Source organism: Candidatus Ryanbacteria bacterium CG10_big_fil_rev_8_21_14_0_10_43_42, from assembly GCA_002793915.1.
Taxonomy (GTDB): domain Bacteria; phylum Patescibacteriota; class Minisyncoccia; order Ryanbacterales; family 2-02-FULL-48-12; genus 1-14-0-10-43-42.
Window position 1 is genome coordinate 1 of sequence record PFEF01000003.1, and the last position, 57671, is coordinate 57671.

Genomic DNA, 57671 nt, shown 5'->3' on the forward strand with positions numbered 1-57671 from the left:
TTGAGATTCGGTTCCGGCGGGTCCGGCTCCTTGATTCTTTACCGTACTTGTGAATGTAAGAGGTGTTCCTACAGTACGAGAACCGTTGATAGTAATGGCTTGATGATTGGTGACAAGATCAGGTTCAAGTGGCGTAAGATCACCACAGCGGTATTGAACAGCACTGCCACTTCTCCTAAATTCCCAGTCGTTTCCATATGCATCAGTGGTTTCTGTTGGTGTACCAAATACCCACGAACTATTATCGGTAAACCAACCCTGCCAACCGGAACCCCAGTTAATATTATGCTTATCTTGGTTGCCCGTAGACTTAACCACAATATCCCAAGCTGATCCCACATAGGTAAAGGGCGCACTTAAGACGGTAGCGCCGCTTAACTGCGTCCAATTAGATGCCCATGTACATGGAGCACTTCCTGAAAATGAACAATTTTGATAATACAAATAATTATCGGTCCCTCGCACAGCCATTCCAATACTGTCAGGGAATTCTGTATTTTTTCCTGCCGCAATATATACGCCAACCGGCGTTGCATTAGTGGCTCCTCCCGGCGGCACTTCATGCCATCCTGCATCACAAACAGCAGGAACAGGATTACCTGCCGGATCAATCCATTTTGCTATAAAGTTACTACTTCCATCGCCATTTACCGGTCCCGGCACGGCTTGCGTACTATTACTGCCAGTAAATAGAAGAATAAGCAATAAGAGCAAAAAACCTGTTGTAAGGAAAATGTGTCCCGCCCGAAACGGTTGTTTTTTTATGGATTGCATATTATTCGGAAGAGTAAATTATTATTTCTTGTGCAGTAAGGTTTTCAAAAGGAGCAGATTCTAATGGCGACACCGTTGCAATATCAACACTATCACCAACGGCAATATCTTGGAGAGATGCTTCTACGCGCTTAGGCACAGGTAAACCTCCAAAAAACGGCACCTGTTGCTCTGAATTCTCCTTCGGATCAAGCTGATAAGATACCACGCGTGTTTTTCCATCTACTTGAATAATAATTTCTTGAAGTTGTGTTTCTGTAAGCCCCTCTCCTGCTATTGTTCGAAGCTCTGCATTAAGAGTAAGCGCTCCCACATTATTCTCGTCGAACTGAACTGATATTACATTACCGGTAAAAGAACTCTGTTGATTTTCAGGAACCGGAAAACTACTAAACGGATTTGTATTCTCCCATTCATCTGATGGTGGGTACAATATAGTATTACGCGCATATGGTACAACAAAAACCAACAAAACGAGTACCAAGACCCCACTACCAAATATAATTAGGTTTGTTTTTATACTTGTATCCTTCATGTAGTTTGATATCTATCAATAAACCAAGCTTATTTTTGCGCCCCGATAGAGTAGAGTAACGTACCACTTGCCAATTTTAACCTAAACCCCACCTTACAGAAAGCTAGAAAATATACATTATTAGCATTGAGGTCCCGTGCCGCAAGCGCCACCCCCTCGAGGGCATGTTTGTTGAGTATAGTAAGAACTGGTATTATATGTACCGTTATCATTCAGACCCACATAAATAAATACCATTTTAGAATTATAATATTGCGCCGCACTTTCAGTTTTCTGGCGACAATATGCCACTCCATTTACATCCCCTACCGATACGGGTACAAGAAAGGTGTTTTCATAATTTCCATTAACAAAGCACGCGCCGGAAGCGGCAACGGCACTCATTGAACACTCTCGAAAATTACTAAGGCTCAACGTTGGTATGGGTGGTACAGATGGCCATGACGTGCGACAATCGTTACCAATACAAAGTCCCGATTGGCCTTTTACAAAACCGGCAGCGTCAAGCTTTTGAGTAGGGTTCGTTGTCCCTATACCTACATTAATGCCATTATCATATATTATGGAATTGCCGATAGTATTTGATGAGGCACCAAACGCCGCCACCTGATTTACATTTCCCTCTCCAGTAATATTTCCAACAGCGGCAAATACATTTTGTACAAATAATGGCGCGCCTGAAACATCAAGCGTGCGTTGCATAAGTACCACCAAAAAAAACGCAAACAACAATGCGTTTATGAGCACTAAAGGATTTCGTAATATTCTCGTCATGCTTTAAAAAATTAATTTATTAAGAATACTAAATAGAAAATTAAGACCTATACAACATACCTCTTTTTATATTACAGTGTATTTTTTAAAAAAAGTATCATGTTATCCACAGCTACCGATGAATATATTATCGCATCATCGATTCAAGATAAGAAATACAATATAATATATTCCCCGCCGAACCAACTTATTAATGTTCCCGCTATAAGAAACGGTGCGAATGGAATTTCCGCTTTCATACCAAATCGTTTTGAAAAAAGAAGAGGAACCATAACAAGTGTCCCCGTCCAAAATGCAAGCAGTATTGCAAGTGTTGTCATGGTTGGCCCTAAAAGAAATCCCATACCCAATGCCAATTTTGCATCTCCAAAACCCATCCACCGCCCGCCGGAAAAAAACCACAAAGAACCAAAGAAAAGAAACCCACCGAGACCCGATAAAAAATGTGGCAGTACACTTGAAAGTGTAAGTCCAAGAGTATTAATTATGGGTGCAAAAAAAGAAATAACAATAAATGGATAAACAAATTCATTGGGAATAATTTTATGTCGAAAATCGTACAGAGAAATAGCAATAAGCAAGCTGAAAATCAGTGCATAATAAATAATGGATGATGTGTAATGCGCCGTTGCGGATATATATTCTCCTCCAAATTTTACCGCAATCAGAAGAAAAACAAGACCCGTTAAAAATTCTCCCACAGGGTATTGCCATGAAAACACACTCTTACAATATCGGCATCGCCCTCGCTGAAGAAAAAAACTCACAAGAGGAATTAAATCGCCCGCGTAAAGTGCATGTCCGCATGAGAAACAACGCGAACGTGATGCGACAACGCTTTCTCCCGTATTTAATCGAAGAACTAATACATTAAGAAAACTTCCTATGATGGTTCCTAATACAAAGAAAAAGATAATAAATATGATATCCATGATACAGAGCAATAATACCAATTCTTTCATATTCGGAAGTCCGACTTCCGAATATATCAGTTATTTTATATACTAAACCCATATGAAAAGACCTGTTCCGGAAAATGGTGAGATATACCATATTTATAATAGAGGTGTGGAAAAAAGAGTTACTTTCTCCAAAGATCCTGACTATGTTCGTTTTATTCATGATCTTTTTGAATTTAATGATTCTAATCCTGCCGGCAAATATTCGGAAGTCGGACTTCCGAATATGAAGCAAAGAAATTTACTTGTAGAAATTATGGCTTTTTGTCTTATGCCAAATCATTACCATCTTATGGTTCGACAAAAAGAAGACTTTGGCATAACAGAGTTTATGCGTAAACTTGGCACCGGATATACAAATTATTTTAACCAAAAATATGAGCGCGTGGGACCGCTCTTCCAGGGAAAATATAAGATCTTACATGTTACAGAAGAACGCCATTTTCTCCATCTACCCTATTACATACACATGAACCCTCTTGATGAAGATTTCCCTGAATGGCGAGATGGCAACATAAAAAATCCAAAAGAAGCTTCACTGTTCTTGGAAACATATCGTTGGTCAAGCTATCTTGATTATATTGGCAAAAAAAACTTCCCTTCCGTTACCCAAAGAGAGTTTCTCACTGCATTTTTTGATGGGGAAAAACAATACAAACAAGATATGTTTCGCTGGATTTCAGAAAATGGTATCGAAAACATAGAACATATATCGTTAGAAGAATAGTCGGAAATAGTCGGAAGTCCGACTTCCGATTATTGGGAAACAGAAGAAAAAGAAAAAAACTCCCTACACAGTAGGGAGTTTTTTTGAACGCAAGACCATTTTACGGAGTTACGTCGTAACACTGCTCTGCTGGTGGAGTTCCTGGAGCTATTGTGCCACCACAATCAACGCTTTGCCCATGAAAATCACTCGCTATCCCGAATAAATCTCGGTCACTGCCAAGGGCGTTGTTTGCTGTTTCCTCAAGAGCTGCTCCGAGATGGTAGAACAAACAGTTCGACGAACAGTCTACCGGTGTCTGGCCATCATCAAGGGCATTGTATACATATGCTCCTCCTGTTGGATCAGTTGGGGTTGACGCAATGTAGGTAGGGTCCAACACGCCGGAAAGCGTCGAATTAGGAGGATATTCACCATTTGCATCAAAGTAAAGTTCAAGAGCAAGCTGTAATTGCTGAATATCAGCAAGACGACGCGCATCACGCGACTTACGACGTGCCGTATTCAAACTTGCAAGAACAACGGATGCCAGAATCCCGATGATAGCAATAACAACGAGAAGTTCAATAAGAGTGAATCCTTTTTTCCCGTTATGCTTTCTGAAAATATGTGTCATGTAATCGTTTTTAAATTAGTGAAGTAAATGTTGTGCACAACATTCGTTTATGTGCCGACCTTTTATGTAAGATGTGCATTTGTATATATTCATAATAAACTGTTTTATATCTTTGTATATACTCGCTCTGTGGATAACATTATTAAAAAGAAGCACTAATATTATAGAGCGGCACAAGGACTGACGCCACTAAAATACCAACTCCTCCTCCTAAGAGAAGTATCATAATAGGCTCAATAAGATTTACCAAATTGTCAACTAAGCTATTTACTTCTTTCCGATAAAATGAAGCGAGGTTTTCCAAAATACTGTCAAGACGTCCCGTTTCTTCCCCAATACGAATCATTTGCGACATAAGAGACGGAATATCCGGGTGACGCGCAAGAGCGGCACTGATAGAGCTTCCTCCTTTTACAGATTCGATGGCTTCCAAAATAATCTTACGAAATACTTCACTTCCCACAACATCTGCCGTAATTTCAAGCGCACGCACCACCGGAATACCTCCCGATATAAGGGTTTGCAAATTATCCGCAATACGGGACATATATAATTTACGATACAATGTCCCGAAAAGAGGTAGTGATATTTGAAAACGATGCACCGATAAACGCCCCTGATCCGTCTGATAAAATCGCCACCCGAATACTCCCAAAATACCAATACCAACGGCCACTAAAATACCAAATGTCTGAAAAAAATCACTGGCTCCGATAACAATACGGGTATATATCGGTAGCTCTTGTCCCGTTTCCTGCAAAATTTCCGCTAAATTAGGGATGATGACAGTAAGCATCAGGGTCATAACACCGAGAAAAGACACCAAAACAAAAGCCGGGTAAATAAGAGCATTTCGCGCTTTTGACGTAAGTTCATAGTTACGTTCCATATAGTCGGCAAGGAATGTAAATACTTCCTCTAATTTTCCCGACTCTTCCCCCGAACGTACCATATTTATATAGAAAGGACTGAAAACTTTGGGGTGCCGCGCCATCGACTGCGACATGGACGCTCCTCCTTGAATATCTTCTAAAAGACCATAGAGTTCGCGTTTAAGAAGCGGACTATCCACTTCGGAAAAAATAATCTTTAAAGATTCAACAACCGGAACTTTTGCCTGAAATAATGTTGCGAGCTGGCGCGAAATAATAACAATTTCACGCTGTTTTACCCGCTCGAGAAATGTAATGGAACGCGCATAAAAGGGCACGGAATCATCTTCGGGTATAATAGAAACAATAAAAAGTCCGCGCCGCTGAAGAGCAGATACAGCAACGTCAACGCTTGCGGCCTCGATAGTGCCGCTACGTAATTCTCCCTCTCCCGTTTTTGCCTGGTATTTAAATCGCATAATAGCAGGTAAGTAAACAGCACATACATCTACTGCTCATCACTACCATCTTTACATTATACTATTACAATCTTCGTGAAATTGAAGAGAGTTCTTCCGGATTTAGTGAGTGATTAAGTGCCGATTCAAGAGTAATTTCTCCCGCACGCAATAAATCCATGAGAGAACGATTAAGGCTAATCATACCGTCCTGGGAACTGGTATCAATCACCAAATCTATTTCATGCACTTTATTTTCACGAATTAAGTTTCGGACAGCCGAATTTCCTATCATAAACTCGTAGGCGGGAATCAGACCTCCGGAAACGCGTGGAATAAGGCGCTGTGAAAATACACCCAAAAGCGTAGATGCCAACTGTGAACGTGTCTGCGGCTGTTGCGCCGCCGGAAAACTATCAATAATACGATCAATCGTCTGTGACGCACTATTGGTATGCAGAGAAGAAAAAATAAGATGTCCCGTTTCAGCAGCTGTAACAGCCGCTGAAATGGTTTCCGCATCTCTCATTTCACCAATCATGGCAACGTTGATATCTTCACGAAACATGGATCGGAGCGCTTTCCCGAAACTTTCAGTATCCGTTTTTACCTCCCGTTGATCAACAATGGACCGATCAGGTACAAACAAATACTCGATAGGATCTTCAATAGTAACAATATGTTCGGCGCGCTCATGGTTTATCATATCAACAAGCGTGGCGAGTGTTGTAGACTTACCATGTCCTGTCGGTCCCACTACCAAAAAAAATCCCTGCTCGCGGCGCGTAAAATCAACCAAAAGCGCCGGAAGATTCAAATCCTCAAGTTTACGAATTTGATAACTTATTAAACGAAGAGCAATACCGATATGCCCGCGTTGAAAAAATGCATTGCCTCGAAATCGAAGTTTATCCTTATAAGAAAAAGAAAAATCCATTTCCCGAAGCACCATAAATTCCTTCTTTTGTTCCGCTGTAAGCATAGCGGAAACAAGGCCTTCCGCTATTTCGGGGGTAATAACTTCCTTTTCCGTAAGTGGAATCAGCTGTCCGGCGATACGAAGGGTCGGATGCCTTCCTACAGTAATGTGAAGGTCCGAAGCATCCTCCCGCGCCACGTTCAAAACAAGATCTTCAAGTTCATGTTGATAATCCATTGATTTCATAAGGAATCTATTTCTTAAGAATGGCTTCTACTTTTTCTACCACTTCTGATGGCGTAAAGTGTGCTTTTACAATATATCCGTCAGCACCAAGTGCTTTTCCTTTTTCTGTATCATTCTTCTGTCCCAAATTGGTAAGCATGATAATGCGGGCATGAGGAACAAGTTTCTCGGTACGAATATTGCGCAATATTTCAAATCCATCCATAGCAGGCAGTACTACATCCAACAAAATGACTGCGGGCTGTTTTTCTCTTGCAACCTCTATAGCGCTCTTTCCATCTTGAGCCGTCTCCACAACAAACCCAGCTTCCTTAAACTTAAGAACATACATTTCGAGTAAATACTCATCATCGTCCACAATAAGTATTGTTTTTTTCTGCTCGTCGCTCATGTTTTTATTTTACCCCACTCTGTATAGAATTACTACCAATAATACCATAAAGTCTTTCTATATATGTGTATAGACATTCTTCCACCATCATAATACCACCCCCTGTAATTCTTCCATGCCAACTTTCCCTTCTAAAACCTTTAATACACCGTCTTGGGCCATGGTAGTCATTCCCTGCTTGAATGCCTCTTCATTAATACGGGCTTCCGATGGCTGGTCTTCTAAAATAAGTTGCTCAAGATCCGGCGTCATGGAAAGCACCTCAAATGCACCAATACGCCCGCGAGTGCCCTTTGGACACGTACCGGAAGGAACTCCTTGATAAATATGTTCAGGCATCGTGATTCCTTTACGAACACTTGGGGGCATTTTTGCAATATTGTTATCTAAAAACTCTTTTACACGCCCTTCCACTAACACTTCTTTACGGGAATCCGCACAAAGCGTGCGCACAAGCCGCTGACCCACGGCAAGAATAAGCGTTGCCGGAATAAGAAACGGATCAACTCCCATATCTATGAGCCGGGGAATAACACCGGTAGCCGAGTTTGTATGTAATGTAGACAATACAAGGTGTCCGGTAAGAGCGGCATGAATGGCAAGCTGTGCCGTTTCCTTATCACGGATTTCTCCCACCATAATAATGTCCGGATCCTGTCGAAGAACTGACCGAAGGCCGTTTGCAAAAGTAAATCCAATATCGGGACGAACTTGAGACTGATTAATTCCTTCAATGCTATATTCTATCGGATCCTCCAAGCTAATAATATTTGATTTTTCCTGGTTAAGGATTTGCATAATAGCATAAAGCGTTGTTGATTTTCCCGATCCGGTAGGGCCCGTTACTAAAATCATTCCATACGGACGCTTAATACCTTCCTGAATTAATGTAAGGTTGCGTCCTGCAAGACCGAGATCGGGCAACTCTTTTACTCCCGTGGAATTATCCAAAATACGAATAACAACCTTCTCACCGAAATATGCCGGCAACGTGGAAACACGAAAATCGATATCCTTCCCTTCTACATGAGCACTAAATCTACCGTCCTGCGGTTTTCGCTTTTCATCAAGCTGTAAATTTGTAAGAATTTTAATACGGGCAACAACCGCATCATGCACCGCTATAGGCAACATTAAGCTTGTGTACAAAACGCCATCCTGTCGGAACCGCACCCGCAATTGCTCCCGCTCCGGTTCTATATGGATATCCGAAGCACGTCCCTCCGTGGCATGTTTTAAAATAACGGCAACAATCTTTGTAACAGGCGCATCTTCCACAAGCACCCGCTGTCCTTCCTGTTCCTCTTTCGGAATAGCGCCGCCACCCTGATCCTTTAAAAATTGGCTTTCAAGCTCATCAATAGCCTGTCCAACCTCACCTCCAATTCCTTTGTACTGCTGAAGAATAAGCGCAAAATCAGATCGTGTAATAACAACTATTTTAAACGGCATATTCATGTTTGCCGATATAAACTTGAGCGCCTCCCGGGCTTCGATGTCTTCAGGACGTACCATACCGACCACAAGCACATTATCTTCCACAGTAAGAGGAACAAACTGATAATGTACGGCCGACTCTTGCGGAATATATTTTAAAACATCCAACGTCACTTTTTGCCCATCAAGAGCATAGGATGGCACACCCAAAAAAGAACTCTTTGCTTCGAGAAGTTCTTTCTCCGATACATGAGCTTCCTGCAAGAGATCCTCCATAATCTGATCGTCCCCTGCCGCTTTCTCCGTGATAGTATGTGCTTTTTCACTCGTAAGCGCGCCCTTAGAAACGAGTAAATCAAGCATTGTTCGTTTTGCCATGAGTTTAAATTACGTTCGATACATCTTTACTGTCCAATGGGCAAAAACGGATTACGTCTTTTGATCTGTAACGACCGAGGAGGCGGCTCAGGCGCATCTTCCAAACTCAAAAACGCCGGATCATCGAGAATCGTCGTGTCTAAACGAACACGCTGAAGAAGCGCTATATTTTGAAGAATTTTATTTCGTACCTCCGCAAATTGACTGTTTGCACTCGGTGTGCCCGGTAAAATACCTACCGGTACTACTCCGCCAAAATCCTCCGGACTAGGTCGTGACACATACCAAGCAATCCCTCCTCCGATGAGGGCTAATACGATAATAATAAAGACGAGATTCTTTTTAATCATACGTTATAAAATCGTGTCTGTTTGATAATAAGTATTCATCGATATGGTCACCGTAAATATGCCGTCATCGCCCGGCTTACCGAAGGACACATCCGTAACATCAATGAGACGCACATTCCGTTCCAAAATATCAAACAACGTCTTAATTTCATCATAGGTACCTGAAACAGTAACGCCAATTACAAGAGCATCGGGAGGCGCTGATGCCGCCGGAATAGCCGGTACGCCACCCGTAATTGTATCGTTTCCGATGGTTGATACCTGATTTCGGGCGGTATTCTGCACCGCACTACTTGCATCAACGGAAACATTCTCCCAAATAACACCCGACTGTTCGATAAGAATTTCCAGATCAATGAGAAATTCCGTAATATTGGCACCAGCCGGAAGAAAATTACGAATGCGTTCAATGTCTGCCGATGAAACACTGTTATAGCGATTTAATAATTCATCTCGCAAACGAATCACCTCACGCGATTTCTCAATAGCCTCCTCAACGATAACGGTTTCACTACGAATAGCGCTTACCCGATCAAGCTCCGGACGCAAAAACGCCTGCAGAACACCAATGCCGCCTGCAATAAATACTACGATAAATGCGATGCGAAAAATCATAAAGAATCGTTAAAACGGAATATATTATCATTAAACGTAAGATTGAGAGAAAATCCCACCGTATCATCTTCAAGCATACTAATGCCGCTGAAATCCACCGAACGTATAAGTGGAAGATTCTGGAAAATATGTATCTGTTCGTTAAGACTCACATAACTGTCAGCCACCGCGGCAAGAATAACGGAGCGTGAACCGAATGAGTATGTGAAGTCATTATACTGAACTGTTTCGAGTGTATTATTCTCTAAAAATTCAAAAAGACGCGAAGAATATACATGCTGAGCAAGAAGATCCTGCGCAACGGCAAGACCCTTATCTACCCGTACAATCTCCTGGATAATATCGGAATCAAGTTCTTCTTCTATATTTGAAAGCTGACGCGTAAGACCATCTAAATTTGATTCGATACTGCGTTTGTATAAAAATACGCCTCCATATGCCAAACCCATTAATATGAAAAACACCAGCGAAAGCATCGTAAAGACACCCATACCGCCCGATACCGAACGTTGCTTTCGTGGGGATGCTTCTCCCACCGACGGCATTTTTGAAATAAGTGTCGGATCCGCCATAAAATATATTATCTTTTATCGTTATTGCAACCCGCGCAACGCGAGTCCTACCGCATTACTGAACGATGGCCCTATTTCTTTCAGCACCGGCTGAAAAAATGCGGGATATTCAACTTTACCAAAGGGATTGCCTAAAATAACCTCCACACCAAATTTCTTTACGATATGATCAACCAATCCCGGCATGGAAGCTCCTCCTCCCGTTATATATATCTTTGAAATAGTCCCGCCATATTTGCGCGTATATCCCGTGGCAAACCGCTCCAATTCAATAAGCATATAGTCAAGCAGTGGAGCAATAACCTTACGTGTACCCTGATGCTCCAAACGAGAAGAAAGTCCGACTTCCCGTTTCATAAGCTCTGCCCGTTCGAAATTAACTCCCATAGATTCCGCAAGTCCGATTGTAATTGTCTGAAACCCCCTGTCAAAACTATGACTCGACCGCACAATCCCTTTTTCCAAGATAGTCATATTCGTTGTTACAGCACCAAAATCGACAAGGAGCGCCCCACCCTGCTCACGCCGCACCGCTGATCGGATCGAACTGAACACTTCTATTTCGAAGGCAATAGGATCAAGTCCCGCCTGCGCCACAATACGGCGATATTTCTCGATAACATCCTTAGGCACGGCAACTAAAAGCACGTCAATCGCCTGATTTGCCGCCGTAGAAACATTACCTCCACTGTCATGCATAACGTCATCAGGTATGCGCCACCAATCAATCACAACCTCGGAAACTGGTATGGGGATGTACCGACGCGCCTCATACTGCATTGCCATCTTTAAATCCTTTGCCGAAAGAGGCGGGATACTTACCGATGTAACAAAGCTGTTTCTAAGCGGCACTCCCACCACCACTGAGCGTGTTGTTGCGCCCGTTTCTCGCACCAAATCAGCAATTACCTCACTTACCTTCGTATCCGGAAGATGTACTCCTTGCCCGACGCTCTTTTTATTATATGGACCGGCGGCAAGCTCTCCATACGTTTCCAGAATAGCACGCTCGCGCTCGAGACGAAGTTGTATGAGCTTAATGGAAGCTGATCCGATATCAATACCAAGAACACTCGTTTTTTTATCGAACAGTGAAAGTCCTTTTTTTTTGCCACTTTGAAAGAATGGGATATCCATGTTATTGTATCACTGCTTTTTTATGTATTCCATGAACTTATCCACATTATCATGCATAATCCTATCAAAAACATACTATTGGAATTTCTTTTTCCGCAAGAGTGTATCGGATGCAAAAAACCGGAAATATCACTTTGTGAAAGTTGTATTATGCATGTTATGAAAAGCGAGCTCTCCTGCTTTGCATGCGGTGCACGCAACCAAAGCGCAACATTTTGTATATCATGTAAAAATAAATTTCCTTTCCTGACTCGTATTGTTGCGGGAAGTTTTTATCACGACCCGATTATAAAAGAAAGCATCGCCCGTTTTAAATACGCAAGTGAACACGCACTGAAAAGTCCGCTTAGTACGGTAATGGTACCACCTTTTAAAAAAGTACTGCAAGGAATTAATCGGGAAGAACGCGCACGTATATATATTACTCCTATTCCTCTTTTCAAAAAACGTATGCGTATGCGCGGATACAATCAAGCGGAACTTCTTGCCAAGGAAATTGCGAGCGTAACCCATATTCCCCTTCTCCCGCACGCAACATTGCAACGCATTCACAATACGAAACCGCAGGCGTCTCTTTCGAAAGACGATCGAAAGGAAAACGTAAAAGATGCTTTTACCGTCTCATACTCCCCCTCTATAACAAAATCTACCATTGTACTGGTAGATGATGTTGCAACCACAGGAAACACACTTATAGAAGCGGCTCGCATTCTTAAACAAAACGGCGCAAAAGAAGTGTGGGGACTTGTTGTGGCAAAGGGGTAAAACCTTACTGCTCTTCAAATCCCGAATTACTCGCCCGCAAAACAAACGGAATATTAACTGAAATTTTACAAAAGAAAAAACATAAAAAGAACCTATGTCAAAACAGACCTTATTACATGCACAAACTTCTCCCGCGCACGAGTATCCTCATACATTCGTTTTCGAAGGGCGCGTGAAATTTCAATTTGTACACCACGCCCCGTACGACCCCGATTACATATATTCTCCTGTTCCTTACCGGCAAGTTCTTCCCGCGGATCCAAAACCCGATAACCGTTTCGTGTTAGATAATGTTTTGCATTATGTTTCATTTCTTCATCCAACCCGCCTAGCATAATATATTCCGTTTCCCTATTCCGTTCGCCATGCAAGGAAATAACCGTATCCACTTCTGATGCAAGCTTAAGCGCATCCGGCTCGTCGAATTTTGTACTCGGCACCCGAAGGGCGGACGCCGCGGCATTAAATATATAAAGAGAATGTTCATTACCGGCAATTTCACGGGCAAGCGTGTCGGTACCAAGGTCAATTACGCCGCCATGAACGGCAAATATACCGAAACAAAAAGAGGCGCGCTTTACCGTTATAACGTAATCACTTCCATGCGCTTTGATAACATCACTAACATAAGAAGACACAGGATTATTCCTGCGCGTTTTCATCGGGCTGATGAATGCCGAAAGTATTTCCTTCCGTATCGAGAAAATATCCCTGCCACGCCATATGCGGTATGGCAAACTTAGGCATAGCGACTCTCCCGCCAGCGGCTTCAATTCTCGCGGCAACCGTATCAAAATCATCCACATCAACCGTACAGACAAATGCGTTTGCGCCCTGCATGGCATCCGGCGCGCTTGTCGGACGTTTTAATAAACCTCCGTTAATTCCCAATTCTTTACTGTCTTTTTCCGCCGTCATTACCATCCAATATTCCATAGATCCTCCTTCCCATTTTTCTATCTTCCATGCAAAAACATCCCGATAAAACGTCGCCGCCCGCTCAAGATTATCTGCTTGTATTTCGAAATGCACAACTCTATTCATATATTTTATTATTATCTTATTATATTTTCCGTGCCGGCATCCTTATTGTCACCTTTATTATTCATATGATCATGCTAGCACTTTTTATTAAAAATGAATACTAACAATAGAATATTAACCTTTGACAGGTACGCCAGAATTCAGACAAACTTTGGAAGAAGGCGCTTTTTTCATGAACGCGCACAAGAACACACGGTAATGGGGACTGGCCCATTATCTTTTTACTTTCGTGTTTATTCATAAAGATAAAATTTAGCTTTTTGATATTTCAGGATCTCTATAAGAGTAAGATAACCTATTGTATTCATCCGTGGGATAAGAACAAATACCTTTGTCTTGCCAAAGTAGGAATTCAGAAATGCCAGCATCAAGTGCAAACCTGCTACATACCGTGCAATATGGCTCTTCTGATTTTTTTATATTTCCATCCTTATCAACTCGAGTGAAATACAGTTGAGAACCTTTTGGTTTATCAGAATTTTGTTTTATGGCATCAAGAATAGCCCTCCATTCCGCGTGCATGCAACATGTGTGATCATACTTGGGTTTTCCTGAAAAATCGTATTCGTCCAAGCAAGTACGATTCTTCTCATCATCAAGCGGAGGAGCGTTATATCCGCGGCCGATTATCTCTCCATCCTTCACGATAACCGTCCCACACTTTGCTTTGAGACAAAGAGCCTTCTCAGCGATTTTAGCCGCCTCATTCATCCATTCGATTGCTTGTTGTTCCTCTGTGTTTTGTAAATATTTCATCGGTTCGAATCCTTCTAGGGTTCACCCATTTTATCACTTTTAAGTTTTGAAATATACCGCAAAATAAGGGAATTTTGACTACTGTTTTCAAAACTACTGGCAGAGAGAGCTGGACGACGTTCGTACCTAAAACATCAAGACTATTGAAAAGCTCGTCGTACGCTTCATTTGCGAAGAAATTTCCCTGGGAATGTGCGACGGCCACTACTTTTCTCCCTCTGAGAAGAAGCTCTGTATTGTATAATGAATATGTTCGCCCAAATCAACAGAGGTAATATATGAGTCAAGGATAATTTGAGCAAAAGTGTCGATAACGATTTGTGTGAATGTGTCTAAGGCAGAAGTACCTCTCAACAGGATCCAAAAAATTGATGGATCTATTCCTAGCTTCTGAAGGGTAGACTCAAATAGATCTAGAAAAAGATTTTGATTCGTGTTGTAGACTACCTTGAACTCTATGCATCCTAATGGAACAGGGTTTCCTGGCAATTTTTCAAATTCTTCTTCCAACCTCATTCGTGAAAATTCTGCCTTTCCGTCATCACTAAGTATACCATTAATATAAAATACCGTGATTTCAGGTGTACCGATGGGACAGTCTGCGGCTAAAACTGTATCGGACATCAATACTGACAATATAATAACCAGTGCGGTAGCGTACTTAGTTGGCTTCAAGATCAATTCTCCAGAGCGTCTGGATCAAAGTTGCAGGCAAACTTTCGCTCATCTTTCGGCACGCCAGAAAAACCCTGCCCGCTAATTTGTCCTAGGTAGGCAATATATGCTCTGCCCCTTTTCTCAGTATTCATCGCGGGACTTAGCAACTCATCATAAATATTTTCTGCATCATCGATACCATTGGTATACACCAAACATGCGATGGCCTTGTTCTTTTCTATCGCATGGGTGATCGACATTTCCTCACTATCAGCATCAAGCAGCGCATCCTGAATCGATAAGGCGAGCTGTGTAAGGGCTGCCCGTGTCTTCTCTGAATCCAGATAGGTTAAAGCAATATACCGCTGAATATCATCCCGCACCCCATCTCCATCAGAATCGATACCTTCCAAGGTCACCTTCCCTGCTTCCCCCGGATCGGGTGGGAGAAGTCCTAAGTCAGATTCACACCCATCCACCCTCTCCCCATTCACACAGGTATCCGTACCATCCTGGGCTTTGATGAAATCCGTATCTTCTCCGCCGTCTATTATGTTATCTCCCTCTTCTCCGTCTATGGTGTCATTGCCAGGGCCACCTTCGATAGTGTCATTTCCCATTCCCCCACAGATCGTGTCATTCCCGCCATGACCTTTAATAAGGTCATCTCCTCCCAAGCCCACGATCACGTCATCTTCGGATGTTCCTTCAAGGACATCTCTGTTTTCTGTTCCTACGATTGTGGCGGGAAGTCCGAGGCAGGTGTGTTGTTCTGAAAAGGAGGTGGCGACGTAGAGGAATGTTCCGATCAGGAAGATCCCCACGGTTGTTAACATGGAAACGGTAAGCTTCTTGCTTTGGGACATAGGCCATTCTTTTTGTCTGAACAACAGCTTGGCTGTGAAGAGCAAGATGACAATGCTCAAAGTCCCGAGGAAAAGTAAAGAGAGGGGTTCTTGGAGGAGGTCTTTCATACCACGTTATCGTACCATGGGATGAATATTTCGGTAAGGAGTTGATTTATCTAGATAATTTACAATATCCTATTTGACAGTTTATCCGACCAGTTCGTACGCTGAAGACATTGTCCGCTAACACATATCATCTATGGAAAACGCGTCCGCGAAAAACCCACCAACGCATGAGGTCTATCACGTCAGGGATATCCAGGAACAAGAAGGTTCCCAAAAAAGCGGCTTTGAGTTATAATTTGCTGCCCAAAAAGGAAATCTTAATAAAATCAATTGGTTAGCAAGAAATTGGTAAAACTCGAACTTTGAATAAGGGGGTAGAGGAACCCTAACAACAAACCAAAGAGAGATGAACTATATAAGCTGATAAAAGAACTGTAAACCAAACAGCAATACGTATATAAATATTAATTTTATCATCGCTCAACCAAAGCAAACGTCTTTCTGGAAAAAACTTACGGAACAAACCAAATGAAATGAATGAAATACTAATTGCTAATAAAATCAGTTTTCCCTCTTCAGACGATTGTCTTAATAATGATAAAAGGAATCCTCCCAAAAGGAGAAGTACAATCCAATCTACATTCGACGTTAGAATACTATACATAGAATAACTGTATCATGAAGATAATATACTAGAAAACATCAATAATTTATTTACGATGTTTTATGGCGCTGTCTGGATAATGTAATCCAACATTTGCTGCCAAACGCGCGAGTCATTATCGATATTTGTGTGTGGGTTGCAAGCGGGGTCATCTGCTTCATCTGGCCCTTGGGGATCCGGGATTGGTTCGTTTGTTACCTCAGTAACATTAGGATTCTTTGCTTTGATCTCCGACTTACCAGTAAGAGAAATAAGGGGGTTTGGATTGTGCTTTTGTAAGCTTTTATCCACCTGCCTTTGCTTTTTCTTCTGTTGACAGAGAGATAGATTCGGGGTATGGCCCATGGTGGTAGCGGCGAGCGGTGTAGGTGAGTTTTACAAGCTCTTTGTTCGGGGGTACCGATGCAGGTCATCTTCGGGTACAAGTCTGGTGCTTTTCAGGCAAATTTAAGCTTTTCATTCTGTAAGTATGTTAATATTGAGAAAGCCTTTAGTTATTGTTTTCAAAGCACTTTCCCTTATAATAGACATACGCTGGTGCAAAGGTTGTTTTATAGGCTTAATTAATGATTAGTATGTAATGAAAAAATTTCTTAAGCCCACATGGATTATATTTGTTATCCTGTTTATTCTAAATATCCCACTTTATTTTTTGGCTGCGATACAAGATTGGTTGTCCTTATGGTATGCCAATATTCTCCAATGGTTATGGTTGTACGCCCTATTTGGTGAAATCGGTTTTGATGTAACTAGTAGCTATATATGGCCAAATTTTCTTGGATGGACGTTAATCATTTTAGGCAGTTTAATTACATTAATAATCTATTATGTTATTGCGTCAGTTATTTCAAAATACTATAACCGACAAGAAAATTCGGGCTCCTGACTTGAGTTCGAAGCTAACCAGACTCTCAAGGGAGATGAGGAGGTAAATGAAGTGTTTAAGGATAATGGGGACTGACCCCATTATCCAAATTTCACCTCGCCGGGGCTTTCCTACGGTAAAAAGCTCACTAATAGCCAAGCGAGTGAAGCTATTATCAGCAAACAATCGCAATTCGTAGGTGCCAGGAGCAAGATCGTGAGGAATCTCAATAGACTCACTGCCGCTAGCTTTGCCTTTCGTGTAAAGTCCTGCTCTGCAGGGACCATCGGCAGCAGTTTTCTCATATAACCCTAGCCAATTCTTGGGAGTGGGGTTGATAATCCCCTCCCAGCTGACGGTAAAAATTCCACCGACAGGCAAACTCGTTTGATTCACAATCAGACTCGCTTTGGGTTGGGCTTTCTCCATCCCATCATCCCTTTCCAGATAAAAACAGCCGATAATTGTACGATGATCGGCGGGTATCTACACCTCCAGCGTAATCCTGCTCGCGCAGCTGCTACTCCCTCCCATGGGCTGCTTTAGCCTCTCGTTTTCAGCCTCCGTTTCCGCTTCCTGGGTACGGCACGACTAATGGGCTCCCTATCACAGAGGGTGGAAGTGAGCCCCGAGCTCGTTACAGATCTCATTCCGCAGTTCCCTTCCTAACCAAAAAAGATGCCGACAGAGAGAGTTCTGTCGGCAAAAGTCTCTTTGAACTACCCCTTTAAGGGACGATCTTTATCCTGGCTTCCTGCGGGATTTCCATGGACGTTTCCCAAGTGCACCAGGATTCGTAGGCCTCTTGTTGGGCAGGCCGGAAAGCAAGTCTGAGACGGTTACGGAGCTTATTGTACCTCCGGATCAAGTCAGGCTGCTCCTTAACGAGCTCTTCCCAAGTGGGTTTTCTTTGTGGCTGCGGGTTCTCCTGCTGCTTCTGCATATTGCTTTCCTTTCCGGAAAGTAAGCCTTCACCCGCGACCCCTTTCGAAGGACAACGGGCAAAAGCTCGCTGTCCTCGTAGAGGAATGTTTTCTGGTATTATACTCATTCTGTCCATTCGCGTCAAATTTCTTTAGCAAAATCAGAGACTTAACTATTCTTTAGGAATAGCATTGCGAAGCTACGACCCAGAGGAGGAGCAAATTTGCCACAGCAGGAAGTTTCCTCTTAACAGTCTTTTTTGGTGTTGCTGAAAGAGCCTATGGCTGCTATTAAACTTTTTACTATGTAACTTTCTCGCTACCAATCTTTGTAGCCTCCATTCTCTCTATTTTATTTAAGGGTGGTTGCTTCCTCGATGCTTCAAGCGCGCAGTGCGATGAGCACACGCTTGTGATGGGCACAGAAGCGACCAGAGGGAGAATGGAAGTGAACGATAACAGCTGCCCCTGCGGCAATCCCCTTCCCCTCCGGCACCGGAGGTATTGTGAACGGTGCTCATCTAAAGCGAGCCTCCTCTGGAAGCGATGGCAAGACCCCGATTTTTCACACACAGTCAGCTCGAAGATTTCAAGCAATATGTGTCCCTGTTTCTTTGAGAAAAAAGGAGTGAGGAGGCATTTTCAGGGAGGAGTGAATTCTTCTGGTATTGTAGTAGTGGATGTATCGACCAATGGCTTCAATCAGAAGTTCGATGGTGGGGTGACGAGAAGGTTTCCCAAACTCCAATTTGAATTTATCATAGAATGACTCCTGATGGCCGTTTTTCCATGGTTTGGCCTTGGGAGAGTGGGAAGGGAGAATCTTGTGATCGATGATCCATTGAATACAGGTATGGGAAGTGTATTCACTGCCTTGGTCGGAGTGAAAGAGGTAGGGAGTGCCTCGTTTGCGCACCGCTTCTTCTAACACATCAAGCACCAATCGGGTGGTATGATGGAGACCAATCTGCCAGGCAATCACTTCTCGAGTAAATCGATCAATGATGGTAGCCAGATAGATTTTTGATCCATGAAAATGAAGCTCAGTAAAATCACCAACCCAGATGACATTCGGGGCAATGGGTGAAATGCCCTGAGTTCGATTGGGTATGCCACTCATTGACTTGGTACGGCCATACCGAGCCTTTTTATGACGAATACGGGGTTGAATGCCAAACTTTTTCATCACGCGGTGAGCCCGATTTTTCCCAATATGTAAGGCAATGGCGATACGGCGATAGCCATATGCTAGATGCTCGATCAATGTTTCCAAAATACGATCCCGCAGAGTACGGTCTTTAATCTCTTGTTTTGGTTTGTAGTAGAGACTGGAACGGGAAACGCCGAGAGAGCGAGCGAGAGCCGCTTTGGAGATTTCTTTTTCCCGCAAAATATCACGCGCTAAGAAAGGAGCTTTTCTTTTTCATCTTCTGGTGCAGAATCATTTCGCCAATGATAGCTTTCAATTCCTGATTCTCCTGTTTCAACCTTTGTACTTCTGTACTGGAGGTATGGCTATTTCTGGTTTGTTTCCGTAGCCACTTCTTAATCGTATCTTCTGTTATTACAAATGTCTTCGCGGCATCAGGGATGGACATACCTTCATCCTTGATGGCGGAAATAATCTTAGCCCGTTGTTCCGGGCTGACGCGTGTTGCCATATATGTATATATTACGTCCGTCTAAAGGTGCGGACACATGTACAGTATATCAGGGCCATGCCAACAAGAGCCTGCGCGCGGTCTTCGTCCTACACTGCGGAGAGGGAGGGATTCGAACCCTCGAAGCCTTTCGACTTGCCGGTTTTCAAGACCGGTGCATTCAACCGCTCTGCCACCTCTCCCGATTTTTATCTTCACTTGCTGTCCGCATTAAAAATTATTTGGAATATACCACACCTATAAACTAACTCCTGCACCCGAAAGTTTTGCCGCCAAACCACAGATTTGGGCAAAATTCGGGCGGAGAGGGAGGGATTCGAACCCTCGAACCGGTTTTACCCAGTTAACTCCTTAGCAGGGAGCCCCTTTCAACCACTCAGGCACCTCTCCAATATATTTAATTATTTGTACAAACCTCCGGTTTTACCCAGGCGCAAAGTAATGCCTATTACTTTGCGCTCCCGCGCAGGGAGCCCCTTTCAACCACTCAGGCACCTCTCCAATATATTTAATTATTTGTACAAACCTCCGGTTTTACCCAGGCGCAATTGAGGGTTGCCGGGTAGCGCTCAATCCCCTTTCTTTAGGAATATAATCCTCGGCAAAGCCTCGAGCAAAAAACTGTTTATTCCTAAAGCCGGGGAAACGTTTGTTTCCCGTTGGAAGCTCACTTACTCGCTTCCAACCCACTTAGGCACCTCTCCAGATATTATATTATCGGCAAAGCCTTAAACAAAAACGTTACCCTTAAAGAATATCATTCCCCATTATGGCTTCAACCGTAGCATAATCTTATTGGATTTTAAACACTTGCCTTGCTACAATACTACTGCTACTATGACATCCGTAATAAACTTAAAAAAACATGACCGTCCGCTTTCTTCCGAAAAAGCGACTCCCCCTCTAGCGCCGGATCAGAAAAAATCGGAACGGGAAAATTTTTACCGCCCTATTTTATGGGAAGCGGAGGAATATCCCTATTACCGAAAATCATCCGATTGGTACTGGGCTGTTGGTATTATTACCGCAGGATTTTTTGCTGTAGCTATTATTGTGGGAAACTTGCTGTTCGGCGCATTTATCCTTCTTGGAGGATTTACCCTTGCTCTCTATGGCGCACGCCGCCCCCAAACCGTATCTTTTTCCATCTCACCGAAAGGTGTTCATGTGGGCGACACGATATATCCTTATGAATCCATAAAGTCATTTTGGATATTCTACGACCCGCCCCATGTAAAGGAATTAAGCATTGAATCGCATAAATTTATAATGCCTCATATTAGAATTCCTTTGGGAAACGTAAATCCCGCGAATATGCGTTCGTACCTTCAGCAATTTCTCCCCGAGGAACAGCAGGAAGAAGCCCTTACCGATTCTCTGGCGCGTTATTTTCGGTTTTAAAACACACACATATACCAAGTGATTCGTGTTTTATAAAATCATAACAGCACTACACATTCCTGTTCCCGTCGTTCAATGGATAGGACGCCAGCTTGCGGAGTTGGTAATAGAGGTTCGAATCCTCTCGGGAACACAATAACATTTCCCTTGCTCAGTATTCTTCGTATACTACATATATGGATATTAACAATAATTCCGGCATACGGTTTGATGAAGGAACCTTCTCTCCTGATCCATTCTCCCGGCCGTCCGGTCTTGCCGGGTGGATTATTAACCACTCCAACGGACGAATAACAACAGAAGCTGAAGCGAATAATATATTAATCGGTCTTTTTGTCATTATTATTATAGTCATTATTACCATATTTTTTATATTGAACCGTTCCCCCTCTGTAGAACTTCCTCTCGGTACAGAAATAATATATCCTCCCAAAGAACCGCCACGATTAAATATTCCTTTATTGTAAGTATGGTAAAATTATGAAAAAAGGATTTACTCTTATAGAACTTCTCGTTGTCATCTCTATTATTGGGCTTTTGGCGAGTGTTGTGTTGGCAAGCTTAAACACAGCACGTTCCCGTGCGCGAGACGCACGGCGCATGACGGACATGCGCCAAATACAAACCGCCCTCGAACTGTATTTTAATGATAATGGCGTGTACCCCAGTACCAGCAACGTATGGTTCGGTGTTTCAGTTAATGGAGGAAGCCGCGGCGTTACCGGTGCCGGCGGCTATATACCCAACCTTGCCCCTACGTACATACCAACCTTACCCGTAGACCCTCTTGATAATAGAAGTGGTTGGTCCGGGTATCTATATCTATCAATTAATGGATCACAATACGCCCTCCTCTCTACCGTGATTGGCCCCGAAAGTTTCCCGTCTGCCGGAGAACCATTTTATGACCCCAATCGCCCCACATGGGCATGGAAAGTCTGTAGCGGTCCGCCGGAATGTAATCGCTAAATACAATCCTTGCAAATCCTTCACAAAGAAGACATCCTTGGGATATATGAATTCGTACGATGCCCCACTTGATGCCGTTCTTCATGTGTCCTCTGCGCATAAAACGGCCTTTAAAAAAGCGGGTATTGAAACCGTGCGCGATTTGTTGTTTTTCTTCCCCGCACGATATGAGGATTTTTCGGTACGTACATCCATTAAAAATCTTTCTGCCGGAGTACATACCAGTATTGAAGGAATAATTGCCTCTATAACGTCAAAGAAAGCATATCCGCGGCGTATTCCGTTAGTGGAAATTGTCGTGGAAGACAGCTCCGGTAAAACACGGGCGCTTTGGATGAACCAACCCTACATTGCAAAAGCACTTGTGAAAGGATCGATCATTCATCTTTCGGGAACAGTAAAGCAAAATAAAAAAGGTGAGCTATATATGGTAAATCCGGTACGCAACACATCACGCGCACATACCGACGAACATACCGAGCGCATTATATCGTACGACGACGATACCGCTGAACCTCTTATTCCTGTTTACCCCCCAGTGCGTGGCGTACCGGCACGCATACTTCCCTCTTATATACAGGATATTCTTCATCTTGCCTCCGAACTGCCGGACAGCATTCCCGCTTCCGTCCGAAAAACCTATAATCTGCCGGAAATTAAAAATGCCCTTTTTCATATTCATAAACCGAGCACAATGGCGTGGGCGGATGCCGCGCGAAAACGATTTGCGTTTGACGAAATGTTTGCCATACAACTGCATCGCGTACGCATGCGCACTAATCTCTCAACACAAAAGTCATTTACGATTCCCTTTTCTGAAACTCCCATAACAGATATAGAAACCCGTATCGCATTTCCCCTCACTGGTGCGCAAAAACGAGCCGGTAAGCATATTTTAAAGGACTTTTCATTATCACACCCCATGGCGCGTTTGTTGGAAGGCGATGTCGGCTCCGGAAAAACTCTGGTGGCCATTATTGCCGCCCGCGCTGTTACCGCCGCAGGCGGACAAACAGCCTATCTGGCACCCACAGAAATTTTAGCGCGCCAACATCTTCGGGAATTTTGCAAACATCCCTTTTCCGGACGTATCGGGCTTATTACATCGAGTGAATGTCGGGTATTTCCTTCCAAAGCGCGTCCAACAGAATCCGTACGCATATCACGCGCACAACTGCTTGTATGGGTTGCCGATGGTACGGTGTCTGTTCTCATCGGAACACATGCCCTTATACAAAAAGATGTTCTATTTAAATGCCTTGCTCTCCTTATCGTGGATGAACAACATAGATTCGGCATAGAACAAAGAAACCGTCTCGTACGCATGCAGGAAAAACAACCACACCTGCTTTCCATGACCGCAACACCCATACCCCGCACACTGGCACTCACGCTTTATGGCGATCTTGATATTTCTCTTTTGGACGAAATGCCTCCGGGACGGAAGCCGCCAGAAACACATATCATACCTCCCGAAAAACGCGAAAGCGCCTATGAGTTTATACGGAACACCATTAAAGACGGCGGACAGGCATTTGTTATATATCCTAAAATAGGATTACAAAGCGAGGAACACACAAAACCGGATAAGCCAATTTCCGAAATATCCGCATCCATGAAAGCGGTTGTAGAAGAACATAAGCGTCTTAAGGAAGATATTTTTCCTGAATTTACCGTCGGCATGCTTCATGGAAAATTAAAGCCACGGGAAAAAGAAGATGTTATTGCGCAATTTCGTGCCGGAGACATTCATATTCTCGTATCCACGTCTGTTATCGAAGTGGGTATCGATATTCCTAATGCGTCTATTATGATGATTGAAGGCGCCGAACGATTCGGCCTTGCCACACTGCATCAATTCCGCGGACGCGTGGGGAGAGGCGGGCAAAAATCATATTGTTTTATTTTTACCGATTCCAAAACACCAAAAACGCTTGAACGCCTACAAGCCCTTACAAAAGCAAAAAATGGCTTTGAGCTTGCCGAGTATGATCTTTCCTTTCGTGGTCCGGGAGAACTTTCCGGGTCTTCGCAATGGGGCATTAGCGATATTGGCATGGAAGCGCTTCGCAATATAAAAATGGTGGAGGCGGCACGAACAGAGGCTGAAAAACTTCTTTTGTCTGATCCAAAGCTTGCCGCGCACCCCATCCTAAAAGAGCGCGTAGAAAAACTTGAAAAACAATCTCTGCATTTCGAATAAAATTGTTCTGTATTAAAAAATGAAACTCTATGTCATTTAGCGGCGATGCTTAGGCGTAACCCAAAAACCAAGCCGCCATCGTCCCCCCAGCATGAGGCGCGTTTGGGCCTCGAGCCCCGGAATGGCGCCAAAAACAATGATGGTAAACGGCATAAGCACCCATTGAAAAACCATACTAAAACTCCTCCACTTGCCATAGTGTTTCGGACGCGGCGGCAGAAGAGATGTTGAAATAACGGCAGATGTGATAAGCCCCACCATAGCAAATCGCATAAGCGTCTGTGTAATAACCGGCAAATTATAAGAAAGAAGCGTTGTATTAAACTCTTTCCCTCCCAGATAAATGGGAAGCCATCCCAAGGCAAAAATAATAAGTGCATTGGTCGCCCATGACCAAAACCCCTCCAGCAAGACACCGGTAAAATATATTTTTTGTCTAATGGGAATATTTTTGTTCCGTACAAAATTAAAAAATACATATGGCATATTTTCGACTCCCCATCCCCACCTGCGTTGTTGCTTGTATACATTTTTTACCGTTTCCCAAAATGTAGGGGCAACATTTGCATCCAATGATATTGGATATGAAAGCGGTATTGTACGGTAGTCTCCGTTATACGGAAAAAAATGATTCCAAAAAATACGCGAATCTTCCGATACAATGTTTTTCTGCCAATAGCCGACATCCACAAGTCCGCTTAAACTCATAGAATGAGAAGAAAATGTTGTAAGCCGTTCCGGACGCTCCTGTTGCATCATTTGCCAAAACGTACCCGATGACGCAACCACGCGGGAAAGCATGGGGGCATCCCATATATTATTGTTATATACCGGCACCGGCTGAAATGATGAGCGATACGGTTTTTCTACTGTAAGAAAGTGATATGCTACACAAGAAAAATAATGCGGATACACGCGGGAATCGATATCAAATGCAGAAACAATTACATTTTTATGCGGAATATTTTTCGGATCAATATAGTTCTCTACAATTTCTTTGGCGGCATATGTTCCGTTTGATCCCTTTCCCGCAAGCTCACCCTCTGTGTCCATAGGATGCAATGTTGTAAAAAACATACCGAACTTATCACCATACTCTTCGACAATAACACGCTCTGTTTCAGCGGCCTCCTCTCCGGCGCGCTCCTCCCGAGCGAGAACAATAATCATACGATCTTTCGGCCAGGGCGTTGCTAAAATGGCATCTAAAGATCCTCGCACAACGGAAGCATCTTCTTTATAAAACGGCAGTATAACCAGTTGTTGTAAATGCTCCCACCGCATATTAGCAAGTTTTGAATGCCAATCGATTTCCATATGTTTTTTAAGACGCTTGGCGCTAATACGCATATGCACCGATAAAAATACGGTCTTTATAAGCCAGTACAAATCGAATGTAATGATAAACACAGCCGCCCACACGGGCGCCCGCCACGAAAGAAGGAAAAGTCCTATAAGCGTAGTCCACGCAAGCGCTCCCGGAACAATCTCAAAAAAACGATAAAGACGACGATCGCTTCCCGTTAAGTCATTTGCTTTTGAAATATTGTAATATGTATTCACGCAGGAATTGTACATAAGATAAAGAGAAATGCAAATAAAAACCGGCTTATCTTTTGGATAAGCCGGGATACCTTAATCTTTCCATAAATTATTTGCCGCATACTTCAGCACCACATCCACGCAATACTCACAGTAACCACCGTCAAGCATGCTACGCACCATGGTCCCGTACTTATCTGTTTGCTCTTCATCCCGGGTGCGAGCTTTGGTGATGATGCGGCTAATGTCCCGCACCGAAGCCATGAGCTTTTTTTCTATGGCTTCTTTGAGGGGCTCATAACTCTGGTATGAGATACTCTCACCCCGCCTGCCACACGCCCACAAATAGGCAATCACTTCTTGGCGGAAGCCGTCGGCGGCGGATCCGATAATCGCAATCTGTTCTTCCACCGATTTAAGAAATGCCTCATCCGGCTGAAGCTCTTCACGAGTGTTGGCATCTCTGACTTTAGTTTTATTCACATGCGCCTCGGCGTGGTCCAGATAATTCTGAAACAACGTCTCTGCCTGTTCTTGATATGAATAAACAAACGCTTTGGTAATCTCTTTCTCCACGAGCTCCAGATACTCCTTATGCAAGGTATCCTGGAGAAACTCGAGATACATCTTACGTATGTCGTCAGCCATGTCTTGATCCTTGACCATACTAATCATGGCTTCCCGCACGTTAATCGGGTTAATGCATTTACCGGATTCGGCAAGCGCATTATCAAGCGCTTTCATGATAAAGCGGGTTGAGATACCGAAAAGACCCTCGCGTTTGGCCTCATCGTGCAACTCTTGGATATTGATCTTCTTTGTCCGTCCTTTCTCGACCACTTCTTCGCCGTTATACAGCGCCAGTTTTGTCATTAGATCACACTTTGGAGTCGGTTCGAGTCGGGATAAGACGGCAAACATCGACGCCATCTCTAGTGTGTGAGGCGCTACGTGAGCATCAAAAGACGATTTCTGCAAGATCTTCTGATAAATCTTGACCTCTTCAGACATCCGCAGATTATACGGAACTTTGACGACCACAATACGGTCAAGAATCGCTTCGTTGGTGTGATCGGCTTTGAACTTTTGCCACTCGGCCTCGTTTGAGTGGGCAACAATAACCGAGTCTATATACACCGTGCCGTGCCGTCCGGGCGCAGGGACGAACTTCTCTTGAGTTGCCGTAATCATGGCATGCAGGTATTCTGTTTCATTCTTAAATACCTCAATAAATTCAACCATGCCACGGTTGCCCACATTAAACGCCCCGTTCAGTTCTAGCACGCGAGGATCACCTTCGGAGTACATATCGAGCTTAGAGATATCCTCTGATCCGATCAATACGGACGTATCTTGGTTGTTCGGATCAACCGGCGGAACAACACCAATGCCACGCCGGTTACGTTTAGAAAATTCCACCTGGACGATGGGAAACTCTTCATAGCGTGCGCCAAATTCGTCCTTAAGCCGATGCCGGCAAATGGGACACAAATCTCCTTCGATATGGACATCAAGCATCTTCTCGAATTCCTTGCGCAGATGACGCGGAACAAGATGCAATGGCTCTTCGAACATTGGACAGCCTTCAATGGCATAGACCGACTCGGCTTCTTCCAGACCCCTCTGCAATTTTTCAACCAGCGAGCTTTTGCCCGATCCAACCGGTCCCATCAGGTACAACACCTGGCGACTTTCCTCTCCCTTTAATGAAGCTGAATGAAAATAACGAACAATCCGTGCCGCCGTTCGTTCAATACCAAAAAATTCATCTTTGAAAAAGTTGTAAACCTTGAGGGGTTCATCTTTGTACAAGCGCCCCACTCGTGGATCATCGGATTCGGTGATCTCCGACATACCCTGGGCAATCATCATATTGTACAGACGACTGTGCGCAAGTCGGGTTATGCCCGGATTCTTTCGGACTTCTTCAAGGTAATCGATCAACGTTCCCTGCCATTCTACCCTTTGATGACTCGCCCTGTCCTTGGTAATCATAGTCTCGAACTGTTCCCGTGATGCCTGTTGCTGTGCCATGCTATCCTCCGTATGTTATAGGGTTATATTTCAATTTTAATGAACACATCATCAACTACACCTTACAAAAGCACATAAATATATCTTAGTCTATATATAACGTTATCAAATATTATCGTTTATGATATAGTGTATAGGCACTATTTACAGCTATTCGGTCTGTAGCTCAATGGTAGAGCGCTGAGCTTATACCTCAGTGGTTGTAGGTTCGATCCCTACCAGACCGACAAAAAACTCCCTTTCGGGAGCTTTTTACTTTCTTATACCGCCTGCGCCGGCGAAATACCCATAATTTTATTAAACATATCGCGTTCGATAGTTTCGTGTTCCAGCAAATATTCAGCAATTTCGGCAAGTTTTCCTTTCTTTTCTTTGAGTATTGTTTGCGCCTTTACAAGAGCTTCTTTCATAAAACGCGATACTTCCGTATCCACCTGTGAAGCAACTTCCTCCGAATATTTTTTCTCATGCCCAATGTCGCGTCCGAGAAATACCATGTCGCTTTGATCATCCCAGGCAACCGGACCTATTTTTTCAGACATACCGTACCGTGTTACCAAACTGCGCGCTATAGAAGTTGCCTTGCGGATATCGTCGGATGATCCGGTAGTAAGCTCGCCAAATATAAACTCTTCAGCCGCATACCCTCCAAGAGAAACCGCCAATTCGTCCAAGAAGTGATCTTTTGAGTAGTAATGTTTGTCTTCCGTTGGTAATTTCATAGTATATCCGCCGGCACGCCCACGAGATATAATGGAAATTTTATGCACGGGATCCGTATTGGGAAGCGACGCCGCCACCAGCGCGTGCCCCGCTTCGTGATATGCCGTAATTTTTTTCTCTTTGTCTGAAAATACCTTACTTTTACGCTCCGGTCCGAGAAGTACTTTTTCTATAGATGTAAGAACGTCCATTTGATTCACCTCCTTTCTGTTTTCACGCGCCGCCGCTATAGCCGCTTCATTTACAAGATTTGCCAAATCGGCTCCGGAAAATCCGGGCGTACGCTCCGCAATACGACGCAAATCAATATCGCCCGCCATATGCTTTTTTATCACGTGCACCGCTAAAATAGCTTCTCTGTCTTTAATATCGGGCAAATCAAGAACAACCCTTCTATCAAACCGTCCCGGGCGAAGAAGCGCCGGATCAAGCACGTCCGGACGGTTCGTTGCCGCCATTACAATTACTTGGTCTGATGTTTCAAATCCATCCATTTCGGTAAGGATCTGGTTAAGCGTTTGTTCACGCTCATCATGTCCGCCACCGAGACCTGCACCACGATGACGCCCCACCGCATCAATTTCGTCTACGAATATAATAGAGGGAGCGGTCTTCTTCGCGGTACGAAACAAATCCCGTACACGACTTGCGCCCACACCCACAAACATTTCAACAAATTCGGAAGCCGACATATGAAAAAACGGCACGCCAGCCTCTCCCGCAACCGCTTTTGCAAGCAGTGTTTTTCCCGTACCGGGACTTCCCATAAGAAGTACTCCGCGCGGAATGCGAGCACCGATATCCAAAAATTTCTTCGGATTTTTAAGAAAATCCACAATTTCTTCAAGTTCCTCCTTTGCTTCTGCGGATCCGGCAACATCCTTGAATGTAACACGATCTCCTTTTTTATCCTGCGGATTAATAACGCGTGCCCGCGACTGGCCAAACATCATAGCCTGTCCATTCGAACGCTGAACCTGCCGCATGGTAAGCCAGATAAATAAACCGATAAGCAAAATAGGAAGGAGAAACGGCAGAACGGTCGCCGCCCAAAACGCAAGTCCCGACGGCTCCTTTACTTCGATTGTTATGCTTTCCAAAAGCGCCGGACTGACGCCATAATTTACGAGCGTTTCCGTAAGAGCCGCGTCTGATTCTTTCTTTGTCGTCTGCACAACCTCATTAACAAGAGTTATTTCAAGCTTATCTTGCTGTACGGTTATACGCTCCACGTCACCAGCCTTGATTTCCGTTACCAGACGGGACAGCGTAATTTCCTCCGGCTCCTCGTTGGTTACAAATGAAGCATAGACCGCCGTTAGAATGAAAAAAATTAAAACGGCGTAAAGGATATTCTTTCCGAATAACGTAACCGGATTTTTCATTATGGGCTTTTTAATGGGATTTTTCATGAATTATGTTATGTGAATTAATCAATAGAAACATACAGATAAAACGTCTCTGTTATACTCCAGGGTACAATTATTGTACCACAATGGCAAGGATTTATCGTAATTCTTTTTCTATATCGATCTCCGCCATTTCCGCCAAATCTGATTTTTGAGGCTGATTTTTTCGAAGCGCCGAAGATAATTTGGCAAGTATAATTCCTACCTCCGGGACAACTCCCATTGACGATGTGGCGATTCCCTTTCGAAATACAAGTTTAAAGATACGCGGTACCCCTTGAGCAATGCTACTGCCGAAACGCGGCACGGAATCTACAATAAGAAACTCGCCATCATTTTTTATATCTTCCATGAATATACCCGCCCGGATATATGTAAGTTCGCTTGTTTCATGATTATATCTGTAAATTCCCGTTTGCAGAGGAAGCGTCATTTTCTGTATACCATGCGGCACAAGAGCGATATGCGATAGTGGCAAACGTTGCTTTATCGCCGCATTTACTTTTTCAAAATCGAATTGAACATCAATGCCAAGGTGCGCCGCTATATGGAAAAACTCCATGGGCGGTACTCCCTGCATCATCAACATTTGCGAGTGCATAGGAAATGCTCCGGTAAAGCGCGGATTACATTCTATAGGATACAGGTCATGTGTTTCTTTGTTGTAAATAAAATCAATACCAAAAACTCCCTTGTATCCCTTACGTGATAGGTATAATCCTATTTCCTCTACAATATGCTGTGCCGTTTTTACCGTTTCATCCGGCCATGAATGAAAAATCCAATCATTACCAAGAAATGTTCCCGTTGCCGCACTCCCGTGTAATGATTCCGGTACATCTATTAACTGCAACTGCAAGGTAGACGTAAGAACGCCGCGCGCCGTAACGCATCCAAGCATGGAAGGCGCAAAACCTTCTATAAAAGGAGAGATGAGAATCTCATTGAAACGATTATCACCGGAAAGAATATCTCGGCACATATGCCAATCATCCTTCGTATGCAAAAAGAATGTTCCCAAATTACCACTCACTTCAAGATCCGCTCGCTGAACCACCACCGATGTTTGCCACTTACCATGCAAATCATCATATGATAACTTCAAAAACTCTTCGCGGGACATGCGCCATTCCGGCATAGTAGGAAGTTTTAGCTGTTTTATAAGATCACGAAACTCCCCTTTAAGCTGTGTTCCCTCATAGTTTTTTGGCGTATTACCTATCCAATCAATACCAAGCTTATCAAGCGTTTCCGCAGTTCGCCTAGTTGCTAAATTAATCATGAGCCGGTAGGGTTTTTTCCACGATTTGAGAAATCCTTGAAATATATAATTATTCACCAGATAACCAAGGGCATGTACTTTAGCGGCAATCCGCGGATGATGTTCTTCCAGACAAAAAATCTTTGCATGTTTCCGCAACATGTCCAAATCGACACTGTCTTTGACGCAATAAATAGCGTAGTTATCGAGAAAAAGCGCCGGTATAATACGATTATACGGCTCTATCCCTACAGCTATAATTGTTTTTTCCTGCATGTTCTTCAGTACATCTCCCAGATTATGAATATACTTTTGCCATGCCAAGAAGCGTGTCTTGTCCATAAAAATATACTACTCACATTATGTCATGCTTATATATAAACTTAAACATCACATCATGTGATTATACACTGATCCAAATATGATAGTGGGGCAGAATGCGATTGCATCTGCCCCAGAGTTTATGCAGCAACTATTTCCACCACGGAAGCGACTGAATGAATTTTTTCAATTGGCGGGAGTTGCCCCTTCACCGGGGCGTCAGAAACAAGAAAATGAACTGCCGTCATTGACTCAAGGACCGGGAGGTCGCCATGTTCCTCCTCCACCGCCTTCCGGTGAACAAAGTAGGATTGTTGATCCTCAATATCCCACACGCGGCCGGTGCCGGTAACACCGTTAAAATACATAACCACCCCGCGGTGCCATTGATCGCTTTTCGGATTTGGCACCTCCGGCGGATTCCAAGCTACAGCGGGCACCTTATGTTTTTGCATAACTTTCTCGATGCTTTCCGCGGCATATCTGGTAACCAGATCGCCAACTTGGTCCCATATGCCGGAGAACGAAGCTCCCGGATAGGCGTTAGACGCTTCTAACGCCACCACGTCATACCCGCCGCGCTTTTTAACGGCTTGACCAAGGAAAATCTTCTCAACGTATTGAAAAAACTTTCCCCTCCAAGTGACAATTGACCATTCTTCCTGGACAAACGATCCATCCTTGTAGATCGTTAGAAGATCTACATTATCTTTCCCTGTTTCCCGAGTATGTGGAATGTCTACACCGCGATATCCTTGACTCCATCGGACCGGCACTGCCATGGTAAAGGACGTCTGTCCCGTTACCTTTTTTGGTTCTCCTTCCTTTCGAGCATTAAACCAAAAGCGTTCTACTACGGGTTCATCCTCTTCACGCCCGCTGGTATCCACCGTAAAGATGATTTTATCTGGCGTTCTCCCGGTGAGCATAATCTTTCGCCACATCGCTTCACCGCTTGATGTGGAATAAGCATTCCGGGTTCCGGCAAAATCGCTAACCGTCATGGTCACTCCATGGAAATTAATCGAAGAATTCATATTCTCTCCTTTTGTCAAAGTTTTTTATTCTGGTAAGAATTTATCATACTTTATTACTTTTGTCAATAGAATTCGTCTGTTTCATTCATAAAAACTCTTATTTTTTGGGCATTTTTCAAACTTTATAATGATATTCTCGATAGTTATGTATATGAACAAAAAAAGCCCGATTAAGGGACTTTAGGCGGCAATTTGATACCGATTTTTTATATAATATTTTTTTAATTCGGAAAAAAGGCGCATTGCCTCCTTCTCCTGCGGCTCCTTTTTTTGGGGCGCGAAAAGCAAAATGCCTCTGTCTCCATATTTTTCAAGAGCTATTGAAATTCCCTCCCGTGAACTCTTAACATCCACATTAAACCGAAACCCTCCTTCCGCATCGGACGCAAGACCAAAAAAATCAATACCGCGTCTGTCCGGCGCACTTTGTTTTAATGTTTCTTCAACCCATGCGATAAATCCGTGAGCTTGCAGATATCGAAATAATTCTGCCACATAATCCTGGGACGCCTTTCCTCTTTTCTCTCCCTGAACCTCTTTACAAAGCGCGACCACCCGCTCCCATTCCCGTTTCCCTTTACACCTCCTGTATATCTTAGGGCCATTGTAATCCTTAACATCATTCGCCTTTATACCCGGGGAACTCATGGGCTGTATGGTCATACAAATACTACCTGCGCGTGATGGCGGTACATACACGCATACAGTAGTGCAGATAGTACTCCGCATACTTTCTTCCTGATAGCACATGATCCACGTCCTCCTTTGGAGTATTTGAAGCGATTAATTTGTTTTATGATAACAATTTCATTCCATGACACACTACTGTGGATATCTTTACATGTCAATATGATCGCAAAATTCCTATACTGTATGTATGGAGAAAAAGAGAAAATCGTTCATAGATGGACGGGACGCCCTTAATATACTTAGGGAAGCGTTTACGTCCCGTGATAAAAAAACACCACCCTTTTCGGGACATATTGCGGAACTTCAAAAATCACTGCACGGCCCCGAAGCGCATACCGTAGCTATTGATACCGAGAAAAGCAGTGATACCCTTAACGAAACTCCGCCTTTAACAACCAATCTGGGAGATGTATTTAAAAGGGCAAAACAAAAAGCCGAAAGCAATGCCTCATCTTCCACGGAAACAAATCCTTCGTTGAAAAACGGAGAATTACCGCCCGAAAAAACACCGGGAGAAAACGCCACCCTGCATAATGCCGCGGCCAGAATATTACGCGGGGAAACGCCGCTTCCCCATGAACAAGAGGTTCTTGAAAATGAGCTCGAGAAAGCCGGTATTAATGAGGAAGTCAAGACGGAAAAAGAACTCTCTCCTGAAAAAAATAGCCCCGGTATCTCTGATAAGGAACGTAATGAATATGTGGACAGATTATTGACTCGCATGAGAAATGGCACCGGAAAGGGGTACGGACAAGGTCAGGGCGCAGGGCCGGGATATGAAGAAACGTGGTTGCGAGGATGGATGGCGGAACAAATGGCGGAACATGCTAATAGTCCTTCCATACAGGAAGAAATACGCGCTATTGGTGAGCGCGCTCTTGCGTTGGAGAAAGAGAAAAAAAACGCTGACGATGCCCCCAAAATGCCCCCCGCTCCCATCCCGGAAACGGATTCCAAAGAGGTGGTAACATTAGCGGATCATTCTCCAGATACCGAAGAAGACAAAAAAGAAACGGGGAACAATCTTCCCGAAACCATCCTTATAACACCGGAAAACATTCCCGTACCCGAAGAAAATGCTCTTGCGATCGTACAGGATACTCATCCTAAGTCTGATGCGGTGTCCGAGCAAGTTGATACGCCAATGGAAGAACACCCTCCGGTAAAGGAAGGTCTTAAAAAAACGGAACAAGTTGCATTATTTATCCAAAAATATGATGCATTATTGGAAGCACTGGAGACAAAACGCCCTACCGCCGAGGAACAACTTGAACGTCTTGCTCGTGGCATTGCCCAAAGGACGCAATTTAATGTTAGGGAAATTGAACAACGTTTGGCTGATGCGGAAGATGACGGAGACAAGGTAATGTACGAAAAAGCAATTGAACTCATTAAGGAAGAAATCACCCCAGACGAAGAATCCTTCGCCCAAGAACATGTAAACGCATCAGAAAAAAAGGAAGAAGATATACCGGAAAACATTCCCGTACCCGAAGAAAATGCTCTTGCGAGCATAGCGAAAAAAACGGAACATCCTCCGGAACAGCAAGAAGAATACTCTCCGATAAAGAAAGAAGACCTACCGGAAAAACCATTACGTGAAGAGAAAGAGGAGGAAGAGAAGGAGAAGGAGGAAGAGAAAATAGCCCGACTTGGTGTGGCATGGAAAGCCCTTAATGAACAAGTAGAGGAAGAGCGGAAAAAGCAGGAAGACGCGGAAAAGAAACGGAGAACAGATACCACAAAACGGGAGCAACCACTGGATCCAAATGATCTCCCCTCTGAAAAAAAAGAGCAAACGGATACTCCTAATACCGAAAACATCACGGCACACCGTGAGCAACCGATGTCTCACATAACTCCGCGCGTTGAACAAGTGTTTAAAACATCGGGTATTCCGCTTGAACATATTAGGGAGATTCCCGGATATGAAAAGCTCTCCGAGGGACAACTTATTCTTCTCTGCCGCAACATACAAGAGATGACTGTTGGTTTTGTGCATCGAGAAGCACATACGCAATTCGAACAGGACGCAAATACATCAGATGCCACGAAGTGGCTATCGGAAAAAATGGAAAGTTTTATTGACACAAAAGCAAAAAAATATCCGTGGATGGAACAACTTTACAAAGGCCTTGCCATTGGAAGCACGTTTACACATTTCCTTGGCAACGCATGGCACCGTGCTACGGAAGATGTTCAGCTTGAAAAGCGCCGTGAACATGCCCTTATGAACAAAGAGCTTTTCTTTAATGATCCAACTACGAAAAATCATATACGCATACTTGCGGACCGCCTACAGGAAGGACCTGACGTTATTATTCACGGAAAAAATATCGAACTTCATTATTTATCAGAAAATATAATGGATCCCTATTGGGAAAAACTTCCCGCTCATGACCGCATTAAGGCAAAAGCCATTCTCACTTCATTTAATAAATCCGTATGGAAATTCCAAGAAACTCCTTTCGCCAAAGATAAAGAACATAAAAAAGAAAAAGCATTTGTAAAAAACCGCGATAAACTTCTTGCCGTTATCAATAACCCCGATTTTTCAGCCTACATGACACGCATTGAAGGAGTGGCACGTGAACAAAAATTTCTGCGTAGTAACGAAGACGCCGCTAAGTACCTTGCTTGCGTGGAAGATAAATCGGCATTGTGGGCGGCCTACGGAAAGATGGCATTGGAAAGAGGTACGAGCGTCGTACTGGGGCGGACCGTACGGGCCGGCATTAACGGTTTAACCGGTTTTATTGCATATCCGCTAGCAGGCGCCGCCGGAGCTGCTGTTGCGGGAGTCGGCGTTCATGGTCTTTTGCGCAGGGGACGCGTTCGTCGGGAGGAAACCATTAAACGCGAACAGGGCGTAACAAATGCACTTCGCCCATATATGAACGCTAGTAATCTTAGTCGTCGTTTCGAAACGCTCCTTTCCCGAACGGAAACAACGACGGATAAAAAGAGTCGTGAAAGAAATCTTCTCTTCCTTGAACGACTCGTACACGCCACGGAAGGACGCGCCGAAGAAGGTCTTATTACCTATGGAGAAAAAGAGAAAGCCGGATCAGTGGAAGTAAACCGTTATGAACTTGGTATGCATATTGCAAAAGCACGCGTTTTACTTGCCCAAGAACATCTTGATAAAGAAAAATCATCCCTGTATCAAAAACGTATTAATGCCCTTTCTAAGGGCTGGGAAAAGAAATTAAAGAAAAAGGAACATGATGCTATTGTAGACCGCGTTAAATATGCGGCCATGTACAATGCTGTGTTTTCCGTGGCAGGCGCCGCACTAAGCGATACATACGAAACATTTGTTAAGTTAAACGGAAATATAGTGGACACACCCGAACTTGCCGCGCCTCGCGCGCCTGCTTCACCACGTTTTTCTTCAACGAACAGTGATATGTCGCCCGAAGAACTCATAACAAAACCCCCTCCTCTGCCTGCGAATACTTCCCCCGATGATAGTTATCGATATAATCCGGAAGGAAAACGTGATCCATTTTCTGTTCCGGAGACGGTACATAAAGCAATGACCGAAATTCCGGCAACGGAAGAAGATGCGCGCGAAATAGTCCAAAAAACGCATATGTCGGTCGTTCGTGAGGGGGAAAATGTCTGGCGCGCCACCCGCCGCTTTATTGAAAGCGATACCCTTACAAATAAGGAATGGGCGGAAGCATGGGGTAATTCTCCCGATATTCATGATAAAGATCTTGTTTATGCCGGAACTGCTGTTGAATATGATGCGGGAGAAAAGAAATTTATTGTTTCTCGACATTTGGCGGAAAAAGAACCGACCTCATATGCCGCCCTGGGAGAAAAACCCCCTACCCCATCAGAAACATCATCTCATGAAGCGGTGATTGCCGCCCAAAAAGAAGGAGCCGCTATTCTGAAAAGCCCCATCGAAGAAAGCAGTGTGTCATTCAAAGATGCCATTACGCATCCGAAAAAATTTGCTGATACATTTAGGGGAGAAAATTTATACGTTCAGGACGCTGTTATTGGTAATATTCAACGCCGTGTAAGCGACTTACGCAGTCTTGGTGAAAGTCTTTACCAAGAGGAGATCTCCCAGGGAGATGATTTAATGAGCAAACTCCTTTCGAATGCGTCCTACCAAGAAAACCAGAAGCAATGGCTTCGCCTTCAGTCAATATGGGAGAAAGATCTTACTCTTAAAAAAGAGGCCTTCCACGCATTAATGGAATGGCGGGTTGAGGATTTTCGCTCCATGAAACATGCTCTCACGGAAGGGCGCACGGAAGGCGGCGCAATCGGCAAAATACTTTATAATCAAATAATGAAAACGGGAGACGGCATACTTAAACTACTGGAAGGCATTGATAAGCGTATTCCGCGCAACATCCCCGAAGGCACTACCCTTAGTGATGCACTTCGGCGCACCGTTTAGTTAATTTCGTTTATTTTTGACTTCTCTTTGGTTTTTTTTCTATAGTGCCTCTATGGATACGGAGACATTATTTGCCCATGCACTAAATACCATTCCCGAATTAGGTCCTCTGCGCATGCGTTCTCTTAAGAATTATTGCGGTTCTTTTACGGAAGCATGGCACTCCCCCCGTATACGCATAGAAGAAGCTCTGGAGAATAAAAAAATTGCCCATAGCGTTTGTCAAAAACGAAAAAATATTTCTCCCGAACATTTATGGAAAGATATTACCTCCTCCGACATAACGGTCCTTCTTCCCGACTCTTCCCTATATCCAAGACGTCTCCATACCATACCGGCTCCTCCTCAAATTTTATACCTAAAAGGAATTCTTCCGGCCGAAGACACTCCCGCCATAGCCGTTGTCGGCACGCGTCATCCGACGCAATACGGAAAAGATATGTGTGATAATATTGTACGCGATCTCTCTCACGCCGGTATTTGCATCGTATCCGGTCTCGCTATCGGTATAGACGCTCGAACACACATGGCGTCCTTAGATGCAAGCGGTCATACGATCGCCGTTGTAGGATCAGGACTGCATCAAAACGTTCTGTATCCCGCATCCAACAGAAAACTCGCAGATGCCATCCTGTCTTCCGGAGGAGCTATTATATCCGAATATCCACCATCCCTTCGCGCCGCCACCTGGACATTTCCCCAAAGAAATCGTATTATCGCCGGGATTAGCGATGCCACCCTTGTAATAGAGGCGAGAAAACAGAGCGGTACGCGCATTACAGCCAATTACGCATTGGAGTACGGCAGAGACATATTTGCCGTTCCCGGACCTGTCTATTCTCTCTATTCCGAAACACCTCACATGCTTATCAAAGAAGGAGCAGGACTTGTTACATCAGCTGATGATATTCTCTCCACCTTACCCGGATATACACCGCCCATTAGTACGACATCTTCCGTTGATACTCTTTCATCCGAAGAACATCTTATGCTTTCTTTATTATCCGAACCTCGAACAATAAACGATCTCGTGCATGCCACAAAAAAATCTTCCGCTGATATAACACGCATTATAAGCATGCTTGAAATAGGCGGGAAAATAAAAAACAATGGCGCCGGCACATACCACAACGTATAATTACACACATGAGTAAAAAGTTAATCATCGTAGAATCACCCACAAAAGCCCGCACCATCTCCCGCTTTCTCGGAAAAAAATATTCCGTAGAATCCAGTATGGGGCATATTCGTGATCTACCGGCATCACAGCTCGGTATTGATGTTGATAATGATTTTGAACCACACTATGTTATCTCGCGAAAAGTACAGCCTCAAGTAAAAAAACTGCGGGAACTCGCAAAAAAAGCGGATACCATTATACTTGCAACTGATGAAGATCGTGAAGGAGAAGCTATAGCGTGGCATCTTACTTATGCTCTTAAACTGCATGAGGAAAAAAATGCCGAAAAACATGTCGAGCGTATTGTATTCCATGAGATAACCAAACATGCCATCGAAGAAGCTCTTGAACATCCGCGCTCAATCAATACCCATCTGGTAAATGCCCAACAGGCCCGGCGCATTCTCGACAGAATCGTCGGTTATAAACTTTCTCCCTTTTTGTGGAAAAAAATTGCCAAGGGACTTTCCGCCGGACGTGTGCAGTCCGTTGCTGTTCGTCTTATAGTTGAGCGTGAAAAAGAAATTTCCGAATTTAAGCCGGAAGAATATTGGACAATCACCGCGCACTTCGCCGGAAAACAACCCTTTACCGCGCGCCTCTACAAAGCGAATGGGGTTATTGTCCCCCAACGCGGTATTACGACAAAAAAGGAATCGGACGTTATTTTGAAAAATCTCGAGCAAGCGGCATACACCATTACATCCATCGAAAAAAAGGCGAGTATGCGAAATCCCCGTCCGCCCTTTACCACAAGTACCCTCCAACAGGCCGCCTCAAGCCGTTTTGGGTTTTCAGCAAAACAAACCATGCGCCTTGCTCAACAATTATACGAAGGTATTGTTATAGACGCTAAAGGTGCCGTAGGTCTTATAACCTATATGCGTACGGACTCGCTCAATCTTTCAGAAGAGGCCCTTTCACACGCTAAAACATTTCTTACCGAATCATTCGGTGAGAAATATGCTCTTCCGGAACCCCGCCGCTTTAAAACAAAATCAAAGGGAGCGCAGGAAGCTCATGAAGCAATTCATCCCACCGACATCACACGTACACCGGAATCGATAAAAGACAAACTTGAACCGCGTCAATATAAATTATACGAACTCATCTGGCAAAGATTTTTAGCAACTCAAATGCCGCCGGCACTATTTGATGCCACAACCATTGATATAAATGCCGACGACTATACATTCCGCGCCACCGGATCCGTTCTTATATTTGATGGATTTCTTGCCGTATATCCCATGAAAACGGAAGATACGCTTCTGCCGGTTCTGAAAGAACATGACGTTCTTTCTCTTGAGAAACTTGCCTCCGAACAGCATTTCACCGAACCTCCTCCGCGATATTCGGAAGCATCACTCATTAAGGCTCTGGAACAAAACGGCATCGGACGGCCATCCACCTACGCACCCACCATAAGCACTATCCAGGATCGCGGCTATGTGGAACGTAATGAAGCAAAACGCCTCCAGCCTACGGAAATGGGTGGTATGGTAAATAATGTTCTTGTAGAACATTTTCCAAATATTGTTGATATTGCATTTACAGCGGATATGGAAAACAAGCTAGACGATGTCGCAGAAGGAAATACTGAATGGGTAGCCCTTATCCGTGACTTCTATCTCCCCTTTGCGAAACGTCTTGAGGAAAAATATGAATCAGTCGAGAAAAAAACAATGGATGAAGAGACGGATGAACTATGCGAAAAATGCGCCAAGCCTATGATTATAAAACATGGACGGTTTGGGCGGTTTATGGCATGTTCCGGCTTTCCTGACTGCCGTAATACAAAACAACTTCCCCAACATACGCTCGGCATTACTTGTCCCGTATGTAAAAAAGGTGATATTATTCCTCGCCGCACAAAGAGCAAACGCATGTTCTACGGATGCTCCGAATATCCGGCATGTGATTTTGCTTCCTGGGATAAACCAACCCCCCAAAACTGCTCCGTTTGCGGGTCACTCATGGTAGAGAAAGGCAAAAAAATTATATGTTCGGACAAAGAATGTCGTACTCGAGACTAAGTTATAATTTTTAATTTTCGTATCCTACATTTGATAACTATTATGTAAACCATGTCGTGGTCTCATTTCACATCCCTTCTTGTAAAAGAAGGCTATTCTTCCGCTGACTCTTTTTTTATTGAAAGGGCTTTTATCTTTGCTGAAAAAGCCCATGCAAAACAAAAACGATCTTCAGGGGACCCTTATATGACACATTGTATTGCAACGGCAGAGCACACCGTTCGTCTTCATATGGATGCAAAAACAATAGCGGCCGCCCTACTGCATGATACTATCGAAGATTGTTCCGTTTCCGTAAAAACACTCGAAGAACAATTTGGTGCCGATGTTGCCTTTCTTGTTGAAGGTGTCACGAAAGTATCTCACGTACGCCACAAGGGTACGCAACGTCATCTGGAATCTTTGCGAAAAATGTTTCTTGCCGTTGCGGAAGATGTGCGCGTGGTTATTATAAAATTAGCCGATCGTCTTCATAATATGGAAACGATCCAATTCGTACGTCCCGAAAAACAAGGACGTATTGCCCTCGAGACGCTGGAAATCTACGCACCCATAGCGTACCGGCTCGGCATATGGGATATAAAAAGCCGTCTTGAAGATCTTGCTTTCCCTATCGTTTACCCCGACGAATATAATATGACACGTAATTTTGTCGAGGAGCGCGTTTCCGAAGGGCGCGCATATCTTGAAAACCACGTAAAGCCGTTTTTAGAAAAAGAACTTGCGGAAGAGCGTATTCATTTTTCCTCTATAGGAACTCGCGAAAAAAATTTATACAGTACATGGAAAAAAGCTGTCTCGTATGATATGGATTTTGATCGCATTACCGATCTTCTTGCCGTTCGCATTATCGTTTCCACCATAGAGGATTGTTATCGTGTCCTTGGCATTATTCATGTGTATTGGAAACCGCTCCCCGGACGTATAAAAGATTATATTGCTCTACCTAAACCAAACGGATATCGCAGTCTCCATACCACCGTATTTTGCATTAATAATGCCATAACAGAATTTCAAATTCGCACGCGTGCCATGCATGAAGAAGCAGAGCACGGCATTGCCGCGCACTGGGCATATACGGAATCGGGAAAACCGAAGGGAGGAGGATCGGTAACACACGCCACAACATGGATTCAGGATCTTCGTGAATGGCAAAATACCATAGACCCGACTGACGATGGTGAAACTCTTCTTGAGCTTCTTAAAATAGACTTTTTCCGTGATCGCATTTTCATTCTTACACCAAAGGGAGAAGCTATTGATCTTCCCGCTGGCGCTACTCCCATCGATTTTGCCTACCGAATACATACTGACATAGGAAACCATATGATAGGCGCCAAAATAAACGGAAAAATGGCACCATTTTCGGCAGAACTCGTATCAGGAGATACGGTGGAAATCCTTACCCAGAAAAAAAGAAAGCCTAGCTCCGAATGGCTTTCTTTGGTAAAAACATCTTTAGCACGCACGCAAATTCGTACCGCCCTTCGCAGGGAACCCGACACAACTCCTTCCCCTATCCGTATTCTTCCGGATGAACACCCTCTCCGTCATCTTCATATTACGGCACGTAACCATGTAGGCCTTTTAAACGATATTTCCCGCGTATTTACCCACTTTCGTATTCATATTCAAAATATTTCCATGAACACTAATAATAAATCATTTCCGATTTTTGTGGTTTCCTTTCGTCCGCGCGATAAAAAACAATTACAACATGTTATTACACGCCTCAAAACGATTACTGAAATTCAAACCGTTTCCGTACGTGATAAAGAATAACAGATGGAATGCACTATAGCCGGATATTATACCGTGAACGAATCCGTATCATCTGATGAGTGTTCCGCCGATTCTACCGGCAATTGAACGGCAACAGGATCTGACTGATGAGAAGATGCGTAACGCGCTTCTTCCGCGGATATGCCGGATACGGGAGCATCCACCGTACGCACTTCTCCGCCAACCATCAATGATTCTTTCCTTTCTTCATGAAGACGCGCCATCAATCCCGTTAAATGTTCGAATTCTTCGTCCGAAAAAAAATCTATTGAAATACGTCCTTTTCCTTCGCGCGATCTTCGCACTGTGACACGGGTTCCTAACGCACCGGCAAGTTCTGTCTCTACCTGTTTTGTTGTTGTGTCGTAAGCACGCCTTTCTATCTGTACTTTTCGCTCAGGAGAAACACCCACACGCGAAACAATATCATGAAAAGCGCTCTCCACATCGCGCGCAGAAAGACCACTGGCGAGAATCGCATGAAAGAGATTTTTTTGCTCTTCCGGCGCATGTGCCAAAGAAATAAGAGGACGTGCTTGCCCTTCCGTAAGACGTCCTTGTATAAGCGCATCCTGAACATATTCGGGAAGCGCCATCAAACGTACTGTATTTGCAACCGACTCACGACTCTTTCCCACCCGAGCGCCCACTTCCCGCGGTGTTAACTTGAATTCATCCATTAAACGCTTATATGCGCGCGCCTTTTCCATCGGATTCAAATCTTCCCGCTGTAAATTTTCTATAAGCGCAAGTTCCAGTTTTATTTTATTAGACTCCTCCCGCCGGACAATGGCAGGCATTTGTTGTAATCCTAGATAGGAAGCGGCGCGATATCGCCGCTCTCCCGCAATAATTTGATATTCGACACGTGTTCCGGTAGGAACATCTATTTCCTCTTTAGAAACAACAATTGGTTGCAGTACGCCATACTGTCGAATGGAGTCGGCCAACGATTTTATTTTTTCCTCGTCAAAATGCGTCCGCGGCTGATGCGGATTTGGTTTTATTTTTGCTACCTCCACCCAAAAAACACTCTCTTTGGGCTGTTCTTGTGCGATAGGGTTTAGTTGTTCGACCACCGAAGACTCCGAACGATACACTGAAGGAGAAGAAGTCCCGGAAACACCGACTTCTTCTCCTGAAGTATGTTCCTTTTTTCTCTCATTATCATCCCCTCCCAAAAGAGCATCGAGTCCTCGTCCTAAAACATTAGACATAATATAAACAGTTAAATTTTATATAGTTATCCTACTAGTCCGATTATTTCTTCTGTTAATTGGCAATATGCCTTGGCGCCATGAGAATAAGGGTCATATTCAAGGATTGTTTTTCCAAAACTAGGCGCTTCCGCCAATTTAGTATTGCGTGGAATGACCGTTTTAAACACGTAATCCACCGCATTACCCCTCACCTCCTCCAGTATAGCACGAGAAAGCTTTGATGTTCTATCAAACATGGTAAGAACCACCCCCATGACGCCAATTTTTTTACGCGTCCGCATATTCAATTTTTGTATAGTACGCACGAGCTCGGTCATCCCCTCTAGGGCATAATAATCGCACTGCACCGGAATAATAACATGATGAGCGGCAAGAAAGCCGTTAATAGTGAGAATACCCAATCCCGGCGGAGCATCAATAAAAATAAAATCATATTCGCGCGTAATAGGCAAAAGCGCACGATCAAGGTATGTCTCACGATACCGCGTATTCGCAAGTTCCACAGCGGCGGCGGCAAGATTGGGAGACGACGGCATAAGAAACAGATTGGAAATATTTGTTTTCTTTATCGCATCGCGCGCCGGAATAGCACCGATTATAACTTCATATGTTGTGGGTGTATCATCCATTCTTTGTATGCGTCCGGAAAGAGCGGATGTGGCATTCGCCTGCGGATCAAGGTCCACTAAAAGTACTTTTTTCCCGAGTGCCGCCATATATGCCGATATATTCAGTGTCGTTGTTGTTTTCCCCACACCCCCCTTCTGATTTGCAAAAATAATAGTCATTCAATCAGTATAAAGAAGAACGCCCAAAGAAGAAAGAATTGAAAACTGTGTAAAAACAGGGTATATTGCATACACATATATTGCTTGGGCAAGTGTCGGAATTGGTAGACGATCACGACTCAAAATCGTGTGGCCGTATGGCCGTGTGGGTTCGAGTCCCACCTTGCCCACTCTTTACCAGTAAGATTTGGTTGTGGTTGTTTCGCACGAGTGCGCCAACCGCGACGATGTGTTGAGGGTAATTCATATACGTTAAACTAGAGAGTAGATATCCTACTGTCTTGTAAAAATGGTGTAATATCTTCTGCTGGGATTTCGCGACCAATTGAAACTTCGGGTGTATATATTACGCCATGCCAGTCGCTTCCACCGGTGATATAGAGCCCCAATTTCCTGCCGAGATTTCTTAATGTGATGACTTCGTCTTCGGAATGTTTTGGGTAATAGACCTCTAATCCTAAAAGTCCCTCCTTTGCGAGGTTGGCTAATATTTCCTCATATGCTACATGTCCAAGCTTTCGTAACTCTCTCCCAGAATGAGCCAAGACAGGGATGCCACCTGCGCTGGCGATAAGCTGAAAACTTTCTTTTGGCGTCATCATCCACGTATCATCTTCCTGTTCTATAAAAACATACTTCCTCAAAACATCTTTAACGGTGATATTTCCTTTAAGATGTTGCGCTACTATTCTCGCGATAGTGTTTCTGCTCACATAGGCTTCATGTCCGGCGAGTCTGAGCGATTGAAAATCCATTCTCAGGTCTGGAAGTAATTTGTTAATTTTATCAATTATTGCGATTGCCCGACGATTATAGCCATCAATCGTTCGCTGCAGATTCTTATTCAATATTTCTCGATTGAGTTGTCTGCCATACCCAAGGATATGCAAAGAGAAGTTACTTCCAGACATACGATACAATGTAGAAATTTCTACACCATCGATATACTGAATTTGGTTCTTTTCCGCATACGTTTTTATACTTGCGGTGTCTGGAAGGAAATTGTGATCAGTAATTGAAAAGATGGAGGTTTTCTTGTTTCTTGCCTTATCTATGATTTCTTCCGGCGATAACTCACCGTCGGAAAAATATGAATGTGTGTGCAAATCTAAATACATATACAAATGATATTTTATATTATAACAAAAAGCTCCCGTCGGGTTAAATTTTCCGGCGGGAGCGTGGGTTCAACGCGAGCGAAGTGTATGACACAAGGACTGGTAATCTGCCTTAAACTGATCGCCGTGAATAACGAGATTGAAAAGACTCTCATACCAGTTCATGAGCAGCACGCCACGCTCAAAGTCTATTGACTTTTTGCAAGCGGACAAAAAATCGATGGCAGTCGTTGAATCCACTCCATAGAATCGATCAAATGCCTCGAAGCATCCCTCAAGATTCGATGGAGGGATGACATAATCTGTTCTTAGCCTGCATGCTTGATATGTAAGCGCATTTCCTGGACCGTGTAGCAACTTGCTGACGAATATTCTTCCTTCTTCTCCGTTAAATGACCGTACGAGTTGGCGTCTACATATCGTTCTGTTGTCATGAAGTACATAGGCTGTAAGGTCAGCGAAGGAAAATCTGTGGACAGCGGTACTAATTGGTGTCACGCGGAAAACACCTTTGATGTCGCGACCGAAGACCAGTGATGGATTATATCGCGGATACCACAATGGAGAATTCCGATCAACAAACTCATCGACCGTGTGAGGCACCAGGTCTGTATCCTGGCCGGTCTTTTCCGTCAACGAGCGCCGTATGTCTCGCAATGTGCGATAATGCTCCGCATCCACGATACCGAAATTGCTCTCTACAATGACAGCAACATCCATATCTACGGATAGTTCGTTGTAGAGCCATGATCCATATATCCTAGCACTCGAGATGCAAGGTGCATTTTGCAGGACTTCTTGAACATTCTGAAGAATTAGTTCGCGTTCTTCATTCATTTTCATTACCTCCGTTTTGTGGTTGTAAATGTACTGCTTTGAGAAACCCGCTATGAATTTCTCACGGCGCTACCGTAACACAATTTCTCACTTGATACAAAAGACCCTGCGTTAAAAATCCGCCGTGCATTCCTCATTGAATCCTGCCGCCCGCGCGTCAGCGGAGGCGGGCAGCGGGGCGGGAGAGCGTACGATTTTGGTCAGAGCCACCACACGTTCCGCGCGGCACATTGTCAGCGATAGTATTGGTATAAAGCCAAAAAATTGCTAAAATGTAGTTAGCGGAACATCCACAGGTCAAAACTAGCTGCTTTTTTCTGAAAAACCATATAGAATTAAGTTATGGGCGTTGGCCGTCCGGCGCGCCAAGCCCAAAATTAAGCTAATTTTTATGAGCAATAAAACTTACAAAACTTTAGACCTGTTCGCCGGTATCGGAGGAATCCGAATGGGCTTTGAACGCGCCGGATTTGAAACAGTTTTTTCCAACGACTTTGACCCTTACTGCAAGCCAACCTACGATCTGAATTACAAAACGGCGCAGCTCGCTGTTGGCGACATTCAAAAGATAAAAAGTTCGTCTCTGCCTGCTTTTGATATTTTACTCGGCGGATTTCCTTGTCAGCCGTTTTCTGTTGCGGGTTACCGGCGCGGATTTCTTGATACAGGCAGAGGCGATTTATTTTTTGAAATTGTAAGGATTCTGCGGGACAAAAAGCCGTCCGCGTTTTTGCTTGAAAATGTAAAAAATCTAAAATCACACGACAAGGGCAAAACATTCAAAATTATTTCGGACGCGCTTGCCGACCTCGGCTATCATGTCAAAGTGAAAGTTCTAAACAGCATGGAATACGGGAATGTCCCGCAGAATCGCGAGCGTGTTTATATCGCCGGTTTCAAATCAAAAAAAGCGCATGATGTTTTTGAATTTCCGGAGCAAACACCGCTTACAAAAAGTATTTCCGATATTTTGGAGGAGTCGGTGGACAGTAAATATTACTACAACGACAGCACGCTTTATAAGCAACTCAAAGAAGCGATAAAATCACCGAATACAGTTTATCAATGGAGGCGAGCTTATGTGCGCGAGAATAAAAGCGGTGTTTGTCCGACACTTACCGCAAATATGGGAATGGGCGGACACAATGTTCCGCTTGTCAAAGATAAAAAAGGAATTCGGAAACTTACACCTCGGGAATGCGCGCGTTTGCAGGGCTTTCCCGAAAGTTATAAACTTCCGAAAGATTTGCCGGACACCAAGCTGTACAAACAGTTTGGTAATTCTGTCACGGTTTCCGTGGTAGAGAGGGTCGCAAGGCAGATGATGAAAGCCCTGCAAACAAACAATAATTATGTTTATAGAGAGCCAGTCAAAAGAACAACGAGAGTATTACGAACGGCTGCTTAAAGCGGTCGGTTCACTCTCAAAATTATTTTCCGAAGCGCCGGAGCCGTATATTGCATACCGCGCAGCGGAAAATTTGTTTTGCAAGGCGTTTGAAGCCGAAAACCTTTCGCGTTCGGATGCTTCCGCTGATGCCTCAAAGAATAAAGTCGGTTTCGGAATAAAAACATTTTTGCACAAGAACGGAAAGTCGTTTGAAAAAATTGCCGAATTCAACAGCGACCACTCGCTTTTTCGCGCACTCGGCACCGAAGAAAAAATCAGAAAAATTGCAGAGCTTAGAAATGAGCGCATAGAAACGACAAAGCGCATTTTCGGGCTTGAACAAATTATTTACCACTGTATAACGCGGCAGGTCGGAAAAATTCTTGTCTACGAAACTCCGGCTCCGCTAATTAAAATTGACGAAATAAAAGACCTGAAAGCGAACGGAAACACAATCCAGTTTTCCGACCCGTCCGCAGAGTATTCTTTCAATGTTGCAAAAAGCACCCTGTATAAGCGGTTTATTACGCCCGAAAATGTGCTTCTTGAAGTTCCGGTTAGAATTCTTGAGGACCCGTTTGACGAGATTGAAAAACTTATAACAGAAGCGGGACTAATTTTTGCTCCGATAAAAGTCCAGCCACATGTATTTCTTCCGCTGTATTCTACGCGGGGAGGAGATAAAAAGGTTCCTGAAAAAAGCGGACTTAATCAGTGGAACGCGAGTGGCCGTCCCCGCGATCCGAACGAGATTTATATTCCGATACCGGCATGGCTACACAGAAAATTTCCGAACTTCTTTCCTCCCCGCGACCAAGCATTTGAACTCACTTTGCCCGACAGGGCGACAATGAGCGCAAAAGTTTGCCAAGACAACAGCAAGGCGTTAATGAGCAATCCAAACTCTGCTCTGGGCAAATGGCTTTTGCGCGATGTTCTCAATCTTTCGGAGCGGGAACTGCTGACTTATGACAAACTTCAGGCAATCGGGCTTGATACTGTCGTTATCTACAAGACTGATAATCATACTTATGACATTGATTTTACGCGCATTGGGTCATACGAAAAGTTTTTGAATGAAAACGGTGAATCCGGCGAGGAGGAAATCTCTGACGATGAGGAGGAATAATCGCTATGGACAAAATAACGAGGGAACAACGGAGCCGAAATATGGCGGCTATTCGGAGCAGAGGAAATCAGACTACGGAAATTGCTTTTTCAAAACTGCTCCGAGCAAACAAAATTACAGGCTGGCGCAGACATAGCCGCCAAGTTTTCGGCGTTCCCGATTTTATTTTTCAGAAGGAAAAGGTGGCGATTTTTATAGACGGCTGCTTTTGGCACGGGTGTCCGCGGTGTAAAACACAACCAAAAACAAATACAAAGTATTGGAAACAAAAAATCGCCAACAATCAAAAAAGAGACAAGCAGGTCAAAAAACAACTTATTCGGGACGGGTGGAAAGTTTTTCGGTTTTGGGAGCACGAGGTAAAAAAGAATCCGAATCGTGTTATGGACAAGATTGTTTTTTGACCTTTCCGCCGCAAATTTAGGCGAACAGGCAAAAAGGAAGGGGATTGGGGGGAAGGAATTTTTGCCCGCCCGAGCGTCAGATTTCGTTTCTGCCACGCGAAGCGCGGCAATCGGTCAGATGTTTCGTTCAAAAAATGTTCGAGCAGAGTCGTATAATTCCACCAGATAGCCCCTCAAAAATCAAAAAGTTTTGTGTTGGTGTATTTATACAACCACGCTCGAACGCATTTTACCAAGAATTAAAAATACCCGTAAAAAATCCTTTACAAACCCTATGCGTTTTCCTGAGCATCAAGAAACACTCCCATCCTGTTCCATTTTTGCCACCTAAGCTCCGACTTGGTGACGATTTTTTTTATGCTTTTTAAAAGGGCTTGGTACTCTACCAAATCCATAAAATAGAATAACAGCCACGCAGTTGGTGCCAACAACACCAGATTTCGATGAAATTTTACCTTCGGATCAGAAATTATTTGAAGTACTATTACTCCCGTTAGCAGTGTAATGACAAATGCGAGTGGTACAAAGTCATTTGTATAAAACGTATATGTATAAAAGATTATGAGCAGAATACCCTCGCATAACAGTAAGAGTTCCGCAAAAAGAGCTATCGGAAGAATAAGAAAGCTTAAGTAAGATTTATGCGTCTTTCTTAAACTAAAAAAAAGACTTCGGTGTTTCCAAAATGTGAGCAACCGACCAAGCTTCCAACGAAGGCGTTGCTTACACAAACTCATAAAATCTGATGGTCCCTCAGTAAACACATACGCATCGGATGCGTAACGAACATGATACCCGAAAGCTTGTAATCGTGTAGAAATTTCAATATCTTCAGTAATCATATTTACATCAAAATTACCGATTTCGGCGAACACGCTTTTTCTGTATGCGGCCGCGGCACCTCCAACTATATACACAGCGTTAAACAGTGAGTCTGCTCGTTTAAAATAAAAGCCGTAAAGATACTCGAGTTGTTGTATTAAACAAATTGGATTTGATCGATTACCAATGACAACGTTTCCAGCAACAGATGCAACGCGCATATCGGCAAAGTGTTTTACAATATTCTTAATGGCATTTTTATCCATAATGCTATCTGCATCAACGGTCATAACGATCTCATTAACTGCAACTTCGAGCGCTTTATTTAATGCTCGTGCCTTGCCCCCATTTTTAATTTTCAGATAACGAATTTGTACCCCCGAATAAAGATTCTCTTTTTGACACTTGTTCAAAAAATCTGTCACTGTTTTGTGTGTATTGTCTGTTGATCCGTCATTTACCACCACAAGTTCCATCTTTGGATATTTTGTGTTTAATACGGACTTTATCGTCTTCATAATCCCAACCTCTTCATTCCATGCAGGAATTATAACCGAAACGCTTGGGAAAAAGTTTTCTTGCCTTCGTATCGATCTGGCGTGTTCAACTACAGAATAAAAAGGTGCTATAAGTAACTGTATAAAATATTTTAGGATAATTGGGGCAAATAAAAGCAATACTAAAAATCGAATCGACTCAAACCCTTCAAGGGGTACAAAATCTTTTGACCACGCAAAATAAAACACCAGTATTGTTGGTATATAAAGAAATAAAACAAACGACACAACAACTAAGGATTGTTTAAAATTACGGAAACTCATCATATAGCTTAAGTTACAAATATGACCCATTTAATTACTTTTGTCAATAAATATTTATAAATCGCCGAATCAGATCTGGATTAAATAAGTGCAGGTTCCGGCTTCTTCTCTGCATCTTACCCGGACAATTTGTCGTTCAAATGTTTTTACGCATTCCATTAAACCAATTATATTCGTGTTTTTCAAGCATAAAATCCAACGATCTTAACGATTGTATGAGTTTGACTCCCATCCGTAGCACACTTTACAATACTATCTTCATATAGTATCATACAAAAAATTGCCCCCATGGAGGATGCGATGCAACCAAAATCAGGGAACCGGAAAAGCGCATGTACTGCGCCTAAACATCCACGGCGTTTAATACGCCATTGGCCGGATAGGGCTCATAAGGTTAGGGTTCACGTCAGTAATCTACCCCCTGACCTTCGAGATGGCCAGCGTACGTTATGGAAGGAGAGATGCGGCGATGTTGTGTTTGTCTAAATCATTTTAAGAAGGAGGAAAATTGTGGCCGATAAAATGACGCGACGTCAAGTCATTCAGATGGCTTATGTTGCACCTCTCGTGCTGACTTTACCAGTAACCCCGTCATTTGCCATGACGGGGTCGGGGGCTCCCCATTCCCGGAGACGTCCCCACATAAACAGACCACGTATAACTGGGAGAAGGAATGTGACAAAAATAGTCACTCAATCACATCCCGGTAGCCGAGTAGACAGAGAGTAGGACGTTCCCAGGAACGTCCTTTTTTATACGTTTATACCACACAATATAAGTAAATTTTTAAATACATTTGCAACCACAATAGGTCCTACGCCGCCGGGCACGGGCGTTATGAGAGCGGCTTTCTTTTTTACCGAATCAAAATCCATATCCCCCCGTAACACTCCCTGCACCGGTGTTGTGCCTACATCAATGGCGCACACTCCTTCTTGTACCATATCTCCCGTAATAATCCCCGGAGATCCCGCACCTGTAACAATAATATCTGCATTTTTTGTGTAATATATGCTGTCTTTCGTATACTTATTTATGGTTGTGATGGTGGCGCCTTCACGCAAAAACCATTCGCTAACCAATTTCCCCACCAGCATACCAGACCCTACAACAACAACACGCTTGTCCCGCAATACATACGACGCATCATGGCGCAATAAAATTTCTTTTACCGCTCCCACTACGGGCGGCAGAATAATTGATGACCCCACATTAAAATCTCCAATGCTCCGGGCAGATAACATATCGACGTCTTTCTCCGGCGTAACAGCATTGAGTACTTTCTGTACGTTTCCTACACTATCCGCAAGAGGCAACTGTACAATAACGCCATTATTTTCCGGTACATGCACAAGTTCTGAAACGCGATCGCGCAAAGAACGTGCCGACATTGCATTCAGTACCTCATCATACACCCGCACATCTACGCCTATTTTTTTGCCAAATTCCTCTTTTTTGCGCACAAATGTCTTTGTTGCCGGATCATGCGTCGTAAGAACAATAGCTAGTCGTAATTTTTTACGGGACATCTGAATCTTTTCCCGCAGAGTGTCCGCAATATCTGCCGATATTTTTTTGCCGTCAATTATCATAGCGTATTACCACCTTAACCTGTAGATGATTAATTTATATTTTCCCATACCTTTTTCCGTTATTGGGCACATTTCCGCACTTCAGCCAAAAGAATGTCGTCAATATTTTTTGCTATTCGAATCATATCCTTTTCCCGCATTCCCTGGGTTGTGACGGCGGCCGTACCTAGCCGAATGCCGGAGGGATCAAACGGACTACGAACATCAAACGGTATAGTATTTTTATTCACAATAATACCATTCTCCTCTAAGCAATTACTTGCCACTGCTCCCGGCACACCCCGAGACATTGTATCTACCAGCAATAAATGATTATCCGTTCCTCCTGAAACAATACGCCATCCTCGCTTCTTTAATTCCCCCGCTAATACCTTTGCATTGGCAACTATATGACGAGCGTATGTTTGAAACGACAAACGCATAACCTCATGAAGCGCCACTGCAACGGCGGCAATTTGATTTTCATGCGGTCCTCCCTGAAGACCCGGAAATACAGCTTTGTCGATTTTTTTTGCGTATTCCCGACGTGAAAAAATAAGAGCACTGCGCGGTCCGCGGAGCGTCTTATGCGTTGTCGTTGTTACAACATCCGCGTAAGGAAAAGGCGTTGTATGAGCGCCCCCCGCAACAAGACCCGCAATATGCGACATATCTACCATCAAAAGCGCCCCGCATGCATCTGCCATAGCGCGGAATTTTTTCCAATCGATTTTGCGCGGATATGCCGTAAAGCCGGCTATAATAAGTTTTGGTTTTTCCTGTATTGCAATCTTTTGCAATGCATCATAATCCAAGCGTTCCGTTTTTTTATCCACTCCATACGGCACCTGCTTCCATATTTTCCCCGTAATACTGACTGCCTGCCCATGCGTTAAATGTCCTCCCATGGGAAGCTCCATGCCCATAATCTTTTCTCCCGGAGGAACCAATGCCAGATATACCGCAAGATTTGCCGGAGACCCTGAATAAGGCTGTACATTTACCGTCCATTTTTCCGGATTCACCTTAAATGCCGCGAGTGCTCGCCTTTGGCACAGAACCTCAATATCATCAATAACAGCATTTCCCCCATAGTATCGCTTATGCGGATATCCTTCCGCATATTTATTATTCAGAACTGATCCAAGAGCTTCAAGCACGTCAGCAGACACATAATTTTCAGATGGAATAAGGTTGATAACGCCTTTTTGACGTTTTTCTTCCGCGTGTATTAATTTTTGAATTTCTTTGTCTTTCATAATGCATGATTATTATTCCGCCTGGTTATTCAATAATTCAATCAATTTATGTTTTGGAAGCGCTCCCGTGCGCAGTATCCGAGGCGGCGATACCATAAAATCAATTACCGCCGATGGGCTATTGGGTGGCAGATCACCGGCATCTACAATAAGATCAGGCTCCATTCCTCCTTCAAATTCATCAATAACATCTCCAATCTTCGTGTATGGTCCACGTCCCGATGTATTCGCACTTGTACCAGTAATGGGAGACCCGAATGTTTCCAGAATTTTTTTAACAAACGGATGAAATGGAATACGAACGCCCACCGTCAAACTTCCGCCTCTCAAGGAAAGCGGTACCCATCCCCGTGCAGGCAATATTGCCGTTACCGAACCAAACGATTCTATGCGTTCTTTTAGTGACTCATTAGCAACAGCAACTTTATCCATCATAGTAAAGTCTGATACAAAAATGGGCAGTGCCTTTTCAGCCGTACGCATTTTAATTTTGAATATACGGTCTATCGCTTTCTCGTTCCATGCATCGGCGATGATGCCGTATACGGTATCCGTAGGAACGATGACAACACCTCCGTTTTTAATAATCCGTATTGTCTCCAAAACTGCAGAGACTTCGTGAGTCGCATCAAGAGGAATAATACGCATAGCTCTTCTATTATACCATATTCCGCAACATGTCTTCTGCACGCACCACATCTTCGGGGTATCCTATTACAATCCACTGCGAAGACCGCACCGTATGAAACGTATGTCCATCCTCAAGCATTGCCATAATTCTGTCCGGAATATATTCTTCTCCATCACGAGGTTGAGCAACATAAGAAAAAATGGCATTACTCAATAAAAGAACTCCCGAAGATACAAGGTTTGATTTTGGCTTTTCAGGCTTCTCATCAATACGAACTATCCTTCCTTCACTGTCTGTTTCTATAACACCAAATTTTCTCGGATCATCAACTTCATCAATCAGCAAGCACGGTGACCCTTTTTCTACACATGCACGAACACCTTCCTTTCCATGAATATCATCCGCATACATTACCATAAACAATGGTTCATTTTTTAAAAACTGCTCGCACAAAGCCAGTGCCGCCGCCGTACCTCCCGGCTTTTTCTGTTCAATATATGTAATGGGCCGTCCCCGCCATGAATCTCCCAAAAAATCTTCTATCTGATTTCTCTTATAACCCACAACCAAAATAAGTTCCGTGATGACATCGGGAAGCACATCAAGCTGATACTCCAGGAGTGTGCGCCCTAAAACACGTACCATCTGTTTTGGCATTGTTTCTGTAAGCGGACGCATGCGACGCCCCTCTCCGGCTGCTAATATCACTGCCTTCATAAAAATACCTTACTGATATAACACAATTTGTATCATAAACCCTCCAAGAAAAAAAGCCCTCGCATGAGTATTCATCTCCGCCCTATAAAACAAAATTAATCAGCTTGTCCGGCACAAAAATTACTTTCCGTATCGTACCGGCATCCAAGAAACCCATTACGCGCTTTTCCTGGCGGACAAGTATTTCTGCCTCTTCTCGCGTACTCCCACGGGGCATTTCTATTGTGGCACGTACACGCCCGTTTACCTGCACAACCAGGTTATAGGTTTCTTCCATAAGATATTTCTCATCATAAGCGGGCCACGTGGCTACATGAATACTTTTTTTCTCTCCGAGCATATGCCATAGTTCTTCCGTCATGTGAGGCGCGAACGGCGCTGTAAGCTTAAGCAGTATTTTTACATCAGATGCCGTTACATTATTCTTACCCGCCTCAAACGCATTAAGTAAAATCATACATGCGCTAATTGCCGTGTTATATCTTAAATTGGCAATATCATCCGTAACTTTTTTTATAGCGGCGTGGGTATCTTTTTCAAAAACACTCTTTTTTCCGGAATGCACATTATGCGAAAGTCGCCATATTCTTTCCAAAAAACGTGTAATCCCCAAAATACCCGTATCTTGAAAATCTCCCCCTTCCGCAAAAGGACCTAAAAACATAAGATACATGCGAAGAGCGTCCGCTCCGCATTTTTTTATATAATCATCCGGATTAACAACATTACCCTTCGATTTAGACATCTTAGATCCTCCCTTAATAAGAAGTCCGTGAGCACGAAATTTCTGAAATGGCTCTTCAAACGTGATCATACCTCCGTCATAGAGAGCCATGGCAAAAAACCGCACATACAACAAATGTAGTACCGCGTGCTCCGCACCTCCTATATACATATCAACGGGAAACCATTTCTTTGTTATACCCTCATGCCACGGCCTTTTTTTCTCCGTTTGTGAAGGATAACGCATATAATACCAGGCGGAATCGAGAAACGTATCCGATACATCCGTTTCCCGCCGCGCCATTTTTTTGCATTTTGGACATACAACCTCGTAAAATGATTTTACTGATGCAAGAGGAGATGTGTCATTTCCGGTGGGACGGAAATTTTTTATATTGGGAAGCATAACCGGCAAGTCATTATTAGGCACCGTATACCATCCCGGCATATCCTTTCTTTCTCCCGCACCCTTTTCTTTGCATGACACGCAAAAAATCATAGGAATGGGCGGTCCCCAATATCTCTGTCGGGAAATGAGCCAATCACGTAAACGATATGTTATTTTTTTCTTTCCCTCTACGGCCTTGATAATTTTTGTTCTTGCCTCTAATGAATCCATCCCATCGTATGGACCGGAATTAACAAGCCGTCCATGGCCTACATATGCCTCATCATCATCCACAATACTTTTTCGAAGACGAACCGCCATGTCATCCGCAGTATCGGCATGTGCATCCGGTTCCACCACCGGAACAATATTAAGCCAATATTTTTTTGCAAAGGCAAAATCGCGCGTATCATGCGCCGGCACCGCCATAATGGCACCTGTTCCCACATGCCCCAACACATAATCGGCAACCCATACGGGAATAGGTTCCTTGGTTGCCGGATTAATCGCCCGAACGCCCTCCAATTCCACGCCCGTCTTTTCTACTTTATCCCGCATGCGATCCTCTTCCGATTTTTTCTTAGCAACCTTGATATACTCTTTTACTTCTTCTTCATTGTTAATATCCAGTTCATTATTCATGAGCAAAGGATGCTCCGGACCTATCACTAAAAACGTAGCGCCGAAAATCGTATCCGCCCGCGTTGTATAAACCTCAATTGAAAGTTGAGAATGGGAAATGGGAAACTGAATCAGCGCACCTTCTGATTTTCCAATCCAATTTTTTTGTGCAATCTTAACTTTTTCAGACCAATCAATTGTATCAATACCGGAAA

Annotated in this window: 54 protein-coding genes and 5 tRNA genes (1 of these 59 running past the window's edge); 17 read left to right on the forward strand and 42 right to left on the reverse strand. The window is 43.7% G+C overall.

Annotation, left to right across the window (positions count from 1 at the left end):
• The 4 genes from COU90_00300 to COU90_00315 form a co-directional block, all read right to left on the reverse strand.
• Positions 1 to 774: hypothetical protein (locus tag COU90_00300; protein PJE64701.1), on the reverse strand; the 774-nt coding region annotated here is incomplete at its 3' end.
• A 1-nt stretch (position 775) separates the two neighbouring features.
• Positions 776 to 1309, reverse strand: a complete 534-nt coding sequence (locus COU90_00305) for a hypothetical protein (protein PJE64702.1) — start codon at positions 1307 to 1309, stop codon at positions 776 to 778.
• 120 nt (positions 1310 to 1429) lie between these two features.
• Complete coding sequence (locus tag COU90_00310; protein PJE64703.1) at positions 1430 to 2083, reverse strand: hypothetical protein; 654 nt, start codon at positions 2081 to 2083, stop codon at positions 1430 to 1432.
• A gap of 143 nt (positions 2084 to 2226) precedes the next feature.
• Positions 2227 to 3045, reverse strand: a complete 819-nt coding sequence (locus tag COU90_00315) for a prepilin peptidase (GenBank protein ID PJE64704.1) — start codon at positions 3043 to 3045, stop codon at positions 2227 to 2229.
• Positions 3046 to 3097: 52 nt separating this feature from the next.
• Here COU90_00315 and COU90_00320 point away from each other — a divergent pair, with 52 nt between their 5' ends.
• Positions 3098 to 3769, forward strand: coding sequence for a hypothetical protein (locus COU90_00320; protein ID PJE64705.1), 672 nt, complete (start codon positions 3098 to 3100; stop codon positions 3767 to 3769).
• A gap of 100 nt (positions 3770 to 3869) precedes the next feature.
• Here the strand turns inward: COU90_00320 and COU90_00325 are convergent, their stop codons facing one another.
• From COU90_00325 to COU90_00365, 9 genes are all read right to left on the reverse strand, one after another.
• Positions 3870 to 4385, reverse strand: coding sequence for a hypothetical protein (locus tag COU90_00325; protein ID PJE64706.1), 516 nt, complete (start codon positions 4383 to 4385; stop codon positions 3870 to 3872).
• 142 nt (positions 4386 to 4527) lie between these two features.
• Positions 4528 to 5736, reverse strand: a complete 1209-nt coding sequence (locus COU90_00330) for a hypothetical protein (protein PJE64707.1) — start codon at positions 5734 to 5736, stop codon at positions 4528 to 4530.
• Positions 5737 to 5800: 64 nt separating this feature from the next.
• Complete coding sequence (locus tag COU90_00335) at positions 5801 to 6871, reverse strand: type IV pili twitching motility protein PilT (GenBank protein PJE64708.1); 1071 nt, start codon at positions 6869 to 6871, stop codon at positions 5801 to 5803.
• 16 nt (positions 6872 to 6887) lie between these two features.
• The gene (locus COU90_00340; protein ID PJE64709.1) at positions 6888 to 7271 is read right to left on the reverse strand and encodes a response regulator; all 384 of its coding nucleotides are present in this window, start codon (positions 7269 to 7271) and stop codon (positions 6888 to 6890) included.
• Between the two features lie 87 nt (positions 7272 to 7358).
• Positions 7359 to 9086 (reverse strand): hypothetical protein, encoded by a 1728-nt coding sequence (locus COU90_00345; protein ID PJE64710.1) that lies wholly within the window; start codon positions 9084 to 9086, stop codon positions 7359 to 7361.
• 26 nt (positions 9087 to 9112) lie between these two features.
• Positions 9113 to 9436 (reverse strand): hypothetical protein, encoded by a 324-nt coding sequence (locus tag COU90_00350; GenBank protein PJE64711.1) that lies wholly within the window; start codon positions 9434 to 9436, stop codon positions 9113 to 9115.
• 3 nt (positions 9437 to 9439) lie between these two features.
• On the reverse strand, positions 9440 to 10051 hold the full coding sequence (locus COU90_00355; GenBank protein ID PJE64712.1) for a hypothetical protein: 612 nt from the start codon (positions 10049 to 10051) through the stop codon (positions 9440 to 9442).
• On the reverse strand, positions 10048 to 10623 hold the full coding sequence (locus tag COU90_00360) for a hypothetical protein (protein PJE64713.1): 576 nt from the start codon (positions 10621 to 10623) through the stop codon (positions 10048 to 10050). Before COU90_00360 ends, COU90_00355 begins: the two co-directional genes overlap by 4 nt.
• Before the next feature lie 21 nt (positions 10624 to 10644).
• Entirely contained in the window at positions 10645 to 11760 is a 1116-nt protein-coding gene (locus COU90_00365) for a hypothetical protein (GenBank protein PJE64714.1), read from the reverse strand.
• 51 nt (positions 11761 to 11811) lie between these two features.
• On the opposite strand from COU90_00365, the gene COU90_00370 reads away from it, so the two are divergent.
• Positions 11812 to 12525, forward strand: a complete 714-nt coding sequence (locus COU90_00370; protein ID PJE64715.1) for a hypothetical protein — start codon at positions 11812 to 11814, stop codon at positions 12523 to 12525.
• Positions 12526 to 12617: 92 nt separating this feature from the next.
• On the opposite strand, the gene COU90_00375 is transcribed toward COU90_00370, so the two are convergent.
• The 13 genes from COU90_00375 to COU90_00435 form a co-directional block, all read right to left on the reverse strand.
• Positions 12618 to 13187 (reverse strand): hypothetical protein, encoded by a 570-nt coding sequence (locus COU90_00375; protein ID PJE64716.1) that lies wholly within the window; start codon positions 13185 to 13187, stop codon positions 12618 to 12620.
• Positions 13168 to 13569 (reverse strand): glyoxalase, encoded by a 402-nt coding sequence (locus COU90_00380; GenBank protein PJE64717.1) that lies wholly within the window; start codon positions 13567 to 13569, stop codon positions 13168 to 13170. The genes COU90_00375 and COU90_00380 overlap by 20 nt, the downstream gene beginning before the upstream one ends.
• A 252-nt stretch (positions 13570 to 13821) precedes the next feature.
• Positions 13822 to 14325 carry a hypothetical protein gene (locus COU90_00385; protein ID PJE64718.1) on the reverse strand — a complete coding sequence of 168 codons (504 nt, stop codon included), beginning with the start codon at positions 14323 to 14325 and terminating at the stop codon, positions 13822 to 13824.
• Positions 14326 to 14529: 204 nt separating this feature from the next.
• Positions 14530 to 14949 (reverse strand): hypothetical protein, encoded by a 420-nt coding sequence (locus COU90_00390; protein PJE64719.1) that lies wholly within the window; start codon positions 14947 to 14949, stop codon positions 14530 to 14532.
• Positions 14950 to 15002: 53 nt separating this feature from the next.
• Positions 15003 to 15956 carry a hypothetical protein gene (locus COU90_00395; protein PJE64720.1) on the reverse strand — a complete coding sequence of 318 codons (954 nt, stop codon included), beginning with the start codon at positions 15954 to 15956 and terminating at the stop codon, positions 15003 to 15005.
• Positions 15957 to 16281: 325 nt separating this feature from the next.
• Positions 16282 to 16560, reverse strand: coding sequence for a hypothetical protein (locus COU90_00400; protein PJE64721.1), 279 nt, complete (start codon positions 16558 to 16560; stop codon positions 16282 to 16284).
• Positions 16561 to 16620: 60 nt separating this feature from the next.
• A complete protein-coding gene (locus tag COU90_00405; protein ID PJE64722.1) occupies positions 16621 to 16905 on the reverse strand; it encodes a hypothetical protein in 285 nt (94 codons plus the stop codon).
• Between the two features lie 502 nt (positions 16906 to 17407).
• Entirely contained in the window at positions 17408 to 17854 is a 447-nt protein-coding gene (locus tag COU90_00410; GenBank protein ID PJE64723.1) for a hypothetical protein, read from the reverse strand.
• Positions 17855 to 18152: 298 nt separating this feature from the next.
• A complete protein-coding gene (locus COU90_00415; GenBank protein PJE64724.1) occupies positions 18153 to 18485 on the reverse strand; it encodes a hypothetical protein in 333 nt (110 codons plus the stop codon).
• Positions 18486 to 18937: 452 nt separating this feature from the next.
• Positions 18938 to 19534 carry a hypothetical protein gene (locus COU90_00420; GenBank protein PJE64725.1) on the reverse strand — a complete coding sequence of 199 codons (597 nt, stop codon included), beginning with the start codon at positions 19532 to 19534 and terminating at the stop codon, positions 18938 to 18940.
• Between the two features lie 208 nt (positions 19535 to 19742).
• The gene (locus tag COU90_00425) at positions 19743 to 20009 is read right to left on the reverse strand and encodes a hypothetical protein (protein PJE64726.1); all 267 of its coding nucleotides are present in this window, start codon (positions 20007 to 20009) and stop codon (positions 19743 to 19745) included.
• Between the two features lie 97 nt (positions 20010 to 20106).
• Positions 20107 to 20191 (reverse strand) — tRNA-Ser (locus COU90_00430).
• Positions 20192 to 20307: 116 nt separating this feature from the next.
• Positions 20308 to 20399: transfer RNA gene (locus tag COU90_00435), tRNA-Ser, on the reverse strand.
• Between the two features lie 447 nt (positions 20400 to 20846).
• On the opposite strand from COU90_00435, the gene COU90_00440 reads away from it, so the two are divergent.
• From COU90_00440 to COU90_00460, 5 genes are all read left to right on the forward strand, one after another.
• Positions 20847 to 21410: a hypothetical protein gene (locus COU90_00440; GenBank protein ID PJE64727.1), complete on the forward strand. Its 564-nt coding sequence runs from the start codon at positions 20847 to 20849 to the stop codon at positions 21408 to 21410.
• Positions 21411 to 21471: 61 nt separating this feature from the next.
• A tRNA-Arg gene (locus COU90_00445) sits at positions 21472 to 21546 on the forward strand.
• A 40-nt stretch (positions 21547 to 21586) separates the two neighbouring features.
• Complete coding sequence (locus COU90_00450) at positions 21587 to 21877, forward strand: hypothetical protein (GenBank protein ID PJE64728.1); 291 nt, start codon at positions 21587 to 21589, stop codon at positions 21875 to 21877.
• Positions 21878 to 21890: 13 nt separating this feature from the next.
• Positions 21891 to 22379 carry a hypothetical protein gene (locus tag COU90_00455; GenBank protein PJE64729.1) on the forward strand — a complete coding sequence of 163 codons (489 nt, stop codon included), beginning with the start codon at positions 21891 to 21893 and terminating at the stop codon, positions 22377 to 22379.
• Positions 22315 to 24582 (forward strand): ATP-dependent DNA helicase RecG, encoded by a 2268-nt coding sequence (locus COU90_00460; protein ID PJE64730.1) that lies wholly within the window; start codon positions 22315 to 22317, stop codon positions 24580 to 24582. Before COU90_00455 ends, COU90_00460 begins: the two co-directional genes overlap by 65 nt.
• Before the next feature lie 36 nt (positions 24583 to 24618).
• On the opposite strand, the gene COU90_00465 is transcribed toward COU90_00460, so the two are convergent.
• Together COU90_00465 and COU90_00470 are read right to left on the reverse strand one after the other, a co-directional pair.
• Positions 24619 to 26160 (reverse strand): hypothetical protein, encoded by a 1542-nt coding sequence (locus tag COU90_00465; GenBank protein PJE64731.1) that lies wholly within the window; start codon positions 26158 to 26160, stop codon positions 24619 to 24621.
• A 57-nt stretch (positions 26161 to 26217) separates the two neighbouring features.
• Complete coding sequence (locus COU90_00470) at positions 26218 to 28158, reverse strand: serine protein kinase (protein ID PJE64732.1); 1941 nt, start codon at positions 28156 to 28158, stop codon at positions 26218 to 26220.
• Between the two features lie 155 nt (positions 28159 to 28313).
• Here COU90_00470 and COU90_00475 point away from each other — a divergent pair.
• A tRNA-Ile gene (locus COU90_00475) sits at positions 28314 to 28388 on the forward strand.
• Positions 28389 to 28418: 30 nt separating this feature from the next.
• On the opposite strand, the gene COU90_00480 is transcribed toward COU90_00475, so the two are convergent.
• The 4 genes from COU90_00480 to COU90_00495 form a co-directional block, all read right to left on the reverse strand.
• The gene (locus COU90_00480; protein ID PJE64874.1) at positions 28419 to 30266 is read right to left on the reverse strand and encodes a cell division protein FtsH; all 1848 of its coding nucleotides are present in this window, start codon (positions 30264 to 30266) and stop codon (positions 28419 to 28421) included.
• Positions 30267 to 30387: 121 nt separating this feature from the next.
• Positions 30388 to 31893 (reverse strand): hypothetical protein, encoded by a 1506-nt coding sequence (locus COU90_00485; GenBank protein PJE64733.1) that lies wholly within the window; start codon positions 31891 to 31893, stop codon positions 30388 to 30390.
• A 119-nt stretch (positions 31894 to 32012) separates the two neighbouring features.
• Positions 32013 to 32876 (reverse strand): hypothetical protein, encoded by an 864-nt coding sequence (locus COU90_00490; protein ID PJE64734.1) that lies wholly within the window; start codon positions 32874 to 32876, stop codon positions 32013 to 32015.
• 213 nt (positions 32877 to 33089) lie between these two features.
• The gene (locus COU90_00495) at positions 33090 to 33572 is read right to left on the reverse strand and encodes a hypothetical protein (protein PJE64735.1); all 483 of its coding nucleotides are present in this window, start codon (positions 33570 to 33572) and stop codon (positions 33090 to 33092) included.
• A gap of 214 nt (positions 33573 to 33786) precedes the next feature.
• Between COU90_00495 and COU90_00500 the strand changes: the two genes are divergently transcribed.
• The 4 genes from COU90_00500 to COU90_00515 are packed head-to-tail and all read left to right on the forward strand — an operon-like array spanning position 33787 to position 43017.
• Positions 33787 to 38022: a hypothetical protein gene (locus COU90_00500; GenBank protein ID PJE64736.1), complete on the forward strand. Its 4236-nt coding sequence runs from the start codon at positions 33787 to 33789 to the stop codon at positions 38020 to 38022.
• A 52-nt stretch (positions 38023 to 38074) separates the two neighbouring features.
• A complete protein-coding gene (gene dprA, locus COU90_00505) occupies positions 38075 to 39160 on the forward strand; it encodes a DNA-protecting protein DprA (protein PJE64737.1) in 1086 nt (361 codons plus the stop codon).
• A gap of 8 nt (positions 39161 to 39168) precedes the next feature.
• The gene (locus COU90_00510) at positions 39169 to 41235 is read left to right on the forward strand and encodes a type I DNA topoisomerase (GenBank protein PJE64738.1); all 2067 of its coding nucleotides are present in this window, start codon (positions 39169 to 39171) and stop codon (positions 41233 to 41235) included.
• A 51-nt stretch (positions 41236 to 41286) separates the two neighbouring features.
• Positions 41287 to 43017, forward strand: coding sequence for a hypothetical protein (locus tag COU90_00515; GenBank protein ID PJE64739.1), 1731 nt, complete (start codon positions 41287 to 41289; stop codon positions 43015 to 43017).
• Positions 43018 to 43043: 26 nt separating this feature from the next.
• Here COU90_00515 and COU90_00520 read toward each other — a convergent pair whose 3' ends face one another.
• Positions 43044 to 44234 (reverse strand): hypothetical protein, encoded by a 1191-nt coding sequence (locus COU90_00520; protein ID PJE64740.1) that lies wholly within the window; start codon positions 44232 to 44234, stop codon positions 43044 to 43046.
• Positions 44235 to 44260: 26 nt separating this feature from the next.
• Entirely contained in the window at positions 44261 to 45025 is a 765-nt protein-coding gene (locus tag COU90_00525; GenBank protein ID PJE64741.1) for a hypothetical protein, read from the reverse strand.
• 86 nt (positions 45026 to 45111) lie between these two features.
• Between COU90_00525 and COU90_00530 the strand changes: the two genes are divergently transcribed.
• A tRNA-Leu gene (locus COU90_00530) sits at positions 45112 to 45195 on the forward strand.
• Positions 45196 to 45282: 87 nt separating this feature from the next.
• Here the strand turns inward: COU90_00530 and COU90_00535 are convergent.
• Together COU90_00535 and COU90_00540 are read right to left on the reverse strand one after the other, a co-directional pair.
• Positions 45283 to 46143 (reverse strand): hypothetical protein, encoded by an 861-nt coding sequence (locus COU90_00535; protein ID PJE64742.1) that lies wholly within the window; start codon positions 46141 to 46143, stop codon positions 45283 to 45285.
• Positions 46144 to 46212: 69 nt separating this feature from the next.
• Positions 46213 to 46986: a hypothetical protein gene (locus COU90_00540; protein PJE64743.1), complete on the reverse strand. Its 774-nt coding sequence runs from the start codon at positions 46984 to 46986 to the stop codon at positions 46213 to 46215.
• A gap of 385 nt (positions 46987 to 47371) precedes the next feature.
• On the opposite strand from COU90_00540, the gene COU90_00545 reads away from it, so the two are divergent.
• The 4 genes from COU90_00545 to COU90_00560 are packed head-to-tail and all read left to right on the forward strand — an operon-like array spanning position 47372 to position 50072.
• Positions 47372 to 48388 carry a DNA (cytosine-5-)-methyltransferase gene (locus COU90_00545; GenBank protein ID PJE64744.1) on the forward strand — a complete coding sequence of 339 codons (1017 nt, stop codon included), beginning with the start codon at positions 47372 to 47374 and terminating at the stop codon, positions 48386 to 48388.
• Positions 48333 to 49499, forward strand: coding sequence for an NgoFVII family restriction endonuclease (locus COU90_00550; GenBank protein ID PJE64745.1), 1167 nt, complete (start codon positions 48333 to 48335; stop codon positions 49497 to 49499). The genes COU90_00545 and COU90_00550 overlap by 56 nt, the downstream gene beginning before the upstream one ends.
• A gap of 5 nt (positions 49500 to 49504) precedes the next feature.
• On the forward strand, positions 49505 to 49903 hold the full coding sequence (locus COU90_00555; GenBank protein PJE64746.1) for a very short patch repair endonuclease: 399 nt from the start codon (positions 49505 to 49507) through the stop codon (positions 49901 to 49903).
• Positions 49893 to 50072: a hypothetical protein gene (locus COU90_00560; GenBank protein ID PJE64747.1), complete on the forward strand. Its 180-nt coding sequence runs from the start codon at positions 49893 to 49895 to the stop codon at positions 50070 to 50072. The genes COU90_00555 and COU90_00560 overlap by 11 nt, the downstream gene beginning before the upstream one ends.
• 103 nt (positions 50073 to 50175) lie before the next feature.
• Here the strand turns inward: COU90_00560 and COU90_00565 are convergent, their stop codons facing one another.
• The 6 genes from COU90_00565 to COU90_00590 form a co-directional block, all read right to left on the reverse strand.
• Positions 50176 to 51576, reverse strand: coding sequence for a glycosyltransferase family 2 protein (locus COU90_00565; GenBank protein PJE64748.1), 1401 nt, complete (start codon positions 51574 to 51576; stop codon positions 50176 to 50178).
• 722 nt (positions 51577 to 52298) lie between these two features.
• The gene (locus tag COU90_00570) at positions 52299 to 53138 is read right to left on the reverse strand and encodes a hypothetical protein (GenBank protein PJE64749.1); all 840 of its coding nucleotides are present in this window, start codon (positions 53136 to 53138) and stop codon (positions 52299 to 52301) included.
• A 59-nt stretch (positions 53139 to 53197) separates the two neighbouring features.
• Positions 53198 to 54376, reverse strand: coding sequence for a serine hydroxymethyltransferase (gene glyA / locus COU90_00575; protein PJE64750.1), 1179 nt, complete (start codon positions 54374 to 54376; stop codon positions 53198 to 53200).
• Positions 54377 to 54388: 12 nt separating this feature from the next.
• Entirely contained in the window at positions 54389 to 55075 is a 687-nt protein-coding gene (locus tag COU90_00580; GenBank protein ID PJE64751.1) for a threonylcarbamoyl-AMP synthase, read from the reverse strand.
• Positions 55035 to 55724: a UTP--glucose-1-phosphate uridylyltransferase gene (locus COU90_00585; GenBank protein PJE64752.1), complete on the reverse strand. Its 690-nt coding sequence runs from the start codon at positions 55722 to 55724 to the stop codon at positions 55035 to 55037. The genes COU90_00580 and COU90_00585 overlap by 41 nt, the downstream gene beginning before the upstream one ends.
• Before the next feature lie 82 nt (positions 55725 to 55806).
• Positions 55807 to 57671: the 3' portion of a leucine--tRNA ligase gene (locus COU90_00590; protein ID PJE64753.1), read on the reverse strand. It continues 673 nt past the right edge of the window; 1865 of the gene's 2538 nt are visible here — the last part of the coding sequence; the start codon falls outside the window, past its right edge — the gene reads right to left on this strand; the stop codon is at positions 55807 to 55809.

Coding starts and splice junctions, on each gene's coding strand:
- COU90_00305 (PJE64702.1), bottom strand. CDS start 1,309: ATGAAGGATACAAGTATAAAAACAAACCTAATTATATTTGGTAGTGGG.
- COU90_00310 (PJE64703.1), bottom strand. CDS start 2,083: ATGACGAGAATATTACGAAATCCTTTAGTGCTCATAAACGCATTGTTG.
- COU90_00315 (PJE64704.1), bottom strand. CDS start 3,045: ATGAAAGAATTGGTATTATTGCTCTGTATCATGGATATCATATTTATT.
- COU90_00320 (PJE64705.1), top strand. CDS start 3,098: ATGAAAAGACCTGTTCCGGAAAATGGTGAGATATACCATATTTATAAT.
- COU90_00325 (PJE64706.1), bottom strand. CDS start 4,385: ATGACACATATTTTCAGAAAGCATAACGGGAAAAAAGGATTCACTCTT.
- COU90_00330 (PJE64707.1), bottom strand. CDS start 5,736: ATGCGATTTAAATACCAGGCAAAAACGGGAGAGGGAGAATTACGTAGC.
- COU90_00335 (PJE64708.1), bottom strand. CDS start 6,871: ATGGATTATCAACATGAACTTGAAGATCTTGTTTTGAACGTGGCGCGG.
- COU90_00340 (PJE64709.1), bottom strand. CDS start 7,271: ATGAGCGACGAGCAGAAAAAAACAATACTTATTGTGGACGATGATGAG.
- COU90_00345 (PJE64710.1), bottom strand. CDS start 9,086: ATGGCAAAACGAACAATGCTTGATTTACTCGTTTCTAAGGGCGCGCTT.
- COU90_00350 (PJE64711.1), bottom strand. CDS start 9,436: ATGATTAAAAAGAATCTCGTCTTTATTATTATCGTATTAGCCCTCATC.
- COU90_00355 (PJE64712.1), bottom strand. CDS start 10,051: ATGATTTTTCGCATCGCATTTATCGTAGTATTTATTGCAGGCGGCATT.
- COU90_00360 (PJE64713.1), bottom strand. CDS start 10,623: ATGGCGGATCCGACACTTATTTCAAAAATGCCGTCGGTGGGAGAAGCA.
- COU90_00365 (PJE64714.1), bottom strand. CDS start 11,760: ATGGATATCCCATTCTTTCAAAGTGGCAAAAAAAAAGGACTTTCACTG.
- COU90_00370 (PJE64715.1), top strand. CDS start 11,812: ATGCATAATCCTATCAAAAACATACTATTGGAATTTCTTTTTCCGCAA.
- COU90_00375 (PJE64716.1), bottom strand. CDS start 13,187: ATGAAAACGCGCAGGAATAATCCTGTGTCTTCTTATGTTAGTGATGTT.
- COU90_00380 (PJE64717.1), bottom strand. CDS start 13,569: ATGAATAGAGTTGTGCATTTCGAAATACAAGCAGATAATCTTGAGCGG.
- COU90_00385 (PJE64718.1), bottom strand. CDS start 14,325: ATGAAATATTTACAAAACACAGAGGAACAACAAGCAATCGAATGGATG.
- COU90_00390 (PJE64719.1), bottom strand. CDS start 14,949: ATGTCCGATACAGTTTTAGCCGCAGACTGTCCCATCGGTACACCTGAA.
- COU90_00395 (PJE64720.1), bottom strand. CDS start 15,956: ATGAAAGACCTCCTCCAAGAACCCCTCTCTTTACTTTTCCTCGGGACT.
- COU90_00400 (PJE64721.1), bottom strand. CDS start 16,560: ATGTATAGTATTCTAACGTCGAATGTAGATTGGATTGTACTTCTCCTT.
- COU90_00405 (PJE64722.1), bottom strand. CDS start 16,905: ATGGGCCATACCCCGAATCTATCTCTCTGTCAACAGAAGAAAAAGCAA.
- COU90_00410 (PJE64723.1), bottom strand. CDS start 17,854: ATGGAGAAAGCCCAACCCAAAGCGAGTCTGATTGTGAATCAAACGAGT.
- COU90_00415 (PJE64724.1), bottom strand. CDS start 18,485: ATGGACAGAATGAGTATAATACCAGAAAACATTCCTCTACGAGGACAG.
- COU90_00420 (PJE64725.1), bottom strand. CDS start 19,534: ATGAAAAAGTTTGGCATTCAACCCCGTATTCGTCATAAAAAGGCTCGG.
- COU90_00425 (PJE64726.1), bottom strand. CDS start 20,009: ATGGCAACACGCGTCAGCCCGGAACAACGGGCTAAGATTATTTCCGCC.
- COU90_00440 (PJE64727.1), top strand. CDS start 20,847: ATGACATCCGTAATAAACTTAAAAAAACATGACCGTCCGCTTTCTTCC.
- COU90_00450 (PJE64728.1), top strand. CDS start 21,587: ATGGATATTAACAATAATTCCGGCATACGGTTTGATGAAGGAACCTTC.
- COU90_00455 (PJE64729.1), top strand. CDS start 21,891: ATGAAAAAAGGATTTACTCTTATAGAACTTCTCGTTGTCATCTCTATT.
- COU90_00460 (PJE64730.1), top strand. CDS start 22,315: ATGACCCCAATCGCCCCACATGGGCATGGAAAGTCTGTAGCGGTCCGC.
- COU90_00465 (PJE64731.1), bottom strand. CDS start 26,160: ATGTACAATTCCTGCGTGAATACATATTACAATATTTCAAAAGCAAAT.
- COU90_00470 (PJE64732.1), bottom strand. CDS start 28,158: ATGGCACAGCAACAGGCATCACGGGAACAGTTCGAGACTATGATTACC.
- COU90_00480 (PJE64874.1), bottom strand. CDS start 30,266: ATGAAAAATCCGGTTACGTTATTCGGAAAGAATATCCTTTACGCCGTT.
- COU90_00485 (PJE64733.1), bottom strand. CDS start 31,893: ATGGACAAGACACGCTTCTTGGCATGGCAAAAGTATATTCATAATCTG.
- COU90_00490 (PJE64734.1), bottom strand. CDS start 32,876: ATGACGGTTAGCGATTTTGCCGGAACCCGGAATGCTTATTCCACATCA.
- COU90_00495 (PJE64735.1), bottom strand. CDS start 33,572: ATGACCATACAGCCCATGAGTTCCCCGGGTATAAAGGCGAATGATGTT.
- COU90_00500 (PJE64736.1), top strand. CDS start 33,787: ATGGAGAAAAAGAGAAAATCGTTCATAGATGGACGGGACGCCCTTAAT.
- dprA (PJE64737.1), top strand. CDS start 38,075: ATGGATACGGAGACATTATTTGCCCATGCACTAAATACCATTCCCGAA.
- COU90_00510 (PJE64738.1), top strand. CDS start 39,169: ATGAGTAAAAAGTTAATCATCGTAGAATCACCCACAAAAGCCCGCACC.
- COU90_00515 (PJE64739.1), top strand. CDS start 41,287: ATGTCGTGGTCTCATTTCACATCCCTTCTTGTAAAAGAAGGCTATTCT.
- COU90_00520 (PJE64740.1), bottom strand. CDS start 44,234: ATGTCTAATGTTTTAGGACGAGGACTCGATGCTCTTTTGGGAGGGGAT.
- COU90_00525 (PJE64741.1), bottom strand. CDS start 45,025: ATGACTATTATTTTTGCAAATCAGAAGGGGGGTGTGGGGAAAACAACA.
- COU90_00535 (PJE64742.1), bottom strand. CDS start 46,143: ATGTATTTAGATTTGCACACACATTCATATTTTTCCGACGGTGAGTTA.
- COU90_00540 (PJE64743.1), bottom strand. CDS start 46,986: ATGAAAATGAATGAAGAACGCGAACTAATTCTTCAGAATGTTCAAGAA.
- COU90_00545 (PJE64744.1), top strand. CDS start 47,372: ATGAGCAATAAAACTTACAAAACTTTAGACCTGTTCGCCGGTATCGGA.
- COU90_00550 (PJE64745.1), top strand. CDS start 48,333: ATGTTTATAGAGAGCCAGTCAAAAGAACAACGAGAGTATTACGAACGG.
- COU90_00555 (PJE64746.1), top strand. CDS start 49,505: ATGGACAAAATAACGAGGGAACAACGGAGCCGAAATATGGCGGCTATT.
- COU90_00565 (PJE64748.1), bottom strand. CDS start 51,576: ATGGGTCATATTTGTAACTTAAGCTATATGATGAGTTTCCGTAATTTT.
- COU90_00570 (PJE64749.1), bottom strand. CDS start 53,138: ATGATAATTGACGGCAAAAAAATATCGGCAGATATTGCGGACACTCTG.
- glyA (PJE64750.1), bottom strand. CDS start 54,376: ATGAAAGACAAAGAAATTCAAAAATTAATACACGCGGAAGAAAAACGT.
- COU90_00580 (PJE64751.1), bottom strand. CDS start 55,075: ATGTGGTGCGTGCAGAAGACATGTTGCGGAATATGGTATAATAGAAGA.
- COU90_00585 (PJE64752.1), bottom strand. CDS start 55,724: ATGAAGGCAGTGATATTAGCAGCCGGAGAGGGGCGTCGCATGCGTCCG.